Origin of the sequence: Methylorubrum suomiense (assembly GCF_022179765.1) — a bacterium.
Taxonomy (GTDB): domain Bacteria; phylum Pseudomonadota; class Alphaproteobacteria; order Rhizobiales; family Beijerinckiaceae; genus Methylobacterium; species Methylobacterium suomiense.
The window spans coordinates 225,147-279,230 of sequence record NZ_BPRE01000005.1 but is presented as its reverse complement, the minus strand read 5'-3'; the positions used below and the strand labels follow the sequence as shown (position 1 = coordinate 279,230).

The 54,084-nt window shown below is 69.6% G+C and carries 57 protein-coding genes and 1 pseudogene (2 of these 58 running past the window's edge); 22 read left to right on the top strand and 36 right to left on the bottom strand.

Features of this window, described 5'->3' with window-relative positions; all coding sequences use genetic code 11:
* Positions 1-383: the 3' portion of a cytochrome P450 gene (locus MFF26_RS10225; protein ID WP_373324420.1), read on the top strand. It extends 967 nt beyond the left edge of the window; 383 of the gene's 1,350 nt are visible here — the last part of the coding sequence; the start codon falls outside the window, past its left edge; it ends in the stop codon at positions 381-383.
* A gap of 36 nt (positions 384-419) precedes the next feature.
* Here MFF26_RS10225 and minE read toward each other — a convergent pair whose 3' ends face one another.
* The 6 genes from minE to MFF26_RS10195 form a co-directional block, all read right to left on the bottom strand.
* Complete coding sequence (gene minE, locus MFF26_RS10220) at positions 420-695, bottom strand: cell division topological specificity factor MinE (protein WP_137831810.1); 276 nt, start codon at positions 693-695, stop codon at positions 420-422.
* On the bottom strand, positions 692-1,507 hold the full coding sequence (minD, locus tag MFF26_RS10215) for a septum site-determining protein MinD (protein WP_137831811.1): 816 nt from the start codon (positions 1,505-1,507) through the stop codon (positions 692-694). The genes minE and minD overlap by 4 nt, the downstream gene beginning before the upstream one ends.
* 12 nt (positions 1,508-1,519) lie before the next feature.
* Positions 1,520-2,158, bottom strand: a complete 639-nt coding sequence (gene minC, locus MFF26_RS10210; RefSeq protein WP_238307965.1) for a septum site-determining protein MinC — start codon at positions 2,156-2,158, stop codon at positions 1,520-1,522.
* Between the two features lie 304 nt (positions 2,159-2,462).
* A complete protein-coding gene (locus MFF26_RS10205; RefSeq protein ID WP_137831813.1) occupies positions 2,463-3,473 on the bottom strand; it encodes a hypothetical protein in 1,011 nt (336 codons plus the stop codon).
* 178 nt (positions 3,474-3,651) lie between these two features.
* A complete protein-coding gene (gene minC / locus MFF26_RS10200; RefSeq protein ID WP_238307934.1) occupies positions 3,652-4,410 on the bottom strand; it encodes a septum site-determining protein MinC in 759 nt (252 codons plus the stop codon).
* Positions 4,411-4,496: 86 nt separating this feature from the next.
* Positions 4,497-5,822 (bottom strand): DUF2254 domain-containing protein, encoded by a 1,326-nt coding sequence (locus MFF26_RS10195; RefSeq protein WP_171015492.1) that lies wholly within the window; start codon positions 5,820-5,822, stop codon positions 4,497-4,499.
* Positions 5,823-6,037: 215 nt separating this feature from the next.
* Here MFF26_RS10195 and typA point away from each other — a divergent pair, with 215 nt between their 5' ends.
* Positions 6,038-7,864, top strand: a complete 1,827-nt coding sequence (gene typA, locus MFF26_RS10190; RefSeq protein WP_137830141.1) for a translational GTPase TypA — start codon at positions 6,038-6,040, stop codon at positions 7,862-7,864.
* Positions 7,865-7,934: 70 nt separating this feature from the next.
* Here typA and MFF26_RS10185 read toward each other — a convergent pair whose 3' ends face one another.
* The 7 genes from MFF26_RS10185 to MFF26_RS10155 all read right to left on the bottom strand — a co-directional run bounded on the left by MFF26_RS10185 (position 7,935) and on the right by MFF26_RS10155 (position 15,089).
* Positions 7,935-8,111: a hypothetical protein gene (locus MFF26_RS10185; protein WP_171015491.1), complete on the bottom strand. Its 177-nt coding sequence runs from the start codon at positions 8,109-8,111 to the stop codon at positions 7,935-7,937.
* Positions 8,112-8,154: 43 nt separating this feature from the next.
* On the bottom strand, positions 8,155-9,072 hold the full coding sequence (locus MFF26_RS10180; RefSeq protein WP_137830140.1) for an NAD-dependent epimerase/dehydratase family protein: 918 nt from the start codon (positions 9,070-9,072) through the stop codon (positions 8,155-8,157).
* Positions 9,069-9,602, bottom strand: coding sequence for a dTDP-4-dehydrorhamnose 3,5-epimerase (rfbC, locus tag MFF26_RS10175; protein WP_137830139.1), 534 nt, complete (start codon positions 9,600-9,602; stop codon positions 9,069-9,071). Before rfbC ends, MFF26_RS10180 begins: the two co-directional genes overlap by 4 nt.
* 184 nt (positions 9,603-9,786) lie before the next feature.
* The gene (locus MFF26_RS10170) at positions 9,787-11,016 is read right to left on the bottom strand and encodes a class I SAM-dependent methyltransferase (RefSeq protein ID WP_137830138.1); all 1,230 of its coding nucleotides are present in this window, start codon (positions 11,014-11,016) and stop codon (positions 9,787-9,789) included.
* On the bottom strand, positions 11,013-12,119 hold the full coding sequence (gene rfbG, locus MFF26_RS10165) for a CDP-glucose 4,6-dehydratase (RefSeq protein ID WP_137830137.1): 1,107 nt from the start codon (positions 12,117-12,119) through the stop codon (positions 11,013-11,015). Before rfbG ends, MFF26_RS10170 begins: the two co-directional genes overlap by 4 nt.
* Positions 12,119-12,886 (bottom strand): glucose-1-phosphate cytidylyltransferase, encoded by a 768-nt coding sequence (rfbF, locus tag MFF26_RS10160; protein WP_137830136.1) that lies wholly within the window; start codon positions 12,884-12,886, stop codon positions 12,119-12,121. The genes rfbG and rfbF overlap by 1 nt, the downstream gene beginning before the upstream one ends.
* A 31-nt stretch (positions 12,887-12,917) precedes the next feature.
* Positions 12,918-15,089: a glycosyltransferase gene (locus tag MFF26_RS10155; RefSeq protein ID WP_137830135.1), complete on the bottom strand. Its 2,172-nt coding sequence runs from the start codon at positions 15,087-15,089 to the stop codon at positions 12,918-12,920.
* A gap of 289 nt (positions 15,090-15,378) precedes the next feature.
* On the opposite strand from MFF26_RS10155, the gene MFF26_RS10150 reads away from it, so the two are divergent.
* Positions 15,379-16,032 (top strand): MarR family winged helix-turn-helix transcriptional regulator, encoded by a 654-nt coding sequence (locus MFF26_RS10150; protein ID WP_137830134.1) that lies wholly within the window; start codon positions 15,379-15,381, stop codon positions 16,030-16,032.
* Positions 16,033-16,038: 6 nt separating this feature from the next.
* Here the strand turns inward: MFF26_RS10150 and MFF26_RS10145 are convergent, their stop codons facing one another.
* Entirely contained in the window at positions 16,039-16,287 is a 249-nt protein-coding gene (locus tag MFF26_RS10145) for a hypothetical protein (protein WP_137830133.1), read from the bottom strand.
* A 262-nt stretch (positions 16,288-16,549) separates the two neighbouring features.
* On the opposite strand from MFF26_RS10145, the gene MFF26_RS10140 reads away from it, so the two are divergent.
* A complete protein-coding gene (locus MFF26_RS10140; RefSeq protein WP_137830132.1) occupies positions 16,550-17,452 on the top strand; it encodes a DMT family transporter in 903 nt (300 codons plus the stop codon).
* Positions 17,453-17,477: 25 nt separating this feature from the next.
* Here the strand turns inward: MFF26_RS10140 and MFF26_RS10135 are convergent, their stop codons facing one another.
* The 4 genes from MFF26_RS10135 to MFF26_RS10120 form a co-directional block, all read right to left on the bottom strand.
* Complete coding sequence (locus tag MFF26_RS10135) at positions 17,478-17,747, bottom strand: hypothetical protein (protein WP_137830131.1); 270 nt, start codon at positions 17,745-17,747, stop codon at positions 17,478-17,480.
* Between the two features lie 296 nt (positions 17,748-18,043).
* Entirely contained in the window at positions 18,044-19,228 is a 1,185-nt protein-coding gene (locus MFF26_RS10130; RefSeq protein WP_137830130.1) for a hypothetical protein, read from the bottom strand.
* Positions 19,229-19,430: 202 nt separating this feature from the next.
* Positions 19,431-19,844, bottom strand: a complete 414-nt coding sequence (msrB, locus tag MFF26_RS10125; RefSeq protein WP_137830129.1) for a peptide-methionine (R)-S-oxide reductase MsrB — start codon at positions 19,842-19,844, stop codon at positions 19,431-19,433.
* Between the two features lie 212 nt (positions 19,845-20,056).
* On the bottom strand, positions 20,057-21,265 hold the full coding sequence (locus MFF26_RS10120; RefSeq protein WP_171015490.1) for a YihY/virulence factor BrkB family protein: 1,209 nt from the start codon (positions 21,263-21,265) through the stop codon (positions 20,057-20,059).
* 142 nt (positions 21,266-21,407) lie between these two features.
* Here MFF26_RS10120 and MFF26_RS10115 point away from each other — a divergent pair, with 142 nt between their 5' ends.
* Positions 21,408-22,103 carry an SDR family oxidoreductase gene (locus tag MFF26_RS10115; protein WP_238307933.1) on the top strand — a complete coding sequence of 232 codons (696 nt, stop codon included), beginning with the start codon at positions 21,408-21,410 and terminating at the stop codon, positions 22,101-22,103.
* An 11-nt stretch (positions 22,104-22,114) separates the two neighbouring features.
* Here the strand turns inward: MFF26_RS10115 and MFF26_RS10110 are convergent, their stop codons facing one another.
* Positions 22,115-22,492, bottom strand: coding sequence for a hypothetical protein (locus tag MFF26_RS10110; RefSeq protein WP_137830127.1), 378 nt, complete (start codon positions 22,490-22,492; stop codon positions 22,115-22,117).
* A 270-nt stretch (positions 22,493-22,762) separates the two neighbouring features.
* Here MFF26_RS10110 and MFF26_RS10105 point away from each other — a divergent pair, with 270 nt between their 5' ends.
* Positions 22,763-23,629 (top strand): C40 family peptidase, encoded by an 867-nt coding sequence (locus MFF26_RS10105; protein ID WP_137830146.1) that lies wholly within the window; start codon positions 22,763-22,765, stop codon positions 23,627-23,629.
* 4 nt (positions 23,630-23,633) lie between these two features.
* On the opposite strand, the gene MFF26_RS10100 is transcribed toward MFF26_RS10105, so the two are convergent.
* The 4 genes from MFF26_RS10100 to MFF26_RS10085 form a co-directional block, all read right to left on the bottom strand.
* On the bottom strand, positions 23,634-24,107 hold the full coding sequence (locus MFF26_RS10100) for an arsenate-mycothiol transferase ArsC (protein ID WP_137830126.1): 474 nt from the start codon (positions 24,105-24,107) through the stop codon (positions 23,634-23,636).
* Between the two features lie 169 nt (positions 24,108-24,276).
* Complete coding sequence (locus tag MFF26_RS10095; protein WP_137830125.1) at positions 24,277-24,780, bottom strand: UPF0262 family protein; 504 nt, start codon at positions 24,778-24,780, stop codon at positions 24,277-24,279.
* A gap of 145 nt (positions 24,781-24,925) precedes the next feature.
* Positions 24,926-26,221 (bottom strand): histidinol dehydrogenase, encoded by a 1,296-nt coding sequence (gene hisD, locus MFF26_RS10090; RefSeq protein WP_137830124.1) that lies wholly within the window; start codon positions 26,219-26,221, stop codon positions 24,926-24,928.
* Between the two features lie 43 nt (positions 26,222-26,264).
* Positions 26,265-26,720: a DUF2948 family protein gene (locus MFF26_RS10085; protein WP_137830123.1), complete on the bottom strand. Its 456-nt coding sequence runs from the start codon at positions 26,718-26,720 to the stop codon at positions 26,265-26,267.
* A 325-nt stretch (positions 26,721-27,045) separates the two neighbouring features.
* On the opposite strand from MFF26_RS10085, the gene MFF26_RS10080 reads away from it, so the two are divergent.
* Positions 27,046-27,471 (top strand): hypothetical protein, encoded by a 426-nt coding sequence (locus MFF26_RS10080; protein WP_137830122.1) that lies wholly within the window; start codon positions 27,046-27,048, stop codon positions 27,469-27,471.
* Between the two features lie 66 nt (positions 27,472-27,537).
* On the opposite strand, the gene murA is transcribed toward MFF26_RS10080, so the two are convergent.
* Positions 27,538-28,827: a UDP-N-acetylglucosamine 1-carboxyvinyltransferase gene (gene murA, locus MFF26_RS10075; RefSeq protein ID WP_137830121.1), complete on the bottom strand. Its 1,290-nt coding sequence runs from the start codon at positions 28,825-28,827 to the stop codon at positions 27,538-27,540.
* Between the two features lie 752 nt (positions 28,828-29,579).
* On the opposite strand from murA, the gene hemA reads away from it, so the two are divergent.
* From hemA to MFF26_RS10060, 3 genes are all read left to right on the top strand, one after another.
* On the top strand, positions 29,580-30,992 hold the full coding sequence (gene hemA / locus MFF26_RS10070; protein WP_238307932.1) for a 5-aminolevulinate synthase: 1,413 nt from the start codon (positions 29,580-29,582) through the stop codon (positions 30,990-30,992).
* 139 nt (positions 30,993-31,131) lie between these two features.
* Entirely contained in the window at positions 31,132-31,698 is a 567-nt protein-coding gene (locus MFF26_RS10065) for a hypothetical protein (protein ID WP_137830119.1), read from the top strand.
* On the top strand, positions 31,695-32,183 hold the full coding sequence (locus tag MFF26_RS10060; RefSeq protein WP_137830118.1) for a hypothetical protein: 489 nt from the start codon (positions 31,695-31,697) through the stop codon (positions 32,181-32,183). The genes MFF26_RS10065 and MFF26_RS10060 overlap by 4 nt, the downstream gene beginning before the upstream one ends.
* Here the strand turns inward: MFF26_RS10060 and MFF26_RS10055 are convergent.
* Positions 32,144-32,887 carry an MBL fold metallo-hydrolase gene (locus tag MFF26_RS10055; protein ID WP_137830117.1) on the bottom strand — a complete coding sequence of 248 codons (744 nt, stop codon included), beginning with the start codon at positions 32,885-32,887 and terminating at the stop codon, positions 32,144-32,146. The genes MFF26_RS10060 and MFF26_RS10055 overlap by 40 nt on opposite strands.
* Positions 32,888-33,057: 170 nt before the next feature.
* Between MFF26_RS10055 and MFF26_RS10050 the strand changes: the two genes are divergently transcribed.
* The 3 genes from MFF26_RS10050 to MFF26_RS10040 all read left to right on the top strand — a co-directional run bounded on the left by MFF26_RS10050 (position 33,058) and on the right by MFF26_RS10040 (position 35,534).
* Positions 33,058-33,615, top strand: a complete 558-nt coding sequence (locus tag MFF26_RS10050; protein WP_137830116.1) for a DUF4337 domain-containing protein — start codon at positions 33,058-33,060, stop codon at positions 33,613-33,615.
* 37 nt (positions 33,616-33,652) lie between these two features.
* The gene (locus MFF26_RS10045; RefSeq protein ID WP_238307931.1) at positions 33,653-34,795 is read left to right on the top strand and encodes a helix-turn-helix transcriptional regulator; all 1,143 of its coding nucleotides are present in this window, start codon (positions 33,653-33,655) and stop codon (positions 34,793-34,795) included.
* Positions 34,796-35,003: 208 nt separating this feature from the next.
* Positions 35,004-35,534: a phosphate-starvation-inducible PsiE family protein gene (locus MFF26_RS10040; RefSeq protein ID WP_137830115.1), complete on the top strand. Its 531-nt coding sequence runs from the start codon at positions 35,004-35,006 to the stop codon at positions 35,532-35,534.
* Position 35,535: 1 nt separating this feature from the next.
* On the opposite strand, the gene MFF26_RS10035 is transcribed toward MFF26_RS10040, so the two are convergent.
* A complete protein-coding gene (locus tag MFF26_RS10035) occupies positions 35,536-35,775 on the bottom strand; it encodes a hypothetical protein (protein WP_137830114.1) in 240 nt (79 codons plus the stop codon).
* Between the two features lie 170 nt (positions 35,776-35,945).
* Here MFF26_RS10035 and MFF26_RS10030 point away from each other — a divergent pair, with 170 nt between their 5' ends.
* Both MFF26_RS10030 and MFF26_RS10025 read left to right on the top strand, forming a co-directional pair.
* Positions 35,946-36,593: a DUF938 domain-containing protein gene (locus tag MFF26_RS10030; RefSeq protein ID WP_210236209.1), complete on the top strand. Its 648-nt coding sequence runs from the start codon at positions 35,946-35,948 to the stop codon at positions 36,591-36,593.
* A gap of 178 nt (positions 36,594-36,771) precedes the next feature.
* Complete coding sequence (locus MFF26_RS10025; RefSeq protein ID WP_137830112.1) at positions 36,772-37,947, top strand: tlde1 domain-containing protein; 1,176 nt, start codon at positions 36,772-36,774, stop codon at positions 37,945-37,947.
* 42 nt (positions 37,948-37,989) lie between these two features.
* On the opposite strand, the gene MFF26_RS10020 is transcribed toward MFF26_RS10025, so the two are convergent.
* The 8 genes and pseudogenes from MFF26_RS10020 to MFF26_RS09980 form a co-directional block, all read right to left on the bottom strand.
* Positions 37,990-38,217 (bottom strand): DUF3606 domain-containing protein, encoded by a 228-nt coding sequence (locus MFF26_RS10020; protein WP_373324411.1) that lies wholly within the window; start codon positions 38,215-38,217, stop codon positions 37,990-37,992.
* A gap of 55 nt (positions 38,218-38,272) precedes the next feature.
* Positions 38,273-39,409 carry an acyltransferase family protein gene (locus tag MFF26_RS10015; RefSeq protein ID WP_137830111.1) on the bottom strand — a complete coding sequence of 379 codons (1,137 nt, stop codon included), beginning with the start codon at positions 39,407-39,409 and terminating at the stop codon, positions 38,273-38,275.
* Positions 39,410-39,520: 111 nt separating this feature from the next.
* Entirely contained in the window at positions 39,521-39,898 is a 378-nt protein-coding gene (locus MFF26_RS10010; RefSeq protein WP_137830110.1) for a restriction endonuclease, read from the bottom strand.
* A gap of 88 nt (positions 39,899-39,986) precedes the next feature.
* Positions 39,987-41,309, bottom strand: coding sequence for an AmpG family muropeptide MFS transporter (locus MFF26_RS10005; protein ID WP_137830109.1), 1,323 nt, complete (start codon positions 41,307-41,309; stop codon positions 39,987-39,989).
* Positions 41,310-41,438: 129 nt separating this feature from the next.
* Positions 41,439-43,499, bottom strand: a pseudogene (locus MFF26_RS10000) (family 2A encapsulin nanocompartment cargo protein cysteine desulfurase); the annotation flags it as partial.
* A complete protein-coding gene (locus tag MFF26_RS26470) occupies positions 43,486-44,877 on the bottom strand; it encodes a family 2B encapsulin nanocompartment shell protein (protein ID WP_283207399.1) in 1,392 nt (463 codons plus the stop codon). The gene MFF26_RS26470 and the pseudogene MFF26_RS10000, both read right to left, overlap by 14 nt.
* A 483-nt stretch (positions 44,878-45,360) precedes the next feature.
* On the bottom strand, positions 45,361-46,239 hold the full coding sequence (gene cysE / locus MFF26_RS09985; protein ID WP_137830106.1) for a serine O-acetyltransferase: 879 nt from the start codon (positions 46,237-46,239) through the stop codon (positions 45,361-45,363).
* A 12-nt stretch (positions 46,240-46,251) separates the two neighbouring features.
* Complete coding sequence (locus MFF26_RS09980) at positions 46,252-46,554, bottom strand: hypothetical protein (protein WP_373324408.1); 303 nt, start codon at positions 46,552-46,554, stop codon at positions 46,252-46,254.
* A gap of 164 nt (positions 46,555-46,718) precedes the next feature.
* Here MFF26_RS09980 and MFF26_RS09975 point away from each other — a divergent pair, with 164 nt between their 5' ends.
* The 3 genes from MFF26_RS09975 to MFF26_RS09965 are packed head-to-tail and all read left to right on the top strand — an operon-like array spanning position 46,719 to position 48,020.
* Positions 46,719-47,147 (top strand): protein tyrosine phosphatase family protein, encoded by a 429-nt coding sequence (locus tag MFF26_RS09975; protein ID WP_137830105.1) that lies wholly within the window; start codon positions 46,719-46,721, stop codon positions 47,145-47,147.
* A 31-nt stretch (positions 47,148-47,178) separates the two neighbouring features.
* A complete protein-coding gene (locus tag MFF26_RS09970; protein ID WP_137830104.1) occupies positions 47,179-47,595 on the top strand; it encodes a YeeE/YedE family protein in 417 nt (138 codons plus the stop codon).
* The gene (locus tag MFF26_RS09965; protein WP_137830103.1) at positions 47,592-48,020 is read left to right on the top strand and encodes a DUF6691 family protein; all 429 of its coding nucleotides are present in this window, start codon (positions 47,592-47,594) and stop codon (positions 48,018-48,020) included. Before MFF26_RS09970 ends, MFF26_RS09965 begins: the two co-directional genes overlap by 4 nt.
* A gap of 22 nt (positions 48,021-48,042) precedes the next feature.
* Here MFF26_RS09965 and MFF26_RS09960 read toward each other — a convergent pair whose 3' ends face one another.
* Both MFF26_RS09960 and MFF26_RS09955 read right to left on the bottom strand, forming a co-directional pair.
* Positions 48,043-48,381 carry a hypothetical protein gene (locus MFF26_RS09960; protein WP_137830102.1) on the bottom strand — a complete coding sequence of 113 codons (339 nt, stop codon included), beginning with the start codon at positions 48,379-48,381 and terminating at the stop codon, positions 48,043-48,045.
* 297 nt (positions 48,382-48,678) lie between these two features.
* Positions 48,679-49,089 carry a flagellar biosynthesis repressor FlbT gene (locus MFF26_RS09955; protein WP_137830101.1) on the bottom strand — a complete coding sequence of 137 codons (411 nt, stop codon included), beginning with the start codon at positions 49,087-49,089 and terminating at the stop codon, positions 48,679-48,681.
* A 203-nt stretch (positions 49,090-49,292) separates the two neighbouring features.
* Here MFF26_RS09955 and MFF26_RS09950 point away from each other — a divergent pair, with 203 nt between their 5' ends.
* From MFF26_RS09950 to mqo, 4 genes are all read left to right on the top strand, one after another.
* A complete protein-coding gene (locus MFF26_RS09950; protein WP_137830100.1) occupies positions 49,293-50,468 on the top strand; it encodes a flagellin N-terminal helical domain-containing protein in 1,176 nt (391 codons plus the stop codon).
* A gap of 205 nt (positions 50,469-50,673) precedes the next feature.
* A complete protein-coding gene (locus tag MFF26_RS09945; RefSeq protein ID WP_137830099.1) occupies positions 50,674-51,849 on the top strand; it encodes a flagellin N-terminal helical domain-containing protein in 1,176 nt (391 codons plus the stop codon).
* Between the two features lie 117 nt (positions 51,850-51,966).
* Positions 51,967-53,412: a PepSY-associated transmembrane domain-containing protein gene (locus MFF26_RS09940; RefSeq protein ID WP_137830098.1), complete on the top strand. Its 1,446-nt coding sequence runs from the start codon at positions 51,967-51,969 to the stop codon at positions 53,410-53,412.
* Positions 53,413-53,800: 388 nt separating this feature from the next.
* On the top strand, positions 53,801-54,084 hold the 5' end (the start) of the coding sequence (gene mqo / locus MFF26_RS09935) for a malate dehydrogenase (quinone) (RefSeq protein WP_137830143.1). The gene runs 1,378 nt beyond the window's last position; the window shows 284 of its 1,662 coding nt (coding positions 1-284); the start codon lies at positions 53,801-53,803; the stop codon falls past the right edge of the window.

Genomic DNA, 54,084 nt, shown 5'->3' with positions numbered 1-54,084 from the left:
ACCCGCCCGCCTATATCATCGCCCGCTCGGCCCTGGGGCCGGACGTGCTCGCGGGCCAGCCGGTCGCGCGCGGGGACAGCGTGACGATCTCGCCCTGGCTGCTGCACCGGCACCGCCGGCTCTGGCGCGATCCCGACGCGTTCGATCCGGGCCGCTTCCTGCCCGGCGCCGAGCCGGTGCCGCGCTTCGCCTACATGCCGTTCGGGGCAGGCCCGCGGATCTGCATCGGGGCGGCCTTCGCGCTGACCGAGGCGACGCTGGCGCTCAGCCGCCTCGTCGGGCATTTCCGCATCGCCCGGGCGGACGAGCGTCCGGTCCTGCCGGCCGCCGTGGTGACGACCCAGCCCGACCATGCGCCGGCGTTCCGGCTGACCGTGCGGTAGGGGTGGCGTATCCGGATGATCGATCCGGATACGCGCTCAGGCGCTGGCGCGCTTCTTGACCGGCGGGGTCTCGACGGGGAACTCGATGTCGACCCCCAGGGTCGACACGCCTTCGCCGCGCTCCAGCTTGATCTGCACCTTGTCGCGCTCGACCTCGATATGCTTGGCGATCACCGCGAGGATCTCCTCGCGCAGCGTGATCACCAGGTCGGGGCGGCTGCTCTCCGAGCGCTCGTGCGCGAGGATGAGCTGCAGGCGCTCACGGGCGACGGAGCCGGAGCCCCGTGGCTTGAGGAAGGTCAGGACACTCATGCGGCCCTCCGGGTGAACAGCTTGTTGATCAGGGACTTGCGGTCGGACGGGATCGCCATCGGCACGGTCTCGCCCTTCAGGCGGCGCACCGCGTCGATATAGGCCCGGGCCGGCGCGCAGAGCGGGTTGTTGAGCGTCACCGGGCAGCCGACATTCGAGGCGCGCAGGACTTCGAGGCTCTCCGGGATGATGGCGAGCAGCGGGATCGAGAGGATCTCCAGCACGTCGTCGACCTTGAGCATGTCGCCGCGATCGGCCCGGGCGGGGTCGAAGCGGGTCAGGATCAGGTGCTTCTCGATCGAGTCGCCGCGCTCGGCCCGCACGGTCTTGGAATCGAGCAGCCCGATGATCCGGTCGCTGTCACGCACCGAGGAGACTTCCGGGTTCGTGACCACCACGGCCACGTCGGCGTGGCGCATGGCGAGCTGGGCGCCGCGCTCGATGCCGGCGGGGCTGTCGCAGACGATCCAGTCGAACTTCTCGCGCAGCTCGCCCATCACCCGCTCGACGCCCTCGTCGGTGAGCGCGTCCTTGTCGCGGGTCTGCGAGGCCGGCAGCAGCGCGAGGTTCTCCAGGCGCTTGTCGCGGATCAGCGCCTGCGGCAGCTTGGCGTCGCCGTTGGTGACGTTGATCAGGTCGTAGACCACGCGGCGCTCGGCGCCCATGATCAGATCGAGGTTGCGCAGGCCGACATCGAAATCGACCACGCAGACCTTCTCGCCGGCCTGGGCCAGCGCCGCGCCGAGCGCTGCCGTCGTGGTGGTCTTGCCGACGCCGCCCTTACCGGACGTGACACAAAGGACCTTGGCCATTCTCGTTTCCCCTTAACCCAAGGCTGCGATCTTGATCGCGCCGCCGTCGGACCAGATCTGGACCGCTTGGCCGCGCAGGTGAGTGCCCATGTCCTCGGCCGTGCGGACGAGGCGGTCGATGCCGAGAAGCTCGGGCTCGAACTTGCGGCAGTAGATGCGTGCGCGAGGGTTGCGGGCGGCGCCCGCGATGGCCCGCCCGCGCAGGGCGCCGTAGACGTGGATGGAGCCGCCCGCGAGGATCTCGGCGCCCGAGGACACCGATCCCATCACGGTCACGTCGCCCTCCGGGTGGACGATGCTCTGCCCCGAGCGCACCGAGCCCTCGATGGTGAGCGAGGAGACGCCCGGCTTGTCTTCCGGACCCGCCGGGGCTTCCAGGGTGTCGCCGTGCGGGCGACCCCCGACGAGGCGCGGCGGCAGGTTCGAGGGCAGCGCGGCGTCCAGGCCCTCGATGCCGAGGATGCGAAGGCGCCGGGTGGTCAGTTCGGCGATCAGGCTCTCCAGCTCGGTCGCCGAGGGTTGCAGGTCCGCGAGATCGAGGATCACGGCCTTGTCGTCGAACAGCGTCGGCGAGCGCTTCAGGGCGCCGTCCAGGAGGACGAGCCATTCCGCGGCCGGAGCTTGCGGCGCCAGCGAGACGGCGCGGAACACGCGGCCTCGCAGGGGCAGTGCGGGATGAGGTGGAGCGGGGCTGGTCACGGGCGTTGACGTTTCCTTACCGACGCACCCATTGATCGTCGGTAAGGTTACCGGGCGGTTAATTTTTGCCTCTCAAGCGGCAAGAATTGCCGGCTCGGCCATTTTTGCCGACCGGCCCCCCGCGCGGGAAGATCGCTGCACCGCCAAAGCGTTGCCGGCCAGCTCAGGACCGGAACAAAAGTTAAGCCGTCCTATGTTCGCCGGATCCGGTGATCCTGTGATCGAAGAGACGCACCGGCGATGGGTCGAGACCCGCTCAACTCCTGCGCAGGGCCTTCGCCTTGAGGCGGCGGTCCTGGAACGTCACCGTCGCCGAGCCGGATTGATTCGGGGGCGACCAGACATAGACCTCGAAGGTGCCGACGCCCTCGATCGCCGTGGCGCTTTCGAGCCGCCCCCGACATCCGAACACCGCTTCGACCTCCATCGGCGTCATGCCGGCGCGGATCCGCGCGAATCGCTCCCGCGTCACGGCGCAGGGTTCGGGCTGTCGCTCGCCTGGGCCGGCCAGGCTCTGGAACGCCGCTCCGGTCGACCTGACCGTGTCGCTCGCCATCGACGGTGCTGCAGGGCGCGCAGCGGAACCGGCTGCGGAGACGGCGCGCGGAGTCGTCCCCCGTGCCGGTTCCGGAGCGGCCCGCGACTCGGTGGGCGGCTCGGACGCTGCAGGGGGCTCCGACGGTGTCCAGGCGCTGGCGCGGGGCGGCGTGCCTCGCCCGTGATCGGCCACTGCGCCGGTCACCGTCGCCGCGCGAGACGTATCCGCCGGTGTGAAGGCGGGTCGCTGGCTCCGACGGCCGGTCTGAGCCGCGGCGCTCCGTCCATCACCGTCTTCCGGGGGATCGTCGCGGCCTGGGGGGGGCGCAATCGGGGCTTGGCTCGGTCCTTGGCCGGACTGCGTGCTCAGGAGAACCGCCCGGCGCATGGACCGGGCGAGGTCGTCCAGCCGTTCCACGAGACGGGGCTCGCCATCCTCGGCGAAGTGGCGGCCTCCAGTTTCCTCGCAGGTCCGGATCACCGCAAGGAGGTCGCGGATATCCTCCTCGGTCCACGTCGCGGCGCGCTTGCCGAACAGGGTGAGCGAAGCCGGCGCGTCGCCCGCGCGCCCGCGCTCGAAGCCTGCGAGTTCCCGTTCCACCAGGGTGCGGCTGCCGGCACAGCCGGTGTGAGCCGTGACGTAGTTGGTCAGGTGCGCCCGGAAAGCATCGCCCGCGGTGGCGGAAAGGGGGATGAGGGCGATGAGGATCGCCAGGGCAGGCACGTGCATGGGACAACGCTTCCGGGAAGCCGCTGTCGCAGAGAGACGCCCGATCTCGTGAATCGACCGTTCCGCCGATGCCGGAAACGTGAGCGGGCCTGCGGATAGCTGTGGACAGCGTTGGACATGGGCGTCGGCCAGACCGTCAGGGCGCGGGCGAATCGGCCCTCGGCCGGACCGAACCGCCTCAGTCGAGGCTCGAGATCACGATCGTGTCCCCGTCGAGCCGGGCCTGGACGGCCTGGCTGCGGCCGGTCCCGCCGAGGTCGTCGGCGGTCTTGTAGAGGCCGTCGATGGCGATCAGCTCCGGCTCGAACTTCCGGCAGAGGATGCGCGCATTGGCATCGCCCACGGCACCGGCGATGGCCCGGCCGCGCAGGGCCCCGTAGATATGAATCGAGCCCCCCGCGATCACCTCGGCACCGGAGGCGACCGATCCCATCACGGTCACGTCGCCGTCGAGATGCTGGATCACCTGCCCCGAGCGCACCGGCTGGTCGAGGACGAAGGAGCGGGGCCGGGGCGGGGCCGGGGCGGCCTGCCCCTGCGTGGATCCCTGCGCGGGGCTGGGTGACGATCCTTGCGAAGCCGGCGCGGCGCCGGCGGGCCATTCGGCGCCGGGCTCCGGCGCGGAAAAATCGTCGATCGGCTTGCCGCCCACCAGCGGTGGCGGGAAGCCCGGACCCAGCGAGGTCGGGCCGATTCCCTCGATGCCGAGGATGGTGATCGAGCGCTTGTTCAGCTCGGCGCAGAGGTCGAGCAGGTCGGAGCGGTCGAAGGACAGGCCGGTCACGTCGAGGATGATCGCGCGGACCGAGAAGAAGGCGGGCGCGCGCTGCTTCAGGGCATCGAGCTCGGCGAGCCACTGGTCGATCGGCGGCACCGGGGCCAGGACCATCGCCAGGAACGAGCGGCCGCGGAAGCGGATCGGGGGACGGGCGGTCACGGGAGGATCGGGAGCGGACGGGTCATGACGAACAGCTTATGGCAGATCGCGGCGCCATCCGCCCAGGGGCGAGCCTTCCTCAACAGCTATCCGTGCGGGATGCAGGCCGCGCGCTCGGCGGCCCGGATCGCCGACGCGTCGCCGCCGAAGGCCGGTGCGAGGGCCCTGAGGCGCGCCTTGTCGGCCTCGAGGGCGAGGGCGGCCTCCGCGCGGTCGAGAGCCATGCGCGACTGATGCCGCGCAGCTTCCGCGAAGGCGGCGTCCCCGACGCGGCTCAAGGCCGAGAGACCCTTCTGGATGCGCAGCTGCACCTCGATCAGCCCGGCCCCGTCGCGGGCCATCAGCATGAAGGCGTCCTCCAGGAGGTCGGCCGCCGTGAGCGGCGGGACGTGAATCTGGGGATGCGTCGGCTCCTCTTCGGGCCGGTCGGCACTCTCCCGCGCCCACTGGCTCAGCAACCGGATCGAGCGCCCGATCACGTCGATGGCGGTGCCGGGATCGTTCGTCGCGGGTGACAGGGCGCGGGAACCGATCTCGCTCAGCACCGCGAGGCCGAAGCGCGGATCCTGATCGAACGAACGCTCGTTGCCGATCGCGAACATCCGGGCGGCCTCCTGCGCGAGGTCGGTGAGGGCGCCGCGGTCGGTCTCCGCCCCCGCCCGACCGATCCAGGCGACCGGGGCATCCGGATAGACGAAGGCGCCCGGCAGAGCTCCGACGTAGAGCTGCGCCGCCTGCGCCGCGCACAGCTTCGACAGGGCCGGCATGTCGATATGCTGGACATAGCCGATCGTCCCCGGCCTCACCGGGACGGCATCGGGCGGGATCGCGCCCTCGGGCAGCCGCCGGCCGCCGAGATAGGGCTCCCGCAGCCGCGCCTCGATCGCCTGGCGGGCCGCGACCTCGACCCGATCGGTCGTCTCGCCGACGCGGCCGAGACGGGTCAGGTGGTTGATCCAGCGCAGGAGCGTGACGACGATCAGGGCGATGACGGCGATCGTCACCGCGAAGAGGATGGCCCGTCCCTGCTCGCCATAGGCTCCGGTCTTCGACACGACGAGGCCGACGATGCCGAATAGGAACGAGCCGAGGAAGGTCGAGAGGACGGTCTGGGTCAGCCCGTCCTCGATGAGCAGCGTGGTGGCCCGCGGCGTGACGTTGCTTGTGGCCGAGCCGTAGGCCGAGACCGTGATGCTGAGCGAGAACGTGGTCACCGTCAGCATGCTGGAGGCGATGACGGTGAGGATGCTGTCGAGGGCATCGGTGCTGATCGTGCCCGGCATCTGCCAGGGCAGGTAGCCGTCCACCACCGCCGCCAGCATCGCGGCGAGCACGCCCGCCAAGCCGATCAGCGTCGCCCGCACCCAGAGGCGTCGCGTCCATTGCGCCATCAGCCAACGCCAGCGCGGCATCACACTCCCCCTGCAGCCTGCCGCCCCCATAGCAGATCGCGGCCTTTGCCGGAGGCGCCGACCCCCTCCGCGCGGCATGCCCTTGCCGGATCGGTCCCCAGCTTATATTGCGACGCGATACCGCCCGATTCGTATCTTGGCGTCACGACCGTCGACCACGGCCCGCGACACGCCGCCTTATGGCCGGGTTTTGTCCGCCCCCTTCGAGAACCCCGATGAAGCTGCGCAACATCGCCATCATCGCCCACGTCGACCACGGCAAGACGACGCTGGTCGACAAGCTGCTCCAGCAGTCCGGCACCTTCCGCGAGAACCAGCGCGTCGAGGAGCGGGCGATGGACTCGAACGACCTCGAGAAGGAGCGCGGCATCACCATCCTGGCCAAGGCGACCTCGGTCGTCTGGAAGGACACCCGCGTCAACATCGTCGACACCCCCGGCCACGCCGATTTCGGCGGTGAGGTCGAGCGCATCCTCTCGATGGTCGACGGCGTGATCGTGCTCGTCGACGCCGCCGAGGGCCCGATGCCGCAGACCAAGTTCGTGGTCGGCAAGGCCCTCAAGATCGGCCTTCGCCCGATCGTCGCCATCAACAAGGTCGACCGCCCGGATGCGCGGATCAACGAAGTCGTGAACGAGGTGTTCGACCTGTTCGCGGCCCTCGACGCCACCGACGAGCAGCTCGACTTCCCGATCCTCTACGGCTCGGGCCGCTCCGGCTGGATGAACACCTCGCCCGACGGCGACCAGTCGGAGGGTCTGGCTCCTCTGTTCGACCTCGTGCTGGAGCATGTGCCCCAGGCGAAGGTCGAGGAGGGTCCGTTCCGCATGCTCGGCACGCTGCTCGAGGCCAACCCGTTCCTCGGCCGCATCATCACCGGCCGCATCGCGTCGGGTACGGTGAAGCCGAACCAGTCGATCAAGGTGCTCTCGCGCGACGGCAAGGTCGTGGAGACCGGCCGCGTTTCGAAGATTCTCGCCTTCCGCGGTCTCGAGCGCGCGCCCATCGACGTGGGCGAGGCGGGCGACATCGTCTCCATCGCGGGTCTCCTCAAGGGCACCGTGGCGGATACCTTCTGCGATCCGGCCGTCAACGAGCCGATCCAGGCCCAGCCGATCGATCCGCCGACCGTCACCATGTCCTTCATCGTCAACGATTCGCCGCTCGCCGGCACCGAGGGCGACAAGGTTACGAGCCGCATGATCCGCGACCGCCTGTTCAAGGAGGCCGAGGGCAACGTCACGCTCAAGATCGAGGAAGCCGCCGACAAGGATTCGTTCTACGTCTCGGGCCGCGGCGAGCTGCAGCTCTCGATCCTGATCGAGACCATGCGCCGCGAGGGCTTCGAGATCGCCGTCTCCCGGCCGCGCGTCGTCCTGGAGAAGGGCGAGAACGGCGAGATCCTTGAGCCGGTCGAGGAGGTCGTGGTCGACGTCGACGAGGAATATTCGGGCGTCGTCGTCCAGAAGATGTCGGAGCGCAAGGCCGACATGATCGAGATGCGGCCGTCCGGCGGCAATCGTCTCCGGCTCGTGTTCCATGCCCCGACCCGTGGCCTCATCGGCTATCAGGGCGAGCTGATGACGGACACCCGCGGCACCGCGATCATGAACCGGCTGTTCAAGGCCTACGAGCCCTACAAGGGCGAGATCGCCGGCCGCCGCAACGGCGTGCTGATCTCGAACGACAAGGGCGAGGCGGTGGCCTACGCCATGTGGAACCTCGAGGATCGCGGGCCGATGATGATCGAGCCCGGCGCCAAGGTGTATCAGGGCATGATCGTCGGCGAGCACAACCGCGAGAACGATCTCGAGGTGAACGTGCTCAAGGGCAAGAAGCTCACCAACATCCGCACCACCTCGAAGGACGAGGCCGTGCGCCTGACGCCGCCGATCCGGATGACGCTCGAGAAGTCGCTCGCCTGGATTCAGGACGACGAGCTGATGGAGGTCACGCCGAAGTCGATCCGCCTGCGCAAGGCCGTGCTCGACCCGAACGACCGCAAGCGCGCCGAGCGCGCCAAGGACGCCCTCTCGGCCTGATCCTCTTTCAGAGCCGGAGCCATTGAGGCCACGGGACGCTCAGAGCATTCCGTGGCCTTTTCGTTGCGCGTCAGCCGGCATGCGCGCTGAGGAAGAAGCCGAGCGCCGCCGCGAGCAGCAGGCCGGCGATGCGGGCGAAGGTCACGGCGCCGACGCCGTCCTCTTGGCTGCGCAGGTGGGCGACCTGCGCGAAGATCGCCGCCCAATAGGCCGCCCACAGGCTCAGCACCGCATTCATCGTCGGCACATGGGTCTCGGGCCTTGCCCCGGGAAGGCCCCGCCGCGTCCGGTCATGGCTGCGCGAGGGCGGCGCGCAGGCCCTCGTCCAGGGTCAGACGGGGGCGAAAACCGACTTCGCTGATCAAGCGTCCGATCTCGGCCTCGATGCAGGCCGGCTCCGTCGGGGGGAGGGGGCGCGCACCGAAATCGATCAGGTCGCCGCGGCCGGTCAGCCGGCCGAGGGTCTCCAGGATCGCGCGCACCGGCACGGCGCCGCCGGATCCGATATTGACCGGGCCTTCGACCTCGGAGTCCAGCAGGGCCGCGAAGGCCTCCCCCGCCTCCGTCACGGACAGGAAATCGCGGCGCTGGCAGCCTTCGCTGGTGGCGAAGCGCCGGCCGGCCAGCAGGGCGCGGGCCGCATCGCCGACGAGGCGGCCGGGCGCCTCGCCGGGGCCGTAGAGATAGAACAGCCGCCCCCAGGCCAGCGACAATCCGGCGCTCGCGGCGTAAGCCGAGACGACGCGGCGCAGGCCATCCTTGGCGGCGCCGTAGAGCGTGGCCGGGCGGCATGGAGCCGATTCGCCGAAGCGGCCGTCGATGGCGCGGCCCGCGCCGCCGGAGAGCGGAGACGCCGCCGTCCAATCATATTCCGCGCAGGTCCCCGCCACGACGGCGCGTGTGCCCCCTGCCTCGCGAAAGGCGCGCACGAGGTCGAGGCTCGCCGCCGTCCAGTCGAGATTTTCGGGAGCCTGCCAGTAGCGGCCCGGCTCGGTCACCCAGGCGAGATGCAGGAGATGGCTCGCGCCGGCGGCCCGCACGGCGGCGCGGCGGGCGGACGCGTCGAGCAGGTCGGCGGCGTGGACCGCGTGGGCACCCTCGGCCGGGCGACGGCCGACGGCGTGGACTTCGAAGCCGCGGGCGATCAGCGCCGCCACCGCGGGCCGTCCGACGAAGCCGGCCCCGCCCGTGACGAGGACGCGCCTCACCGGCCGGTCCAGTCGGGATAGGTGCGATCGCGCTCGGAGATCACCGTCACCGGCGCGGGCCAGGTCAGGTCGAGGGCGGGGTCGTCCCAGCGCAGGCCGTCGGCGGCGCCGGCCATGAAGGGCCGATCGATCATGTAGAGGACCTCCGTGGCGTCCTGCAGCGCCTGGAAGCCGTGGGCGAAGCCCGCCGGGATGTAGAGCGCGTGCCGGTTCTCCGCCGAGAGCGTCACGGCGAGCGCCCGCAGATAGGTCGGTGAGCCGGGCCGCAGATCGACCGCCACGTCGTGGATCGCGCCGGCGGTGCAGCGCACGAGCTTGGTCTCGGCGTGCGGGTCTCGCGCGAAGTGCAGCCCGCGCAGGGTCCCGCGCTTCGCGTTGAACGACACGCTCGACTGGGCGAACCGGGCCGTGAGGCCGTGCGCGGAAAACTCGTCCTCGCAGAAGGTGCGGGCGAACAGGCCGCGCGCGTCGGCATGCGGCTCCGGGCTGATCCGGTAGAGACCGGGGAGTTCGAGGGGCTCGAAGATCATGCGAACCGCCCGCGGCGAAGGCCGATCCCCCCCACCCCCTCATCCTGAGGTGCCACGAAGCGGCCTCGAAGGAGGGCTCCCGTTCGCGCGCGATCGCTGGCGCCCTCCTTCGAGGCCTCCGCTGCGCTCCGGCACCTCAGGATGAGGGGGAAGGGGGGATCGAGGGGATGGATGAGCGCCATCCTCAGAACACCGTCAGTTCCGGAATCGCCACCGCGAAGCGTCCGCCCCATTCGCGGATCGCCGCCATCTCGTCCGCGATCTCGTCCTCGAGGTTCCAGGGCAGGATCAGCACCGTATCGGGGCGCATCGCCAGAAGCGCGTCCGGCGCGACCACGGGAATGCGGCTGCCGGGAAGCCACGTGCCCTGCTTGTGCGGCGAGCGGTCGGCGACCGCGCGGATCAGTTCGGGGCCGATCCCGCAATAGTTGAGGAAGGTGTTGCCCTTGGCCGCCGCGCCGTAGGCGCAGACCGTTCGGCCGGCCGCCCGCTCCTCGATCAGGAAGCGGAGCGCCGCGCATTTGATGTCGGCGACGGCGCCGCCGAACGCGGCGTAGCCGGACGGGTCGAACAGGCCACCCGCCCGCTCCGCCTCCAGCACGCGGGCGACCGCCGCGCCCGTTTCATGGGTGGCGGCCTCGCGGCAGGCGAAGACGCGCAGCGACCCGCCATGGGTCGGCCATTCCTCGACATCGAACACCCGCAGGCCGTGGCGGGCGAGGATGCCGGCCACGACCCCGAGCGAGAGATACGAAAAATGCTCGTGGTAGATCGTGTCGAACTGCCGGCTCTCGATCATCCGCAGGAGATGCGGGAACTCGAAGGTCGCAACGCCTTCGGGCTTCAGAATCTCCGAAAAGCCCGCCACGAAATCGTGGATGTCGGGAACGTGGGCGAGCACGTTGTTGGCGGCCGTGAGGTCGGCCCGATGGCCGGCTTGCGCGAGGCGATGGGCGGTCTCGCGGCCGAAGAAGGCCACCTCGGTCGGCACGCCGCGCGCGCGGGCGGCGCGGGCGACGTTGGCGGCGGGCTCGACGCCGAGCACGGGCACGCCGCGGGCGACGAAATATTGCAGCAGATAGCCGTCGTTGCTCGCGACCTCGACGACGCGGCTGTCGGCCCCGAGGCCGAACCGCTCGGACATCGCCGCGACGTAGCGCTCGGCGTGCCGAAGCCAGCCGGCGGAGAAGCCCGAGAAATAGGCGTAATCGGAAAAGATCGCCTCGGGGCTCTCGAAGGCTTCGAGCTGCACCAGCCAGCAGGCCTCGCAGACATAGGCATGGAGGGGATGGAACGTCTCGCCCCGTTGCCGATGCTCCGGCGTGACGTAGGCATTGGCGAGCGGCGACAGGCCGAGATCGCAGAAGGTGCGGGTCAGGGCGGCACCGCAGGCGCGGCAGGTCGGGCGCGTCACGGTTTCGCTCCGGGCGCGTCGAGGGCCTCGTAGCGGGCGATCTGCGCCTCGGTGAGGGCGCGCGGATCGGCCCCGGAGACCGCCTCGCGGTACCACGCGGCGGTCCAATCCAGCGCCGTATCGAGGTTCAGGCGTCGGTCCCAGCCGAGGCGGGCACGGGCCTTCGAGGCATCGACCTTGAGATAGGTCGCCTCGTGCGGGTGGGACCCTCCCGAGAGGTGCCACTCGGCCGGCTTGCCACTCGTCCGGCCCCAGCCCCGGCTCAGCCGCTCGACGAGGTAGGAGACCGGACGGCAATCCTCGTCCGCCGGTCCGAAATTCCAGCCCTCCGCGAAGGCGGCTCCGTCCGCGCCCGCGAGGCATTCCGCCAGCCGCAGGTAGCCCGCGAGCGGCTCCAGCACGTGCTGCCAGGGTCGAATCGCGTGCGGTGCGCGGATCTCGACCGACTCACCGACCTCGAAGGCGCGCACCATGTCGGGGACGAGCCGGTCCTGCGACCAGTCGCCCCCGCCGATGACGTTGCCAGCCCGCGCGCTGGCGATCCGGGCAGGGTGACGCTCTCCGCCGAAGAACGAGGCGCGGTAGGCGGCGGTGACGAGTTCGGCGCAGCCCTTCGAGGCGCTGTAGGGATCGTGGCCGCCCATCGCCTCGGTCTCGCGATAGGCGTAGGGCCATTCGCGGTTCTCATAGGCCTTGTCGCTCGTCACCACCACGACCGCGCGCACGTCGCGGGCGGCGCGCACCGCCTCCAGCACATGGGCCGTGCCCATGGTGTTGACCGCGAAAGTCCCGACCGGATCGAGGTAGGAGGGGCGCACGAGCGCCCGGGCGGCCATGTGGATCACGATGCTCGGCTGCGCCATCGCGAAGGCCGCCCCGAGCGCCTGAGGATCGCGGATGTCGCCGATGCGCGAGGCCTCCGGGGGAAAGCCGATCCGGTCGAACAGGTTCGGCCGGGTCAGGGCCGGCAGGCCGAAGCCGGTGACGCGGGCGCCGAGCCGTTCCAACCAGAGAGAGAGCCAAGCGCCCTTGAATCCGGTATGGCCGGTGAGCAGCACGCTGCGTCCGGCCCAGAAGGCGGGATCGGGATTCAGGCTCCCCATCACCACACCTTCCACGGTGCGTCGCCCCGCGCCCACAGCTCTTCGAGATGCTTCTTGTCGCGCAGCGTGTCCATCGCCTGCCAGAAGCCGGTATGCTGGTAGGCGTGGAGCTGTCCCTCGCGGGCGAGGCGTTCCAGCGGCGCGTTCTCCCAGATGGTGGCGTCGTCCTCGATGTAATCGAGCACCTTCGGCGACAGCACGAAGAAGCCGCCATTGATGGTGGCACCGTCGCCCGCAGGCTTCTCGCGGAAGGCGCGGACCGCGTCGCCCGCGAGGTCGAGGGCGCCGAAGCGGCCCGGCGGCACGACCGCCGTCAGGGTGGCGAGCCGGCCATGGGCGCGGTGGAAGGCGTGGAGCGCGGTGAGGTCGATATCGGCGACGCCGTCGCCGTAGGTCATGAAGAAATCGTCGTCGCCGAGATAGTCGCGCACTCGCCTCAGACGCCCGCCGGTCATGGTGGCGTCGCCGGTCTCGATCAGCGACACCTGCCAGTTCTCGGCGGCCGAGCGGTGGAAGCGCACGTCGCCGCTGCCGAGGTTGAGCGTCACATCGCTCAGGTGCAGGCGGTAATTGAGGAAGAATTCCTTGATGACGTAGCCCTTGTAGCCGAGGCAGATCACGAACTCGGTCACCCCATGGGCGGCGAAGATCTGCATAATGTGCCAGAGGATCGGCCGACCGCCGATTTCCAGCATCGGCTTGGGTCGCACCACGGTCTCTTCCGAGAGCCGCGTGCCGAGTCCGCCCGCGAGGATGACGGCCTTCACAGGGCGCCTCCGGTCTGTTGCATCGTCGCGGTCATCGCCACGCCTCTACCATGCCTCGCGCGGCTTGCGGAAACCGCTCGGCATCGAGCCGGAAGGCCGGTGGACGGACGCCGAAGACGGCGGGATAATACGGGTCTCGGGCGACCTGGGCGCCCCAGCGGCGGCGGAAGCGGGCCTGCTCCGACGGATCGACCACGGGAATGCGATTGCGGCTCTCGTAATGATGCAGGCGGGCCTCGGCGCAGTAGACGACCCGCAGGGATCGCTCGCGCAGGCGCAGGCACAGGTCGATGTCGTTGTAATTGACCGGATAGGTTTCGTCGAAGCCCTGGACCGCCTCGAAATCGGCCCGCCGCACCATCATGCAGGCGCCCGTCACCGCGAGGTAGTTGCGGTTGGCGAGGCTCGACCCGTGATCGCCGGCATCGTCGCCGGGGAAGCCCCGGCGGACATGGTTGGGAAAGCCCTCGCCGAAGACGACCCCGACATGCTGGAGGCTGCCGTCCTCGAACACGAGTTTCGGGCCGACCACCCCGACGCCGGGGATGGCGAGCAGTGCCAGCATCGCCTCGATCCAGTCCGGCGTGATGACCTCGATGTCGTCGTTCAGGAAGACCAGCACCTCGCCGGACGCCGTGCGGGCTCCGAGATTCATCTTGGCGGCGAAGTGGAAGGCCGGATCGGCATAGACGACGCCGCGGGCTCCGTGCCGGGTCATCGCGGCCTTCGCCGGCTCGGGCAGGACGCCGTGCTCGACGACGACGATCTCGATCGCGTCGTAGCGGGTCCGCGTTCGGATCGAGGCGAGGCAATTGTCCAGGAGATTGACGCGGTTTTGGCCGATCAGGCTGTCGCGCCCCGCTGTCGGGATCACGATCGAGACCAGCGGGCGCTCCGGCAGCGCCCGGCGCAGGGCGTAGCTTCCCTCGGCGAGGCGGCGCGCTTCGCCCGTCCCGCCGGTGCGGGCCACCCGCGCCTCCAGCGCCCTGAGGGCCGCCGCGTCGTCGAGAGCCGCACCCGCGGGGCGGTGGCAGAGCACCTGTGCGATATGGCCGATGCGGGCACCGTCCTCGGCGAGGCGTAGGGCGAGATCGTAATCGAGGGCGCCCGCGCATTCGGGGCGGAAACCGCCCACCGCCCGCACTCTGTCAGTCCGATAGAAGGTGGGGCGGCCGAGATAGAAGCCGGCCTCCAGCGTCTCGGGCGACCAATCCGGCTTGAAATACGGATCGGTGCGGGCACCGTCGGGGCCGAGCCGATCCTCGTCGGCGTAGAGGCCGTCGAGATCGGGCTCGGCGGTGAGCCGGCGGGCGAAGGCCAGCAGCGCGGGGGGCGCCAGCACGGCGCCCGGCTCCAGCACGGCGATATGGGTCCCACGCGCCGCCGCCAGGCACGCCTGAAGCGCGGCGGCCTCGCCGGGGCCGTCGGGGATGCAGGGCCGCAACCGCGGCTCGTCGACCGACGGGAAGGGGGCCTGCGTCGCGAGGCACAATTCCCAATCGGGATAGATCTGCGCCTGCAGGCCGGCGAGGCTGGCCCCGACGCGCGCCTCATCGCCCGCTCCGGCCGCCATCAGCACCGAGAAGGTCGGGCGGTCGGGCAGCGCCTCGACGAGCCTTCGCATCGTCTCCGCCGAGGGAAGCGACGGGACCTCCACCGCGGCGATCCAGTCGGCATAGAGCGCGGGCGGGGCAGCGGTCGCGGCGGCGCGGGTGAGGCGGCGGAGGATCTCGCCGGGCGGTACGGTTCGGAGCAGGCCGAGGGCCCGACGCAGCAGACGCAGGGGCCTGCGCTCCTGGGCCGGCAAGCGTTCGACGATCTTCCGGGCTCGGAACAATCCGGCCGCCGCCCGGCCGACGGGCTCCACGGCAACCGCATCGAGCCGGAACCGCTCGCTGCCCGGCTCGATCTGCAAGGCGCGGGTGGCGGCCGGGAGGCGGATCAGATCGTCGGTGCCGGGCTCAGCCGCGTGCGGGGTCAACCGGTAGCGGCGCGCTTCCATCCCCTCGGCCTCGACGACGAGCACGGGCGACGCGCCTTCAGGGCGGCAGCGGATCCGGACCGTTCGCCCCGACAGAGCGGCCACCGCCGCAGCGGGGCCCAGAGCCAGCGCCGGATCGGGTCCGGTCGCGATCCAATCGCCCGCCGATAGGGCGCGAAGGTCGCGCAGGGGCGACAGGCCGAGCGCTCCGCGACCCTGCATCACCGGGCTCCGCCGCGCGCATCGGGGGCATAATTTCGGAACCGGTACCCGGGGCAATGCCCCTGGCGAATCCGTATGAGCCGCATCCGATATCCTCGACCGCGAGCCCGTCCGACGCCGGGCGTTCCACCGCCGGCGCCGTGCATCCTCCGTCGGAACTTGTGAAGCAAGCCCGCCCGAACGGGCGTTCTGTCATCGAAGCTTCATCGCAAGGCTTCAGATGCTGCCGCGCGGGCCGCCGCTTCGGGGCGGTCTCCCGGCTCGCGCCGCGTCCGAAGGAAACCAGACCATGTCCGCGACGGCAAACGAGGCTTTTGCCGCGTCCGGCAAGAACTCGGAGAAGAGTTCGAAATCGGATCAGGGCAAGAATCCCGACAAGGCCACGGTCAAGCGGCTGCGCCCGCCCGCGGCCAAGAGCGTCGGCTGGGCGCTCGTCCAGGCGGCGCGGCTGCATCGATCCCGCGTCGGCGACCGGCTTGCCGCCCTCGACCTCTTCGCCGGGCAGGAGCAGGTGGTGCAGGCGCTCGCTGCCGCCGGCAGCATGACGATGGGCGATCTCGCTGCGACCCTGCGGGTGCGGCCGCCGACCGCCTCCAAGACGATCTCGCGCTTGGCCGCCCTCGGTTTCGTCGAGCGTCGGGCCGAGGCCGGTGACGGACGCATCGTGCGGGTGCGCCTGACGGAGACGGGCCTCGCCAAGGCGGCCGCGATCGAGCGGATCTGGGACGAGGTCGAGGCCGAATTGCTGGAAGGCTTCGACAACAAGGAGCGGCGGCGCCTGCGCAAGCTTCTACGCCGAGTCGCCCGCAGCCTGGCCGAGGCCGCGGGCGTGACCGGTCACGAGGCCGATCATGAGATGGACGCGGACGGAGAGCCGGACGACGACGAGGCCGAAGCCCTGCTCGGCCCCGCCGCCGCCGACGCCGTGGCGACGACCCCGTAGAGCGGATCAATCCTCGTCGTCGTCCTCGTCGATCTCGTAGACCCGGCGGACCGAGCGACGCTCGATGACCCGCACCGGACGCCCCTCGATCTCCTCGACGCGGCGGTACTGCCGCACGGGGCGATAGCCGTCGTCGAGAGCACGGACGCAGCCGTAGCCGACGCAGGTGCCCCCGCCCCAATCATAGGCCTGGGCCGGGCCGGCCAGCAGGGCGGCGGCGCTGGCGCCGGCCAGGATCACGGCAAGCTTGCTCATGAGCTTCGTCTCCTCAGCTTCGATGGGGCGGAGAACGGCCGTTCGGCGGAAACTGTTCCGTCGCCCACCCTGTCGCCACGCATGGGCCGACGACGATTGCGTCCGGGCCGGAAACGGTCTGCGCGGCCTTTCTGACGCATCGGCATTGTCGGAAAGCGGGTACTCACCTTTCGGGCCGATGCTCTAGGACGGCCCGGCTGAGCCGCAGGGAGACACCGAGATCGTGGGCGCGGAACCGGGCTCGGAGAACGGGCGAGCTGACATGCGCGATCCGCGCCGGCTCGTGGGCATCGCCCTGATGTGCGTGGCGCCGATCCTGTTCGCGAGCCTCGACGCCACCGGCAAGTGGTTGGCGGGGGCGGGCGTCGATCCGCTGCTCACCACCTTCATGCGCTACGCCGTCAACGTCGCGCTGGTTACCGCCTTCCTCAACCCAATCACGCGGCCCGGGGTGGCGCATTCCCGCCGCCTGCCGTTGCAGGTGGTGCGCTCGCTGCTCCTGTTCGGCTCCACCGCGTGCAATTTCCTGGCGCTCCGCTCGCTGCAACTGGCCGAGACGGTCTCGATCCAGTTCGCCGCGCCGCTCGCCGTGGCCCTGCTCGCAGGCCCGCTGTTGGGGGAATGGTCCTCGCGCCTGCGCCTCGCGGCGGTCGCGGCGGGCTTCGTCGGCGTGTTGGTGATCGTGCGGCCCGATACCCTCGCGGCCAAGCCCGCGATGCTGTTCAGCCTCGGCAACATGCTCTGCTACGCGCTCTACGTGCTCGTGACGCGCAAGCTCGCGGCCTATGATTCGAGTGCCACCACGATCTTCTATACCGGGCTCGCCGGGCTCGCGCTGATGGCGCCGCTCCTGCCCTGGATCTGGACGGCGCCGGCCTCACCCCAGGTTTGGGGGATGCTCGTGGCGGTGGGCCTGTTCGGCACCGCCGGACATTGGCTGCTGGTGCTGGCGCATGCGCGGGCGCCCGCGAGCCTGCTCGCGCCGCTGATCTACACGCAGATCCTGTGGTCGGTGCTGCTCGGCTACGGCGTGTTCGGCGATGTGCCGGGGGCGTGGACGCTTCTCGGCGCGCTGATCATCGTCGGATCGGGCCTCGTTCTCATCGCCGAGGATAGCCTGATCCGCCGCAGCAAGCGGCGGCGCGCGGAGCGACGGCAGCTCTGATCTGCCGCCCCTCCGCTTCGTCGTCTCAGTGGCGATGACGGCGGTGACGGTACTCGCGGTGCGAGCGCATACGGGTGCGGTAAGCGCGCCGGCCCGGATCGATCCCGAGGACACCGTTGACGCCACCGACGGCGCCGCCGACCGCGCCGCCCACCACGGCGCCGACCGGCCCGGCGACCCGATTGCCCTCGGCCGCGCCACGCTGCATGCCGCCCGGAACGCCCTGGGCCTGAGCCTCGCCGGCAAGCGGCAGAAGGCAGAGCATCAGCCCTGCGGCGGCGGCGAGACGGATCATGTCGGCGTTTCCTCTATCCCTGTCAGCCGGGCCTGACGGCGCCGCACGGCGACCGTTCCCGGACAGGAAGCCAACGAAGCTTGAGCATTCCGGTTCCGCGCGAAACGGCGGCCGGCGAGGATATGTTTGGGTTGCGTCGAGGGATCGACAACACTCACAGATAGTGGAGCGGGCCGTCTCCGATGTTCCGCAAAATGGGGTGCCGGCGTGCTTTCGTGCACGCGATCCCTGGTGCGGGAGGGGGATCCATCCGGCGGCGGCGTCTGCTGTCGGAGCAGGGCGCCGCCGGATCGGTCTCAGGTCTGCTGGTTACGGCGAGGGCGGACCTGCCAGCGTTCGAACGCTTCGGTGACCTCCTCGTCCCGGCCCGATTCCTGCGGATTGCGGATCGCCGCGCCGAGCGCCTTGGACAGGCTCTCGATCACATCGTCGATCCGGGCATCCGGCGGCAGACGCTCGTCGCCCGCTGACGCCGCGATGGGAGCGGCCGCCGGAGCGGCTTCGGGCGCCTTCGCCTCGGCAGGCTTCGGAGCCTCGGGGGCCTTCGGCGCATCGCTCGCCTTCGGGAGTTCCACCGCCTTCGGAGCCTCGGCGGCTTTCGGAGCCTCGGGCGGCGGGGCGGGCTTCGGCGGCTCCGCAGCCTCGGCCGGTTTGGCGGGCTCCTCGGGCTTGGCCGGAGCAGCCGCTTTTGGGGTTTCAGTCGGGTTGGTCTCGGCCTTTGTCGGCTCGGCCGGCTTCGGCGCCTCTGCCGGCTTCGGGGCTTCCGCGGGTGTGGAGGCCTCAGCGGGCGCCTGCGCCTCGTTCGGCTTGGCGGGCTCCGCCGGCTTGGCAGCGGTCGGCCCAGCCGAGGCGGTCGCGGCTGGAGCGGGCCTCGAAGCTTCCGGGGGCCTGGGCGGTGACGCGGTGGGCGCGGACGGGCTGGCCGGCCGGGGCGGCGGGACCATGGGGCGTCCGCCACCGAAACGCGGCTCGATCAGGTCGAGGACCGCGTCCAGGGCGGCGTTGGAGAGCGGCACCTCGCCCACCGACGGCGCACCGCTGAGGGCGATCGATTGGCCGTCATAGGCCTGATCGGCGGTGACTTCGGCCCCGAACCAGACGGGCGGCGTGAAGGATTGGGCAGCCTCGGCATGCTCGAAGACCAAGCTGACGAGGTCGAGCCCGGCGGGGCGCGTGAAGCGGTCGATCAGGGCTTCGGCGCCGCCCAGTCCGATCGCGGTGCGTTCGTAGATCGCCTTGCCGGCGCAGACGTCGAGCAGCGCGTCGCCGTGGGCGCGCGGCACTTCGGTGCGCTCCTCGGAGGAAGCGCCTTCGGCCCCGGTCACGAGCACGAGGAAGCAGTTATTGCCCTGGAGCCTGACGAACGAGGTGCGACCGGCCTGCGGTACGAAGTAACCCTCGGTGATGCGGGCCCCACCGCGCTCCTTGCGCAGCAGGCGGACCAGCGAGGGCGCCACGAGAAAGCGGCGAACGACACTCATACACTTCCCTCCGGGACCGGCTCGCAGCCGGCGCGGCCCGCATCCTGTCGGGGCGGACGGCGCCGACGGTCCCGAGCCTTTACCAAGTCTTGACCATGGCCTTCGTGGGGAAGTGATGGCGCGCAAATACCCACACGGCAAGCCTCGGCGTCGAAAAGCCGTGGAATTTGCGGGGGTCCGATCGAAAACCCGGCGCTGGATTTCAGGTGGCGGGTTCGAAGTCGAGGGCGACGCCGTTCATGCAGTAGCGCAGGCCGGTCGGGGCCGGGCCGTCCTCGAAGACATGCCCGAGATGGCCCTTGCAGCGAGCGCAATGGACCTCGGTGCGGGTCATCCAGTGGCTGCGGTCGACCTGCGTCTCGATCGCACCCTCCAGCGGCGCGAAGAAGCTCGGCCAGCCGCTGCCCGACTCGTACTTGGTGCCGCTCTCGAACAGCGGCGCGCCGCAGCCGACGCAGAAGAAGGTGCCGGCGCGCTTCTCCCCGTTCAGGCAACTCGTCCCGGCGCGCTCCGTGCCGTGCTCGCGCAGGACGCGGTACTGCTCCGGGGTGAGGCTGGTGCGCCACTCCTCTTCCGTACGGGTTTCGGGGGAGCCGAGCGTATCGGATCCGGCCATGACGTCCTCCGGTCGTTTTCTGCTGGGTCAGGTAAGATCGTGCCGAGACTCGCGCGAGTGCGGCCCGTCGGCGCGGTGTCTGGCATACCAGATTTTCGGACAGGCAACCCGTTCGAAAACCGGTCGATCCGGCAGCTTCGCAGCCGAAACTCCCTTCCTGCTTTGTGCCGAGAGGCTCAGTGCAGGACGAGCCGATGTCGTCGGACGATGCTCTACGCAGCGGCGCCGACCGTGTCGGCCATGCGGGCGCCGCGTTGGCCGAGGGGCAGGACCGGGCGCGTGGTCGAATCGCGGGCGGTCTGATGCTCGATCTCGGCGTTGATCTCGCCACCGACGAGCACGATGATCGCCGAGATCCACATCCAGGTCATGAAACCGATCACGCCGCCGAGCGTGCCGTAGGTCTCGTTGTAGTTGCCGAAATTGGCGACGTACCAGGAGAACAGCAGGGAGGCGATGAGCCAGAGCACGCCCGCCACGGCGCTGCCCGCGCCGACCCAGCGCCAGCGCGCCCGCTCGCGGCTCGGACCGTAGCGGTAGAGCACGGCGAGGCCGCCGAGCAGAACCGCGAGGAGTGCCGGCCAGCGCGCCAGAGCGATCAGCCGCGCTCCGTCGCCGAGCCCGAGGAAGTTGAACACCACCGGCAGCACCACGATGGCGCTGAGCGCCAGGATGACGAACAGCAGCGCCCCCGCCGTGAAGGTGAGCGAGCGGACGTTGAGCCAGAAGAAGTTGCGCTTCTCCTCCTCCTCGTAGACGACGTTGAGCGCGTCGAACATCGCCTTCATGGCGGCGTTGGCGCTCCAGAGCGACAGGGTCAGGCTGGTGAAGAAGGTGATGCCCAGCGTGCCGCCGCCCTTCGCGGCGATGCGCTTGACCTGTTCGCCGATGATGTCGAGCGCGCCCGACGGCAGCACGCCGTGGAGCAGGGCGAGATGCACGTTGATGGTGCTCACGTCGGCGATCAGGCCGTAGCAGGTCACCAGAGCGGCGATGGCCGGGAACAGCGACAACAGCGAGTAGAAGGTGACGCCCGCCGCCACCGACATCACCCGGTCCTTCAGGAATTCCTGGTAGACGCGCACCGCGATGTCCCACCAGCCGGGCGCGGGAATGTCCGTCGGATGATCGGCGTCGCGACCTCGTTCCGGCTGCGTCGCCGCCACCCAGCGGGCGGCCCGGCCCTCGTGCGAGTGGGCGCCGCCGTTGCCGATCGCCTCGGCGCGGTCGCGACGGGCGTTCGGGTCCTTGCCGCCCGTCTCGTCGTCCAGCGGAACGGAGGCGGGCCGCCGCGGCGCGGCGGCGAGCGCCACGAGCGCGACCCCCGCGAACACGGTCCAGAGTATGGTGGCGGCGGGTGGGGAAGCCGTGGCGTCGGCCTCTCCGGCCGGCCGGGATCTAGGGCTGGGGGAGGCGGACATCGCTGGGGCGGTTCGGTCGACGGGGATGGCCCGGTTCAACGTGGCTCAGGCTTGGCCGTTCCCGAACCCCGCGACCATCCGGTAACCTGGGGCGGCACCGGTGCGTTGCCGGGGTACAACGCGAGGGACCGGACGGGCATTCATGGCAGATCAGACAGCAGCCGGGCCGCGCGCCCTGATCGTCGGGGCCTCCCGCGGGCTCGGGCTCGGGCTCGCGGAACAGTTTGCGGAACGGGGGTGGCAGGTCACCGCCACGCAGCGCTCCGCCTCGCCGGATCTAGAACAGCTTGCTGAGAGGGGCGTGCGGATCGAGACCGCCGATATCGACGACGACATGTCGGTCGCGGCCCTGCATCGGCGGCTCGACGGCCAGACGTTCGATCTCGTCTTCGTGGTGGCGGGCGTGGCGACCGAATCGGACAATCCGCTTCACGCCGTCTCCCGCGCGGTGAGCGCCCAGGTCTACCTCACCAATGCCGTGAGCCCGATCCTGTTCGCCGAAGCCTTCGCCGACACCCTCGCACCCGGCGGAACGCTGGCCTTCATGTCATCGATCCTCGGCAGCGTCGCGCTCAACGAGGATGGCGGTTGGGAGAATTACCGGGCCAGCAAGGCGGCCCTGAACACCAACGCCCGCAGTTTCGCCGTACGCCACGCCGAGCGCGATTACGGCATCCTGCTGCTGCATCCGGGCTGGGTCCGCACCGATATGGGCGGCGCCGAGGCCGATCTCGACGTGGAAACCAGCGTCGGCGGCATGATCGCGGTGATCGAAGCCTTCGCCGGGCGCCGCGACGTGGCCTATCTCGACCACCGCGGCGAAACGCTGGCCTGGTGACCGGACGGGGGTCAGCGCCGCGGTTCGAAGGGGCGTCCGCGGCGCTCGACCACGACGGCGGGGCGACTGCGCCGCTCGACGATCACCGCCCGGGGCGGTGCCCGGTTGGGGCTCGCGGGCGACATGATGCGCTGCTCGATGCGCTGCTCCGGGGACCGCTGCGGGCGGGAGACGGCCTTGGCCGCCGAGAGCACGTGCGGACGCACCTCGTCCGCAGCGAGGCCGATCAGGCCCGCGGCGATCTCGACCTGCTGCTCGACATCGTCGGCCAAATCCTGCGCGGCGGCGACCGCCTCGGCGATCGTCGGCGGCTCGCGCCGCACCCGGATCGGCGGCAGATCCTGGAAGCTCTTGGGCGTCTTCTTCACGGCACGACTCGCGGTGTTCATGCGTGATCTTAGGATGGTCCGCTCGGTTTGTGCATTGCAACGAAATCGGGCGTGACGGACCACCGGCCGCATGGCTGCCCGGTGGATGCTCCCAACGGCGACCATGCAGGATGCGCGCCGCGCCGGTTCCGACACCATCACATTCGTTGAACTGAGGGCCGAAGCTGCGGCCGATCGACCCATTCCGGTCAATATGCCGCAACGCAGCAGCGAAGCGGCTGAATTCAGCGGCGTCGAAATCCCGCCCGGATCATGCGTTCAATCGAAGCGATGACCTTCGATCTCGATCCCCGACTCACCCCCGCCCGGCCCGATCTCGCCGATATCCGCCTGCGCGGGCGGGTCGAGGCGCAGCGTTTCGTCGAGGGATACGCTGCCCGGATCGTCGTTCCCTCCGCCCCCTTGCGCCGCCGGCCGGACCCGGAGGCCGGACTCGAGACCGAGGCGGTGATGGGCGACGCCGTGACGGTCTACGACATCCGTGACGGCTTCGCCTTCGCCCAGATCGCGCGGGACGGCTATGTCGGCTACCTGCCCGAGGCCGCCCTCGGCCCCGCGGACCCGGCGCCGACCCACCGGATCGCGGTTCTGCGCAGCTTCATCTATCCCGCTCCCGACCTGAAGCGGCCGCATATCGCGCATCTGAGCCTAAGCGCCGCCTTCGCGGCCGAGGCGCGCGAGGGCGAGTATTGGCGGCTGGGAAGCGGACGCTACGTCTTCGCCGATCACGCGGTGCCGCTCGGACGGACCGAACCGGACGCCGTTGCGGTCGCCGAACGCCTCGTCGGCACACCCTATCTGTGGGGCGGACGGACCAGCCTCGGGCTCGATTGCTCCGGTCTCGTCCAGCTCAGCCTGGAAAGCGCGGGACTGCCCTGCCCACGGGACGCCGACCAGCAGGAGGGGGCTCTCGGCACGGCTTTGCCCCCCGGCCTCGAAGGCTTGCGCCGCGGCGACCTCGTGTTCTGGAAGGGCCATGTCGGGATGATGCTCGACGCGGACCGCCTCATCCACGCCAACGGCCACCACATGACGGTGGCGGTGGAGCCGCTCACGGTCGCCGTGGCTCGGATCGCCGAGAAGAGTTTCGGGGCGGTGACCTCGATCCGGCGGCTGGCGGCGACCCCGGAGGCCTGACGCATCACCCCTTCAGGCGCGCCTTGATCCGGTAGGTGAGGCCGTCGCGCACGTCGCGGTAGCCGTCGAGGCGCTGCTCGCGCGTGCCGTCCTGGTTGAGCGTCGGGTCCGGTGTCGGCCAGTACTCCACATCCGCCGCGATCGTATGGGTCAGCTCCAGCGCCCGGTGATGGGCTTCGGGCGAGAGGGTGACGATCAGGTCGAAGTTCAGCCCCTCCCAATCCTCCAGCTGCTCGATGGTGCGCGGCTTGTGGCGGGTCGCATCGATGCCGATCTCGTCGAGGGCGGCGATCATGAACGGATCGCTCGGCTCACCCGAGCGCACGCCCGCCGATTGCACGTAGATCGACTTGCCGAAATAGTGACGCGCGACCGCCTCCGCCGCGAGCGAGCGCACCGCGTTGAAATTGCACATGAACAGGACGGACTGCACCCGCCGTTTCTTCGGCCCGCTCCCCGGGATCGCGTCGTCCGCCATGCCCCGCCTTACGAAGGCCGTCTCGGGTTTACCGTCATAGGGGCGCCCCGCGCTCCTCGAAAGCGCAACGTTCTGCCGCTCGGCGCGAAGCCGCGGGCAGGATGATGCGCGTGGTTCCTCGCCGCATCGGCCGTCTCCGAAAACCGGCGGCCACCGCTCGGGCCGGGCTTCACCCCTTCCAGTGCAAGGCGAAGACCAGGGTGAACAGGCGGCGCGCCGTGTTGTGGTCGAGATCGACCTTGCCCTCGAGGCGTTGGCGCAGCAGCTCCGAGGCCTCGTTGTGCAGGCCGCGCCGGCCCATGTCGATCGCCTCGATCTGCGTCGGCGAGGCGGTGCGGATCGCGCTGTAATAGCTCTCGCAGATCATCTCGTAGTCGCGGATGACCCGCCGGAACGGCGTCAGCGAGAGCAGATGGGTCATGACCGGCTCGCCGGCCTCCGTCGTGATCGCGAAGGAGAGCTTGTTCTCCACGAGGCCGAGCGCCAGCGCGTAGGGGCCCTCGTCGCGATCGGGAATCGTGAAGGTGTTCTCCTCCAGGATGTCGTAGATCGCGATGGCGCGCTCGTGCTCCTGGTCCGGGTTGCCGCGGCCGATCGAGGCCTCGTCGAGGCGCACCGCCGCGAGCCGGTTCCTCGGTTTCTCCCCCGCCGCTCGCGCCGCTTCGGCCTTCATCGCCGCCGCCTTCTTCTTCCGGTCCCAATCCGGGGCACCGCTTCCGTCACATGAGCCGAAAGCCCGCGCCACAGGCAAGTTTTTAGTGTCTCTGATGAAACGCGCGCCGACGCGCCGGACCCGGAGGGAGCGTCCGGCGCGGTCCTCAAAGATTCAGGCGGATCGCCACCGAGCGGGCATGCCCGTCGAGCCCCTCCGAATGCCCCAGCGCGATGGCCGCGGGTCCGAGGGCCCGGAGTGCCTCGGGGTCGCAGCGCAGGATCGAGGTGCGCTTCATGAAGTCGAGGACGCCGAGGCCCGAGGAGAACCGGGCCGAGCGCGCGGTGGGCAGCACGTGGTTCGGGCCGCCGACATAGTCGCCGATGGCCTCCGGCGTGTGCGAACCGAGGAAGATCGCGCCGGCATTGCGGATCTTGCGCGAGAGGTCGTCGGCGTCCTCGGTCTCGATCTCGAGATGCTCGGGGGCAATGGCATCGACCAGCGGCACCGCCTCATCGAAGTTCCGCACGCGGATGATGGCGCCGTAATCGCGCCAGCTGGCCCGGGCGATGGTCTCGCGCGCAAGGGTCGCCAGGGCCCGCTCGACCGCCTGCTCGGTGGCCTCCGCTAATTCGTCCGAATCGGTGATGAGCACGGCCTGGGCCGCGACGTCGTGCTCGGCCTGGGCCAGGAGGTCGGCGGCGATCCAGTCGGGATTGGCGTGGCCGTCGGCCAGGATCAGCACCTCGGAGGGGCCGGCGATCATGTCGATGCCGACCTGCCCGAACACCCGGCGCTTGGCCGCCGCGACCCAGGCGTTGCCGGGGCCGACGATCTTGGCGACCGGTGGAATGCTTTCCGTGCCGTAAGCCAGCGCGGCGACGGCCTGCGCGCCGCCGACGCGATAGATCTCGGTCACGCCGGAGAGATGGGCCGCCGCCAGCACCAGCGGGTTGAGCTGGCCTTCGGGGGTAGGCACCACCATGACGATGCGCGGCACGCCGGCCACACGGGCCGGCACGGCGTTCATCAGCACCGATGAGGGGTAGCTCGCGGTCCCGCCCGGCACGTAGAGGCCGACCGATTCGAGCGCGGTCCAGCGCCAGCCCGCGGTGACGCCGAGATCGTCGGTGGAGAGGTGGTCCTCCGGGATCTGGCGGCGGTGATAGGCCTCGATCCGCTCGGCGGCGAGTTCGAGGGCGGCGCGCGCCTCGGCCGGGCAGGCCGCGACCGCGGCCTCCACTTCCTCGGCGGTGATCCGCAGGGAGGCTTCCGAGAAATCCTGGCCGAGACGGTCGAAGCGGCGGGTGTAGTCCACCAGGGCGGCGTCGCCCCCCGAGACGACGCCACTGATGATGCCGCGCACGGTCTCGTCCACGTCCTCGGCGATCTCGCGCTTGAGGCCGAGCAGGCGCTTGAAGGCTTGCGCGAAATCGGGCGCGCGGCTGTCGAGACGAATCATCGGGCGGGGCCGGTCTTGAGAGGACGAGGGGCGGAAATCGGGATCACGGGCGGTTCTCGACGAGGGGGCGCACGGCCTCGTGATCGGGCGTGCCGTCGGCTTCCCAGACGGGGCCGAGATCCTTCAGACGCACCTCGATGCATTCGAGGTCGAGGCGGATCGCGGCACCGCCGGAGAAGACGAGCGTCGCGGTGCCGGAGGGGGCTTCGCCCTCCTCGAAGGTGATCGCGAGCAGGCTCAGGGTGTCGTCGGTGGCGGCACCCGGGGTGATGCCTCGCGTCTTCACGCCGTTGACCCGCTCGAAATGCACCCCGGCGAGGCGCCGCCGGGGCGGCTCCCCGGGCGCGACCGACCGGTCGAAGCGGCGCGCCACCAGCACGAAGCGGTGCTCGCCCGGCAGCCACGCGAGATCGCCCGCCCGGAGGACCGCGTCCTGAAGGTGCGCGGAGATCACGGCGAGATCCTCGGCGTCGAGGGCAGCGAGCTTGAGAAGCTCCATCGTTGGCTCCGGGCGCCCGAGAGGGGCCGATGACGGGAGAAGTTGGGGCGTAGGTAGCGACGCGGTCCCGTCCCGGCAACCGGACCGGTGCCCGGGCTCGGTTCTCGAACACCGATCGACCCGTGAGCCGGACTGGCCGCGGCCGGTTTTCTTCGCCTGCGCTGTCCGCCGATCACCTGTCGGGACCGGTCAGTCCCGTTGCCGACCTGCGCGAATATCCGTTTTTTCAGGTTTCGCGCGACAGCGACGAATCAATTTCAGTCATCATTGTCCGTTCAGGTATCCCTGTGCAGATTTGTCCGCCGCATCAGCAAGGGGGAAAACAATGCGACGTGGACTGCCGGCGTTGGGCGCCGTTCTGATTTTCAGTTGCGCCATCGGTCCGGCGGCGGCCCAATCCTGGCACGGGGACGAGCCGGCCTACCGCTCCCGTTATGCGCCCGGCTCCAGCTCCGGTTACCCGGGCGGGTATCGCTCCGGCTACGGGCATGAGGTCGGCCCGGGCTATCGCACAGGCTATGAATACGACGACGGGTACGGTCCGCCCCGCCGTCCCGCACCGCCTCCCGCGTATGACGGAAGGAAGCCGCCACCGCCGCCGGCACGGGTGCGCCGCTACGACGGGGATCCCCGCGCGAGCCTCTGCGTCACCCCACGCGGCAATTGCTCGACCTGGGTCGCGCCCTACGACAGCCCCTGCGCCTGCGACATTCCGGGTTTCGGGGTCAAGCGCGGCGCCGTCCGCGGCTGAGCGTCGAGCCGCAAGGGGGATCGGCGTCGGGCATCGGCTTTCGGCCCGATGCCCGGATCGCATGGTTCAGGCGCGCACGCGCTCGATCTGCGCGCCGCAACGGGCGAGCTTGGCCTCCAGCGCCTCGAAGCCGCGATCGAGGTGATAGACCCGGTTGATCTGGGTCTCGCCCTCCGCGGCCAGCGCCCCGATCACCAGGGAGACCGAGGCGCGCAGATCGGTGGCCATCACCGGCGCGCCCTTGAGGCGCTCCACGCCCTCGACCACGGCGAGGTCGCCGTCGAGGCGGATCTTCGCGCCGAGCCGCGCCAGCTCCTGCACATGCATGAAGCGGTTCTCGAAGATCGTCTCGCGGATGCGGGACTGACCCTTGGCCAGGGTCATCAGCGCCATGAACTGGGCCTGGAGATCGGTCGGGAAGCCGGGGAACGGGTCGGTCGTGATGTCCACGGGGTTGATCCCGCCGCCGTTGCGGCGCACCCGGATGCCGCCCGGAATCTCGCTGACCTCGGCGCCGGTGGCCGACAGCGTGTCGAGGGCGGAGGCCAGCAGGTCGGCGCGGGTGTTGACCAGCGAGAGATCGCCGCCGGTCATGGCCACCGCCATGGCGTAGGTCCCGGTTTCGATCCGGTCGGGCAGCACCTCGTGGCGGGCGCCGGACAGGCGGGCCACGCCCTCGACGACGATGCGGGAGCTGCCCGCGCCCTCGATCCGCGCGCCCATCTTGGTGAGGCAATCGGCGAGATCGACCACCTCCGGCTCGCGGGCGGCGTTGTCGATCACGGTGGTGCCGTAGGCGAGCGCCGCCGCCATCAGCGCCACATGCGTGCCGCCGACCGTGACCTTCGGGAAGTCGATCGCGGCACCGCGCAGGCCGTTCTTGGTCTTGGCGACGACGTAGCCGCCGTCGATCTCGATCTCGGCCCCGAGCTTCTCCAGCGCCATGATCAGCAGATCGACCGGCCGCGTGCCGATGGCGCAGCCGCCCGGCAGCGACACCTTCGCCTCGCCGAAGCGCGCCAGCAGGGGCGCGATCACCCAGAAGCTCGCCCGCATGGTCGAGACGAGATCGTAGGGCGCGGTGGTGTCGATGACGTTCGAGGCGGTGAGCCGCACCGTCTGACCGGTCTCTGTGGTCTGACCCGGACGCTTGCCGACGACCATATGATCGACGCCGTGATTGCCGAGGATGCGGGTGAGGGCGGCGATGTCGGCGAGCCGCGGCACGTTGATCAGTTCCAGCGTCTCGCCGGTCAGCAGGCTCGCGATCATCAGCGGCAGGGCCGCGTTCTTGGCCCCCGAGATCGGGATCGTGCCGTTGAGCGGCGCGCCGCCGGTGATGTGGATACGGTCCATGGGGGTCCTCGGCTCGCGCCCCTCGGGGGCTGCGCGGCGGTCGCGTCGCTGTCCTGCGGATGCGCGGCGGGCCGGCGCATCGTCGTCAAGGGGTGGTATAGGCGCAGTCCGGCGAAAAGAAGAAGCGTCACCGCAGGATCGTTGCCCGTGCGGGCTCAAGGATCCGAACGATCCCGCTCCGGCGGCGGTGTCGGGGCGGGCGGTGCTGTCTCGGCTGGCTCCTCATGGCTGCGGCCGCGGGCCTGCGCCTTGCGGCGGCGGAGGTTGTCGCGGAGGGCCGCCTTGAGTCGGGCGGCGCGGTCATCGTTCGTGGACATGGGAATCCGGGCCTGCGGGGCTGCGGAGGAGATTACACGGTGGCCGTCCCGCGCCGAAGCCGGGCGGCTTCCTCGCCCGTCCGTTCGTCGCAGCGCCGAACTCGCGACGCATCGTCGCCCGAACCGACCTCTTTCCCGACCTGTGGAACGCGCGATTCCGTCGCGTTTGGGGCCATGCAAAGCAGGAATGTCTCTAACCTACCTTGAACCAGTTCGAAAATACGACCAATCTCGCGGCTGCAGCGGAACCGGCGTGAGGCGGGACCGCCGGCCGGACGACGACGCGCTGATGAAGCGCCGCCCGCGAAGGACGGGCGATCCTCGTCGTCGGACCGCGAGCGGCCCGGACCTGCCCAACGGATCAGGCTCAGGCCCGGATTCTTTACCCGAGGCGTCCAAGAAGAACGCCCGGCCAGCACACAGCGTCGAGGACGGATGCCCGTGAACCTGATGCCCGTGAAAGTCGCCGACCGTGCCGCCACCAAGGCGGCAATCCCCGACCATGCACTCATGGGCGGTGACGGCGGCGTGGACGACGCGACCGCCATCGACGCTTGCAACCTTCATGCCGGAGCAGGCCGCCAGGCCGCCGCACGCCCGGCCGGCCCGCGCACCGATTACGAAACCTATTTCCGTGGTGCCCTCGACCGGCTCCACAGCGAGCGCCGCTACCGCGTCTTCGCCGATATCGAGCGCATTTCCGGCCGCTTCCCACAGGCGACGTGGCGCCGGCCCGAGGGCGGGACCCGCGAGATCACGGTGTGGTGCTCCAACGACTATCTCGGCATGGGCCAGCACCCCGAGGTCGTCGAGGCCATGACCCAGACCGCCGCCCGTTGCGGCGTCGGCGCGGGCGGCACCCGCAACATCGCCGGCAACAACTCGCCGCTGGTCGATCTGGAGCGTGAACTCGCCGATCTCCACGGCAAGGAGGCTGGCCTCGTCTTCACCTCGGGCTACGTCTCGAATCAATCCGGTATCTCGACGATCGCCAAGCTGATCCCGGACTGCCTGATCCTGTCGGATGCCTTCAACCACAATTCGATGATCGAGGGCGTACGCCATTCGGGCTGCGAGAAGCGCGTCTTCCGCCACAACGATCTCGGCCATCTTGAGGAGCTGCTGATCGAGGCCGGCGACCGGCCGAAGCTGATCTGCTTCGAATCGGTCTACTCGATGGATGGCGACGTGGCCCCGATCGCCGCGATTTGCGACCTCGCCGACGCCTACGGCGCCATGACCTATCTCGACGAGGTCCACGCGGTCGGCCTCTACGGCGAGCGCGGTGCCGGCATCGCCGAGCGCGATCGGGTGATGCACCGGGTCGACGTGATCGAGGGCACGCTCGCCAAGGGCTTCGGCTGCGTCGGTGGCTACATCACCGGTTCGGCCATCCTGTGCGACGCCGTCCGCAGCCACGCCGCCGGCTTCATCTTCACCACGGCGCTCCCGCCCGCCATCGCCGCCGCGGCTCGGGCCTCGGTGCGCTACCTCAAGCGCTCGAGCACCGAGCGCGAGGCGCATCAGCGTCAGGCCGCCCAGACCAAGGCGGCACTCGCCGCGGCCGGCCTGCCGGTTCTCGCCACCGAGACCCATATCGTGCCGGTGATGGTGGGCGATGCGGAGCTGTGCAAGGCGGCGGCGGACCATCTGCTGGAGCGCCACGGCATCTACATCCAGCCGATCAACTATCCGACCGTCCCGCGCGGCACCGAGCGCCTGCGCATCACGCCCTCGCCGTTCCACGACGAGGCGCGCATCGCCGCGCTGACGGCAGCCCTGGTCGAGACCTGGGACACGCTGGACCTGCCGCGGGCCGGCACGGTGTTCGCAGCAGCAGCGGAGTAGGCTTTCCGCCGGTTCTGTTCATCGATAGAGCGTGCTGCTTTTTCACGGAAATGGCAGCACGCTCTATCTCTTTGTCGCCGCATAATGATTTCGGAAAACTTGATTCCGCTTTTCCGCATCGTGCTCTAGGGTGCTAGCCATGGCGCCCGTTCTCGACCGCGACCGTATCCTTCAGGCGTTCGAGTGGCTCGGCGCGGATCTCGCCGAGCGGGGATTGCTGGTCGAGATCGCCGTCTACGGCGGTGGTGCGCTCATGCTGCAATTCGCGTGGCGTCGCGGCACCGATGACGTCGATGCCGTGGTCCGTGAGGGATTTGACGAGGCCGCTCTGGCACCGTCCGTACGACGCGTCGCCGAGCGAATGGGCCTGTCCCTGGACTGGCTCAACAACGCGGTCGGTATGTTCACGCCGCTGGACGAGGACGAGGGGCTGTTCAGCGCTGCGGGGACTTATCCCTCTTCCGGTACGCCGGGCCTGCGCACGGTACTGGCCAAGCCCGATTACCTCCTCGCCATGAAGCTGCAGGCCTTGCAGACATTGGATCGTGGCGACCGCGATCTGAATGATGCAAGGGCGCTTGCCGGGCATCTCGGCATCACCGACGAAGCCGCCCTGCACGCGCTTTACCGTTCGATCTACGGCGAAGCGCCGCCAGAGGCAGCGAGCCTGCGCTTCAAGGCGGTGCTCCAGGGCTCGATCCCGTGAGGCCCGCCAGCCTCTGCGAGGTGGTCGAGCGGGCCCGCGGCGACGGCGATTGGGATCATCACCTCCAGAACTTCCTCGATGCCTTCTACGCGCGCGATGGTGATGGCGCGGCGCAGCTCGCGATGATCGCGGAGGATCCGGGCTTCCTCGATTGGGCCCGGCCCGATGCGTTCCTCGGCGGAGTCGGCGAGCATCTCGCCCGGCGCTGGCGCCTGCCCTCCATTCCGCTCTGGGTGCGCGACGCACGACGCTACCTCGCCACCGCGATGTTCTGGCCCGACGAGCGCAATCTGCGCGGCTACCTGCTCTGCGTGAGCCCTGTCGCCTTCCGGGTCCGCCTGATCTTCACCGGACCCGATCCGCTTCAGCGCGCCCGCTTTCCCTATCATCGCGGCGTCATTCGCTATCCCCTGACCTTTCCGCCGGAGGCCGCCGCGGCACCGGATCAGAAGACGACGACGAGCCCATCCTCCGCCGCGATGTAGCCGTCGGGCTCGCGGGCGAGCATGTCCGGGCTCATATGGGTCAGCATCAGTCGCTTGGGGGCGATCTCCGGCAGGCGGGTCCGCAGCGTGGCCCAGTCGAGATGGAACTTGACCGGGCGCGTCTCGGTGTAGCCCTCGGCGATCATCAGGTCGGCCCCGTGCCCGGCCGCGACGATGTCCTCCACCCATTCGGTATCGCCGGTATAGGCCACCACCTTGCCGCCCCGACTCAGGCGCAGGGCTTGCGCGGGCGCGCCGGACGGATGGCGCATGGTGAAGGCTTCGGCCCGTACGCCGTCCACCTCCACCGGGTGCCCGGCCGCGATTTCCACGATCTCTACCGGGAAGCGCCGCTCGGCGGTGCTGGAGCCGGGAAACAGCACTTCCATCGCCACCGGCAACTGCTCCCGCAGGCCCGGCGGCCCGACGATCGTCAGGGGTGATTCGCGTCCGCTCACCAGCTGACCGTCGAGGATCAGCCACGGAAGGCCGCCGAAATGGTCGCCGTGGAGATGGGTGAGAAACACCGTGCGGATGCCGTTCGGATCGACGCCGAACCGGCGGATCGCGATCAGCGCCGAGGCACCGCAATCGATCAGGAAGGCGCCGTGCCCGTCGCCCTCGCGCGCTTCGACATGGAAGCAGGTGTGGAAGCGCCCGCCCGAGCCGAAAGCATCGCCGCAGCCGAGAACCTGAAGGCGCATGGTGTCCAGCCGAATCCAGAATGAAACATCGCCCGGCATTTCGGGCGCGCAACGCTGCGGGCAACCGCGCGAAGCCGCGTCGCGCCGCCTTTTGGGTTTGCACTCCGGTCGAAGATCGGCTGTGACTCCCGGTTAACGAAACCGGTACTCACAAGCGAAGGACGGACGGCATGTCGGGTGGGCACGGAGCGGTCGAGAGTTCGAACAAGCGCGTCGCGTTGCTGATCTCGGTGCTGGCGCTGTTTCTGGCCGGGGCCGAGACCTTGGCCAAGAGCGCGCAGACCGAGGCGCTCGGTGCCAATATCGAGGCCGCCAACCAATGGGCCTATTTCCAGGCCCGCACCATTCGCGGCACCGTGCTCAAGACCGCCGACGAGGCGATCGCCCTGTTGCCGCCGGGCGCCGATCCGGCCGCGCTCAAGGCCAAGCGCGACGAGTGGGCCGCCACCATGGCACGTTGGGAGTCGGATCCCGCCAAGGGTGAGGGCCGCAAGGAGCTGTCGGCCAAGGCGCAGGGGGCGGAGGTGCGGCGCGACCTCGCCCTCGAACGCTACCACCATTACGAACTGGCCTCCGCGGCGATCCAGATCGGCATCGTGCTGGCCTCCGCCGAGGTCATCACCGGGATCGTCGCGCTCGCCTTCGCGGGCGGGTTGCTCGGCGTGATTGGCCTTGGGCTTGCGAGCTTCGGCCTGTTCGCCCCCCACGCCCTGCCGTTCTTCCACTGATGCCGCGCAGGGAAGAACCGGTGATGCCACTGCCGCCATGAACGTTCCGCAGCGCCCGTTCCGGCCTCATCTCGACCTCGAGCCCGCCGTACCGTCGGCGGCCTCGCTGGCGCTGATCGACCGGATCTACGAGGCGGCGGCGGTTCCCGAATTGTGGCGGTCGGTGCTGATCGACCTCGCCCGGCTCGCCGGAGCACCCGAGGCGGTGCTGATCGTCTCGACCGGCACCCGCTTCCGCGACTGGGTGACGACATCGCCGGAATTTGATGCCTTGGTGGTGGCGCATACCGAGCGCTTCCCCGACAACATCCGCACCCGGCGGCTGCTGGAGGCGCGTCATCCGGGCTTCCTCGCCGATCTCGAAGCCGTCGCGCCGGAGGAGATCGCCACCGAACCCCTCTATCAGGATTTCCTGATCCCCCGCGGCTACGGATCGGGCATCGCCACCGCCGTGATGGTGCCGAGCGGCGACAGCGTCATCATCAATTGCGAGCGTCCGCATGCCGCGGGAGCCTTCGACCACCAGACGATCGCCGCCCTCGATACCTTGCGCCCGCATCTCGCCCGGGCGGCCCTGCTCTCGGCGCGGCTCGAGATGGAGCGGATCGCCACCACCACCCGCACCCTCGAAATGCTCGGCCTGCCCGCCGCCGTCCTCGGCACGGGCGGCCGCCTGCTCTCGGCCAATGCCGGTCTCACCGCGCTGATGCCGCACACGCTCAGCGACCAGCCGACCCGGCTCGCCGTGGTCGATCCCGCCGCCGACCGGCTCTTGCGCGAAGCCCTTGGCGGTCCCGGACAGGCCGGGCCGATGCCGGTGCGCTCGATCCCGATCCCGGCGCAGGGGGAGCGCCCGCCGGTGATTCTCCACCTCGTGCCGGTGCGGGGCGCGGCTCACGACGTGTTCGCCCGGGCCCGCGCGGTGCTGATCGCCACGCCCGTCGTCGCCCGCGAGGTGCCGAGCGCGGAGGTGGTGCAGGGCCTGTTCGATCTGACACCGGCGGAAGCCCGCCTCGCCGCCCTGATCGCCGCGGGCGACGCCCCGGTGCCGGCGGCGGCCAAGCTCGGCATCACGCCCAGCACGGCCCGCTCCGTGCTCAAGCGCGTCTTCCAGAAGACCGGCGTGTCCCGGCAGGCCGAACTTGTGGGCTTGCTGGCCGGTACCGCATTGCCGGAATAGGGCAGCCGACCACGCTCGGTACGGCGATCAAGTGAAGTGCCGTCACGGCTTCAGCCCGACATCCACCGCGCCGATCTGTGCCGCCCGGTAGAGAAAGTCTCCGAAACGTGTCGTCACACCCGCTGAACGAGGGGCGAGGACTTCCCGTCGCGCTGGACGATTGTCCGCCGATCCTGTCAGATCGGCAAAACGATCGGGGAGGCGAGCGATGACTGACAACGGGGAAGATCAAGGCCGACTGACGCGGGCGGCAAGCTTCGTTTTTCTCCATACCGAGCACGCGATCTACGCAGCACTCGGGATCCTGCTCGCCCTCACCGCCCTGGTGGCTTTGATCGACGCCGCAGGACTGACATTCAGCGCCATGCTCGCCCTCGGGGGCGCGGATCAGATCCTCGAAGTGGTGGATCGGCTGCTGTTCCTGCTGATGCTGATCGAGATCCTGCACACGGTGCGGGTGTCGATGCGCTCGGGCCGATTGACCTGCGAACCGTTCCTGATCGTCGGGCTCATCGCCTCGATCCGCCGGGTGCTGGTGATCACCCTGCAATCCTCGGAGATCACCCACGCCAAGGATTGGTCGCCGGAGAAGCAGGCGCTGTTCCAGGCCTCCATGATCGAACTCGCCGTGCTGGCCGGGCTGATCCTGACCATGGTGTTCGCGATCTTCGTTCTCCATCGCGCCCGCGACGACGGCAGGCCGGCGGGCGAGGAGACGCAGGAGCATGCCGGCGGCTGACTCAACCGTCCCGCTTCACCCCGGCCGCGTCCTGAAGCGGGCGCTCCTCCAAGAGCACGAGGCAGGCGAGCGCCAGGCCGAGACAGGCGGCCGGCAGCATCATGGCGACGAGGCCGATCAGGATCGAGCGGGTCTCCGCCGGGTGAGGGCCGGACTCGGACGCAGCGGTCCATCGGCACGATGCGGTGCATTCAAGACGGCAAGCCCCGGGGAGCGGGACGATGGATCGGCGAGGGGCCATCGGGCCCGCTTCGTGGGCCGGGATGGCGCGTGGGAGAGCCCGGCAGGGGCCGGCGCCGGGCCGAGCGGATTGCGCCGAGGAGAGCTTGATCGGCGCCCCGGGGGGACGCAAGCAGGGAGTATCCGGCCGAACCCGAGGTCGAGTCCAGGCAGGATTGCGAGAGTGACATCGTGAGCGGCGAGCCCATCGGTGACGAGGCCCTGTTCGCGCCGGCGGCGGCCCGCAACGGTTCGGCGATCCTCGATGTCCTGCGCAGCATCCTGCCGCCCGTCGGCGATGTGCTGGAGGTGGCGAGCGGAACGGGCGAGCATGCCGTCCGGTTCGCCGCGGCCCTGCCGGCCCTCCGTTGGCAGCCGACCGATCCGGAGCCGCGCGCGCTGGGGAGCATCGCGGCCCATGCCCGGGCCGCCGCCCTGCCGAATGTCCTGGCACCGATCGAGCTCGACGTCCGGGCGCAGGTCTGGCCGGTGACGCGGGCGGACGCGATCCTGTGCATCAACATGATCCACATCGCGCCCTGGGCAGCGACCGAAGGGCTGCTCGCCGGCGCCGGCCGCCTGCTGCCGGAAGGCGGTCCGCTCTTCCTCTACGGTCCGTTCCGCCTCGGCGGCGGCCACACCGCCGAGAGCAATGCCCGCTTCGACCTAGATCTGCGGTTCCGCGATCCGGATTGGGGCGTGCGCGATCTCGAGGCCGTTCTCGCCGAAGCGGCCGGACACGGCCTGCATCTCGCCGAGCGGATCGCCATGCCGGCCAACAATCTCAGCGTCGTCCTGCGGAAAGACGGCCCGCCCGCCCCCTCGACCACCACAGGGTGAGCGAAGGGTGAAGGTTTTGCGCCGTGCTTTTAGTCGCCATTAACCAAGATCCCGTTCAATGACGGAGGCTTAAACGAAGATCCTCTCCTAACGGCGGAGCCCTCCCGGGCCTCACCCGCATGTCCGCGGGGGAGGGCGGGCGGCCGTGTGGGAACCCCGCGTTGCTGAGTATCCCCGCATGGACATCGCCGCGCTCGTTCAAGGCCAGCCCGCCCGGCCCGTCCGCCGCCGCAACCGTCTGCCGGTCGCGGCCCTCGCCCTCACGGCGGTGAGCGGCCTCGCCCTCGCCGGCCTGCTGCGCCAGGGTGAGACGCCGAAGATCGCGACGGTCGAGGTCGCTCCGGCGATCCACGCCGCTTCGCTTCCGGAAGAGGCGATGCCGGCCCCCGCCGATCTCGCCTGGATGCTCGATCCCAACCTGACCGTCGACACCCAGATGTCGGGCTTCGCGCCGCGGGCGGGGTCCGTCGCGACGGCTTTCCGGACGCCCGAGCCGGCAGCGCGCGCGACGCAGGTCGCCGGTCGCGCCGTCGAGACCGCGGCCCCGATCGCCGCGATGGCGGCACCCGAGCCGGCGACGGCCCGGACGCCGGTCTCCGCCCGTCTCGCCCTCACCGTGCCGCTGCCGGTGCGTCGCCCGGCCGAATTCCGCTACGAGCCGCGGGAGCAGACCGCCCGCCTCGCGACCCCGATCCCCCGCGCGACGTCGCGGCAGGCCCGGGAATCGACCCGGCAGGTGTTCAGCGCCGCCGTGACCGACGATCGCTCCTTCTTCGAGAAGCTGTTCGGCGGCGAATCCTCACCGAATACCGCGCCGGCCAGCTCGGGCACGGCCCTGGCTTATGCCGGGCTGGAGAGCGGGGCGGTGGACTCGGCCGCGCGGCGGCGGCTCGTCCCGGGGCCGGTGGCCGAGCCGGGCGTTGCCGTCTACGACATCAGCGCGGCGACGGTGACCTTGCCGAGCGGCGAGGTGCTGGAGGCGCATTCCGGCCTCGGCGTCGCGCAGGACAATCCCGATTACGTCCATCTGCGCATGCGTGGCGCGACGCCGCCCGGCGTCTACGACCTGCGGGAGCGCGAGGCATTGTTCCACGGCGTGCGGGCGATCCGCCTCAATCCGGTGGGCGGCTCGGCGGCGATCCACGGGCGCGACGGCATCCTCGCCCACACCTACATGCTCGGGCCGAGCGGCGCCTCGAACGGCTGTGTCGTGTTCCGGCAGTACGACCGCTTCCTGCGGGCCTATCTGCGCGGAGAAGTCCGACGCATCGTCGTCGTGCCCGGCACCGCCCCCGGCATCTTCGCCAGCCGACGCGGCACCCGCCGCTCGGCCTCCGCCGCCGACGGGAACTAGCCCTTCGCCTTGTTCGGCGGAGCGGCCCCGCGCGTCCGAAGCTCAGACGATGCCGCTCGCCTCGTAGGGCCAGGGCTTGCCGAGATGGGCGGCGACCTGGGCCGGGTCGGGGCCGACGGCCTCGACCGCCGCCTGGACCTGCTCCACCGGAACCTCGAAGCGGCGCGCCCAGTAGGCGCGGTCGCGCGGCTCCTTCAGGACGACCGCGGCAGGGTCCCCGCTCGCCTCACCCGCCATCTGTCCCTCCGCACCGATCCGCTCGTCCGCCATGCTCCGGCCGCTCCCTGGTGGCCCGGACCATCCGGGCGCTCGCCGGGGAGAACCATCACGGGGCGGGCGCGGGTTCCGGGCGTGCGAGACTGGGTGAGGCGCGGCGGGACTGCGCCGGCTCGGGGACGATGTGGAAGGCCGCCGGGCGACGGAACAGGAAGTCCAGCCGCGTCCCCCGCACGAAACGCTCGAAGGCGAGGGGCACGACGACGGCGACCGCCGTCACGATCAGGCTGGCGAGCCCGATATCGATGGCGATCCCCGACTTGGCGATGACCGTGCGGGTCACGGCCATCGGCAGGAAGAAGCCGAGATAGATCACGATGGAGCGCTGGCCGCAGGCGCGGAGCGCCGCCGTGACCGGTCCGCCGGCGCGGGTCATCAGGTTGGCGAAGGCGACGATGGCGAGCGCGCCGATGCTGCCGAGGGCGAGGCTCACCACCGGCAGGCCGGCGGCGGAGGGGTGCGAGGGCAGGCCCGTCGGTGCGAAGACCAGTACGGCCTCCAGCAGCGCCCAGGTGGCCAGCCCGGCGAGCGCGAGCCCGGCACGGGCGCGGACCCGGTCGGCAAACCGAAAGATCCACTCGGCGAACAGGTAGCCGCCCAGGAAATAGACGTAGCGGGCGCAGAACTCGTCCACGAGGAGCGGCAGGCTCGCGGTCGGCAGCAGCTGGAGCAAAGCGGCGGCGCCGAGCAGGACGAGCGGCGGCACCCGGCGGTGCAGGAGTTTCGTCACCACCGAGAACACGGCGAGCAGGTAGACGAACCACAGGGTTGAGTACGGCACCACTAGGGCCTCGGCCAGATGCAGGCCGAAGGCCGCGAGCTTACCCTCCGTGCCGACCGCGTCGGCGGTGATCAGCCCGACCTTGAACAGCGACTGGATCAGCACCCACAGGACGTAGAAATAGGCGAAATGGACCACGCGCCGGTCGGCGAACAGGCGCCAGTCGCGGTCGATCACGCGGCCGAGGAACAGGCCCGAGAGCAGGAAGAAGTCGGGGATCCGGAACGGCTTGGCGAAGGCCACGATCGTATGCATGAAGCCCTCGCCCCCGAGCGCCTCGCCGGTGCCGAGCGTCGAATGCATCATCACGACGAGGATGATGCACAGGCCCTTGGCGACATCGACCCAGGCCAGCCGGGACGCTTCCTCGGGATGCGGGCGGAGGGGTTGCGTGGCGCCAGCCATGGAAATCCGGGCCTCGTGATCGGGCGAACGATCCGCGACCCTGACGGCACGCGGTTAACCCGGCCCCGCCGCCGCACCGGATGTTGGCGATGTGGTTAACGTCACCGAACCTCACCGACGCGCCCGGCCCTCGCCGCGGCGCTCGCGGGTCTGGCGGGTGGGGGCGTGGAAGTCGTCGGGCTTGTCCCGCACCCAGGCGAGGAAGCGGGCGATCTCGGGATCGGCCCGCAGCGCCTCGACCTCCGCGAGCCGTCGGGCGATCTCGGCCTCGCTGTAGCGGGCGTGGATCGCCGAATGGCAGATCTGATGGAGCCGCACGGTCGCCCCGCAGGCCCCGCCTTTCAGCTTCGGGGTCAGGTGATGGACGCTCTGGCGGGCATGGCGCGGGATCGGCCGCTCGCAGAGCGGGCAGACCGGGAGCGCATCGGGCTTCGGCCCATGCGTATCGGGATCGTCGTCGCGCCAGCGCCGGACCCTGCGCCCTACCAAGCGTCTCTCCCCTCTTGCGGTGAGAGAACGGCGAAGGCGGTCGTTGTTTCCGCAGGCATTCGGGCCCGCGCCGGCCGCCGGAATGCGGTCAATGCCCCGTATGCGGCGGCGCCTCGTCGGAGATGCCGACCTTGGCCCAGACGTAGACGGCGAGCAAAGCCACCGGCACGCCGATCAGCGAGGTGAGGACGAAGAACCACGCGAAGCCCGTCCACTCGACGAGGAATCCCGAGAACCCGGCGAGCACGCTGCCGGGAAAGGCGCAGAGCGAGGTCAGAAGCCCGAACTGGCTCGCGGCATGCTCGGTCGAGGCCAGGGTCGACATGTAGGTGATCAGCACCACCGAGGCGAAGGCGTAGGCGAACCCGTCGATGCTGACGGCGGTCGCGAAGGTCCAGAAGGCCGTCCCGCCGTCGCCGCCATGCGCGGCGAGATAGGCGAGGCTCAGATGCGAGGCCGAGGCCGCGACGGTGCCGATGAGGAGGCTCGGCAGCATGCCGATGCGCGGGATCAGCGCACCGGCGAGGAAGGTGCCGCCGAGCCCGATCCAGAAGCCGAACAGCTTGGTGACCGTGGCGATGTCGGTGTTGGAGAAGCCCTGATGCTTGAACAGGGGCACCGCCATCGCATTCGCGACGTAGCCCGGCATGCGGAAGCCCGCGACCAGCAGCAGGATCGCCGGCGCCATCGGTCCGAGCCGCCGGAGCAGGTCGCGGATCGGGCTCCAGACCGTATCGACGAATCCGGCCCGGGGCGGGTGGGGCGCTTGGTCCGAGGGCGGTTCGGGGGCGAACACGGCGGCGACCATGCCGACCAGCATGAGCGCGCCCATGGCGAGATAGGCGCCGCGCCAGCCGATGCGGTCGGCTAGGAACAGGGCGCCGGCCCCCGCCGCGAGGTTGCCGATCCGCCAGCCGATCTCGGTCCAGGAGGAGAGCACCGCCTGCTTCTCGGGCGGGCGCACGCTGGTGATGCGCCATCCGTCGATGACGAGGTCGAGCGTGGCGCCGGCAAATCCCAGGGCGACCGAGAAGGCGATCGTCCAGGCGAGCCAGTGGGCCGGGTCGCCGAAGGCGATGCCGGTCAGCATCGCCATCACGCCGAGTTGCGCCACGACGATCCAGCCGCGCCGCCGGCCGAGGAGGCGCCCCAGCAGCGGCGGGTCGTAACGGTCGAGGAACGGCGCCCAGACGAACTTGAACTTGTAGGCCAGCGTCAGCTCGCTGAGCAGGCCGATCGTCGCGAGCGAGATGCCGACATCGGACAGCCACGCCGATTGCGTGCCGTAGACGAGCAGGAACGGCATGCCGGAGGTGAAGCCGAGCCCGAGCGCGGGGGCGATCCGCCGATCGGTGAACAGGGCCGACCAGAACGGCGTGCTCTCCGAAACCGCTTTCGTCGGCGCGTTCATGCTGGTCCGGCTCCGCTGTGGATGGGCGTGATAGGCCGCGCCGTGAGGGTGCGCCAAGCGGTTCGCAGACGCCAAGCGGCCGCCGCGGGATCGCGGCGGGCGCTCGGTCTTGCCCGGGCCGTGCCCTCCATGCCCCGGCAAGGGCCGCAGCGCGCGCAGGAACACGTCCACATCCTCGCGGGTGTTGTAGAAGGCGAGCGAGGCGCGCACCGATTGGTCAACGCCGAAGCGGCGCAAGGCCGGCAGGGCGCAGTGATGCCCCGAGCGCACGGCGACGCCGTGGGCATCAAGATGGTGGGCGACCGTCTCGTTCTTGAGCCCATCGACCGTGAAGGACATCACGCTCGCCTTGTGGCGGGCGGTGCCGATCAGGCGCAGACCCTTGATGTCGGCCAAGCCTTCCTGCGCATAGTCGAGCAGGTCGTGCTCGTAGGCCGAGATCGCCGGGAGCCCCACGCTCTCGAGGTAATCGAGCGCCGCACCGAGGCCGACCGCACCGGCGATGTCCGGCGTGCCCGCCTCGAACTTTTCCGGCGCGCCCTTGTAGACGGTCTTCGCGAAGGTGACGTCCTCGATCATGTGGCCGCCGCCCTGCCACGGCGGCATCGCCTCCAGCAGGTGCTTCTTGCCGTACAGGGCGCCGATGCCGGTCGGTCCGAACACCTTGTGGCCGGAGAACACCAGGAAGTCGGCGTCGAGCGCCTGCACGTCGATCGGGATATGCGGCGTCGATTGCGCGGCATCGACCAGCACCGGCACGCCGTAGGCATGCGCGAGCGCGATGATCTCCTGGATCGGGTTCACCGTGCCGAGCGCGTTGGCGACATGCGTCACCGAGACGATCTTGGTGCGGCCCGACAGCAGCGCGGCGTATTGCTCGAAGATGATGTCGCCGTTGTCGTCCACCGGGATCACCCGGATCGTCGCGCCGGTCGTCTGCGCCAGCAATTGCCAGGGCACGATGTTGGCGTGGTGCTCGATCGTCGAGACGATGATCTCGTCGCCGGGGCCGATATTCGCGCGACCGTAGGAATTGGCAACGAGGTTGATCGCCTCCGTCGTGCCGCGCAGGAAGACGATGTCGTCCTTCGAGGGCGCGTTGAGGAAGCGGCGGGTCTTCTCGCGTCCGCCCTCGAACAGGTCGGTCGAGCGCGCCGCCAACGTGTGCGCCGCCCGGTGGATGTTCGAGTTGTGGCGACCGTAGAACTCCGACGTCGCGTCGATCACGCTCTGCGGCTTGTGGGTGGTGGCCGCGTTGTCCAGCCACACGAGGCGGTGCCCGTTCACGCTCTGATGCAGCGCCGGGAAATCCTTTCGCACATGCTCGACGTCGAACGGCGCGCCGGCCGGCACCGAGCCGTGCGAGGTCACCCGCGGGGCGGGGCCGTGATGGCGCGAGGGCTCGACCCGGGGCTGGGCGTGACCCTTGGCCTTGCGCCCGGGCGCAGGCGCCGGGCTCAGGAAGTAGTAATCGCCCGTGTTGTCGGATGCCGGCACGCTCGGATGCGGCAGGTGGCCGGTGCGCGAAAAGTGTTCCTGCGCCACATCCTTTCCGCCCGCTTTGCCGCCTTGCGACGGATCGGCGGGCACGAGGTGCGGCGCCAGCGCGTGGGCGAAGCCGTTGGCGCGCGGATGGTCGGACGCGATCTGGCGATGCAGGTCGGGCCCGCCGGGGATCGCGGCGGCGACGTCCGGTACGCTCGGCACGAAGTATTCCGGAAACCGGTTCTGGTTCGGGAGCGGGTGCACCGAGGGAATTCCCGCCACGTCGAAGACGTTCGCGCTCGCCGGCGCGGGCGTCGCGCCCACGGGATTGGCGTGCGACGGGCCGGAAAGGCCCGGCAGGCCGACCGGCGGCGCGCCGAACGAGCGGGCCGCCAGCGCCGACAGGTCGGGCTGGAAGCCCGCGGGGAGGGGCCCCGACGGCACGGAGGGCGTGCCAAGGGGCGCGCTCAGGGTGGCGCCGGGCAGCGCGGGCTGCCCGGAACCGGAGGGAAGGCTCTCCAAGCCCTGGGGGACTTGAGGCGTCTGCGGCAGGTGAGGCTGGAACGGGGCGATGGCCGCCTGTCCCTGGCCGTAGATCTCGCGGGCGAGACGCCCGACGAGATCGGCATGCGCCAGATCGCCCGCGCTGCCGGCCGGAAGGCCGGGAGCCGGAAACCCCACGAGCCCGGCGTCAGGCGTAGTCATGGTAGTTTCCCAGCAGCACGTTATCGAGACGGGCGATGGCGTCCTCGACCAGCACGGCGGCCGAGAAGTAGCGGGTCACGAGGTGCGAGGCGATGGAATGGTCGTTGGTGCCCATGTAGCGCACCGACAGGCCGGGCTCGATCTCGCCGGTGACGCCGGACTTCTGCAGGCCGACCACGCCCTGCTCGCCCTCGCCGACGCGCAGCAGGAGGATCGAGGTGGTCTGCGCCCCGGTCGCCGGATCGATGTCGATCGGCAGCTTGTCGCTGGGAACGAGCGGCACGCCGCGCCAGGTGATGAAGGGCGCGCCGAACAGGTGGACGACGACCGGCGGCACGCCGCGGCGGGTGGCCTCACGGCCGAAGGCCGCGATGGCGCGGGGATGCGCGACGAAGAAGGCGGGCTTCTTCCAGACCAGCGTCAGCAGCTCGTCGAGATCGTCCGGGGTCGGCGGGCCGGAGCGGGTCGGGATGCGCTGGCGCCCCGAGACCTCGTGCAGCAGGCCGAATTGCGAGTTGTTGAGGAGTTCCCATTCCTCGCGCTCCTTCACGGCATCGACCGTGAGGCGGATCTGCTCGCGCAACTGGTCGATCTCATTGGAATAGAGATCGGTGACGCGGGTATGGGTGTTGAGGATCGTCTGGATTGTCGAGAGGTGATACTCGCGCGGATCGATCTCGTAGTCGACGAAGGTGGTCGGCAGGCGCGGCTCGCCGGTATGGACCGCCAGCAGCTCGATGCCCTGCTCGCCGTAGGAATTGGTGTGGCCCTTCAGCCGGTCGCGCTCCTCCTGATACTGGTCGATGCGCGCCCGGATGCCCTCGTCCTCGACCGCGGCCGGATCGAGCGTCAGAAGGGTGACCGCCGACAGCGCCTTCACGGCCGGGGCCGGACCCTCCTCGCCGACGAGGGCGCCCTCGCCGAAATAGTCGCCGCGGGTGGCCAGTCCCTGGCGGAGACGTCCCTTATAGGGCCCCGACAGGGTCAGCTCGACGGTCCCGTCGGCCACCACGACGAGGCTGCGGCCCGACGAGCCCTCCTCGGCAATGGTCTCGCCGGCCTTGTGCTTGCTCTCCGTGAACTTGCCCGCGAGCGCGGAGAGTTCCGCGTCGCCCAGGCGGCTGAACAGCGGCACGGAGCGCAGCGAGCCGGGACGGATGGCGCGCGTGCCCTCCTCGCTCGCCAGATCGATGCGGCCGGACTTGGCCAGCACCACGGCACGGCGGTTGACGCGGTAGACGCCGCCCGCGACGTCCACGAAGGGGAGGAGCCGCAGCAGGAAGCGGGGGGTGTTGGCGACGTTCTGAACCGAGGTGACGGTCGCGGTTGCTAGATTGCGCGCGGCGGATGCGCTCACGCTCAGGCCTGGTCCACTCATCTGTCGTCGTCTCCGTGATCGGTTCGCTGTGCCGGGACGAGCGCCCATGCGTCCGCAACGATGCGGACGAAGTCCAGCATCGGCGCTGCGCTGTTGTTGGCGCGTCCGGCTCAAGATTGGGAATGTCTTGTTCCTCCGCGGGCCCTGCTTGTTTTGGCCATCCGGGTTGGCCGGAAATTAGGCTTGATCCCGAACACCCGTCAATAGAACTTTGTTCTCAATTTCAGCTATGTCGAAGAACGTACTTCTGAGTATGCGGTAATAAATCGATGAAAATTCTCCATAACGGCAATAAATTAGAATGAAATTCTATCTATGCGTTCTATTCCGGAATACTTGAATGGAAATTTCATCTTCTGCCTCCGCCGTATGCACGAGGCGGGTCGATGGGGAGGGTCGAAAGCGGAGGTGCGGCCGCGGAAACGTGCTCGAAAGTGCCGTGATCCGCGCGTGGAAGAGCTCGAATCGGCGCGCGGCTCCGCTTCAGATGCCGTCCCCGTAGCCGACGAAGGATTGATCCATGCTCTGAGCCGGATTGTCGTCGGCGGCGAGTCGCGAGACGACGCGGGCCGGCACCCCGGCCACGGTGGTGTGAGCCGGCACCTCGTGCAGCACCACCGCGGCGGCGGCGACCTTCGCCCCCTCGCCGACCCGGATGTTGCCGAGCACCTTGGCTCCGACGCTCAGGAGCACGCCGCGGGCGATCTTCGGATGGCGGTCGCCGCTCTCCTTTCCGTTGCCGCCGAGCGTGACGGATTGGAGGATCGACACGTCGTCGGCCACCACCGTGGTCTCGCCGATGACGACGCCGGTGGCATGGTCGATGAACACGCCCGAACCGATCCGCGCGGCGGGGTGGATATCGCAGCCGAACACTTCCGAGATGCGACTCTGGACATGGAGCGCCAGCGTCGCCCGGCCCTGCGCCCACAGCCAGTGCGCCACCCGGTAGCCTTCCAGCGCCGCGAAGCCCTTGTAGAACAGGAACGGGTCGAGATAGCGCCGGCAGGTCGGGTCGCGCTCGCGGATCGCCACGAGGTCGCGCACAGCCTGCGCCGAGAGATCCGGATCGGCCTCGAAGGCCGACAGGCAGAGATCGCGCACCGTGAGCCGCGACAGGTCGCCGTCGCCGAGGCGGTGGGCGAGGCGGTAGGCCAGGGCACCGGAAAGCCTGCGCTGGTCGAGCACGGTGGCCTGGATCAGGCCCGCATAGAGCGGTTCCTCGATCAGCGCCGCCTCGGCCTCGCTCCGCAATTCCCGCCACACCTCGTCTTCCGCCGTGCCCCGGTGGGTGGCGCGCAGGGGAGGCTGCAAGGAGAGTGGGTCGAGGCCCGCGCGGGCCTCGATGGTGCCGGTCGTCATGGAGGGGGCGTCCTAGTTCACGCGCCGGAACATCGCCGGCAGGTAGGCCTGAAGGGTCTCGTGGCCCTCGAACTTCACGTCGACCGTGTCCGCCGCGCCGTCCGACACGCCGTCCGCCGCATGCGTGCCGACGACCCGCCCCGTGGCATTGCGCCAGATGCCGAGCGTCTCGGCGAGATCGAGCCGGGCGAACATCACGGCGTCGCCCGGCCTCATTCCGCCGACGGGCCCGCCGCGCTCCGCTCCCTGGCGGGCCGCCGCAGCCCCGTCGGGAAATCTCTTCCAAGTCCGTCCGTCGTGAGGGAAGACTTCCATCGCGCGGTCTCCTCGCCCTAGCAAAATATTCGCTAAGTCATTGTTATATAACGATATTTATGGATGGATGACCGCTTGGCAAGCCTTGCCCGGAAAGAATCCGCAGGCTACCCCGCTGATCGCGGCCCGTGCGGACGATCCGTTCGGGCCCGGAGGCGGATGTCATGAAGCGCACGATCATCGACCCAACCTTCTCCGTGGCCGGGCAGCCCTCGCTGGACGAGATCGCCGCCCTCGGCCGGGAGGGCGTCGCGCTCCTGATCAACAACCGGCCGGACGGCGAGGAGCCGAGCCAGCCGGGATCCGCGGCCGAGCGCGCCGCGGCGGAAGGCGCCGGCCTCGCTTATCTCGACCTGCCGGTGACCGGGCCGACCATCACCCGCGCGGCGGTCGAAGCGTTTCACGCGGCCGTGGAGGCGGCGCCGGGCCCGGTGGTGGCCCATTGCCGAAGCGGCACGCGTTCACTGACGCTCTGGGTGCTCGGCGAGGTGATCGCCGGGCGCCTGCGCCGCGAGGACCTTCCGGAGCTCGGTGCGCGCCACGGCTTCGACCTGTCCGGGGCCCTGCGCTGGCTCGATGCGAACGGGCTCTGACGCTGAGATCGCGAGATTGAGGGAGACGTCGATGCACCCCTATTGGGCCGGCCTCGCCGGCGGCGCGCTGATTGGCCTATCGGTCGCCGGGCTGATGCTGCTCAACGGCCGCATTGCCGGCATCAGCGGGGTGGTGGCCGGGCTCGGTCAGGATCGCGGCGAGCGGCGCTGGGCCGATCTCGCCTTCGTCGGCGGCTTGATCGGTGGGCCGGCCCTGTTCGCGTGGCTCTCCGGCGAATGGCCGACGATGCGCTTCGTGGCCTCGCTGCCCGTCCTGGCGCTCGCCGGTCTCCTCGTCGGTTTCGGCACGCGGCTGGGCTCGGGCTGCACCAGCGGCCACGGTGTGGCCGGTCTCGCCCGGCTCTCGCCGCGCTCGCTGGCCGCCGTCCTCACCTTCCTCGCCGCCGGTATGGTGACGGTGGCGGTGCTTCGCGGGCTCCCTCAATGACCGGCGCCGCCCCCCGTCTCGCCGCGGCCCTCGCCATGGGCCTGCTCTTCGGCCTTGGCCTGTCGCTCTCCGGCATGCTCGACCCGGCCCGCGTCCAGGGATTCCTCGATGTGGGCGGCGCCTGGGACCCGACCCTGATCTTCGTACTCGGCGGCGCCGTGAGCGTCGCGTTGGCGGGCTTCGCGCTCGCCCGCCGCCTGCCGCGCCCGGTCCTCGACACCCGCTTCGATCTCCCCGCCCGCCGCCGGATCGACGCGCCGCTGATCGGCGGCGCGGCCCTGTTCGGGGTCGGCTGGGGTTTGTCGGGCCTGTGCCCCGGCCCGGCGGTGGCGGCCCTCTCGACCGGGGCGTTGCCGATCCTGGTCTTCGTGCCGGCGATGCTCGTCGGCATGGCGGCCTTCCGGCTCATCCGGGGCGCCCGGTGAGCCTACCGCGTTGTTCGAGGGATCAAGGCGTGCGCAGGGAGCGGAGGAAGCGCGGGATGAAGCGGCTGCGCCCTCGCATGCCCTCCCCCTCGTCGGCCCCGTCGCTGGACGCCCCGTCCATCAGCGCGTCCGGCGCGCCGTCGGTCTCCGACCGGCTATGGAGACGGTTCAGCACGTCGATCACGAGATCGGGGACCGGATGCCGGCAATCCTCCAGCAGGTGGGCGGCCTCGTCGAGGGCCGTCACCTTCGCGACGGACGGCGCGCCGAGCATGCTTTCCAGAAGAATCTGATCCGCCAGTTCGCCGGCCAAGCGGGATACTTCGGAGAGCCGATCAGGGGAGGGGCTCGGTTCGGCCATCGGATGCTTGCGCCTCTCCAGCACTCTTCGGATGCGCGGGCAGGCGAAGAGGCATCAACATAGGTTGCTGACAAGCGCAGTACGGCTCGCCTTGCGGCAAAATCTATATTGATGCGTCTTTCTCGACAACGATTTGTCGCAAAATCGTTGCGTCGGCTCACAGGCGTGCGTGGATAAGCTCGATCTTGGCTCTGGGTGGAGGCAATTCAGGCCGATATTCGAGTTGTGCTCGGAGAGAGGTCGGTGCGGTGGGTCGTGCCGGCGCCGCTTGCGCGGAATCCGGCCACGGCCCTCTTCTTATTCCTGCGCTCCGCGGTCCGGATGCACCAGATGGGCGTGGAGACTCTGCTCGTAGGCAACGAGGTCGCGGCCCCGCTTGACCGCCCGGTGGTATTGCCGGGCGGACAACTCGTCCTGGATGGCCAGGATGTAGGGGGCCATGCTCGGCGCTGCCTCCAGCAACTGGTTCGCCTGCTGCACGAACAGGTCGTCGGCCTCCGCCGGGTTGTCGGCGAGATAGATCAGTTGGAGCGTCACGCAGAGGCGCTTGGCGGCGGTGTCGGCGTCCGCCTCGAAGATGATCTCGCTCTCGCGCAGGAACTTGCACTGGTTCTCGATCATGAAGACCGATCGCCTATCGCCGTTGCGGATCAGCGCCCCGTTGATGATCAGCCGTTCGTTGGGTTTCAGCTCGATGCGCAGCGGCATGGTTACCGGTTCCTCAATGAGTCGAATGTGAGACTTGTCTCGGGGGATTGCTTAACTATCATCACGAGTGGGCCGGTTCGACTTGGCTGAATCGATCGATACCGCGTGAAATAGCCGATCGGATTAAGGTCTCGGCAAGACGCAGGGTGAAATGTCCGGGGGCCGCCAGAACGACGGCTTCCAGACCCAATAGGATCGCCCCCATGTCCTCCGGTATCACCCTTTCGTCCGCGACCCGCCAGAACCTGCTCTCGCTGCAGGACACCGCCTCGCTCACCTCGACGACCCAGAACCGCCTCGCCACCGGCCTCAAGGTGTCCTCGGCCCTCGACAGCCCGGTCAACTTCTTCACCGCCCAGTCCCTGTCCAACCGCTCGGCCGATCTCGGCGGCCTGCTCGACTCGATCTCGAACGGCGTGCAGGTGATCCAGGCGGCCAACCAGGGCATCACGTCGATCCAGAAGCTGATCGACTCGGCTAAGTCCACGGCCAGCCAGGCCCTGTCGACCCAGGTCAGCACCACCGGCACCGCCTCGACCGATTTCGCGGGCTCCGCCTCGACCGTGGCGTTCTACGTCAACGGCACCGCCAAGAGCACGACGCTGCTGGCCACGGACACGATCGACTCGGCCATCACCAAGCTCAACACCTCCGCCGGTTCGACGATGTTCTCGAAGGACACGTCGGGCAAGAGGATCGTCCTCAACGCCGGCGCCGATGTCGAGTTCAAGGACACCGGCAGCCAGACCGCGTTGGGCTTCGCGACGGGCGGAACCGGGACAACCGACAAGTACGGCACGGGTAACAGCACCGTCGGTCAGAGCGGAGACCTGACGGTGTCGGGCGTCGACGCCCGCAAGAAGCTCGCCGATCAGTTCAACAGCCTGCTGACCCAGATCACCCAGCTGTCCAAGGATGCGAGCTTCAACGGTGTCAACCTGATCTCGAACGGCGATGCCAGCAACAAGCTGCACATCGCCTTCAACGAGAAGGACACGTCGAACCTCGATGTCCAGGGCCAGGATCTGACCGCGAGCGGCCTCAAGCTCAACGCGATCACCGCCGGCACCTCGGGCACCGGCAACTTCCTGCTCGATGCCGACATCAAGACGACGCTGACGAGCCTCAGCGGCGCCTCCGACACCCTGCGCTCGGCGAGCTCGACCTTCGGCTCGAACCTCTCGGTGGTGCAGAACCGGCAGTCGTTCTCGAAGAACCTGATCAACGTTCTCGATACCGGCGCGGCCAACCTGACCAACGCCGATCTCAATGTCGAGGCGGCGAACTCGCAGGCGCTGACGACCCGTCAGTCGCTGGGCATCTCGGCGCTGTCGCTGGCCAACCAGGCGCAGCAGAGCATCCTCCAGCTCCTGCGTTGATCCTGGCCAATCGCTCCCGCGCTCCGGCGCGGGAGACGAAGTCGCTTCAATCGAACGAGGCACGGCCGGAGTTCCGCTCCGGCCGTTTTTCTATGTTTCGATGGTCAGCGGCGCGAAGTGTCGCAACGTTAACCAGACGGCAACCCATCTGTGCTGAATTAACCTTAATGCCGATCAGGCATGCGCCTCGAACGGGTAGCCAGTCATGTCGTCCAACATCACTCTTTCTTCCGCCACACGACAGAACCTGCTCTCGCTGCAGGACACCGCCGCCCTTACCTCGACGACGCAGAACCGCCTCGCCACCGGCCTCAAGGTGTCCTCGGCCCTCGACAGCCCGGTCAACTTCTTCACCGCCCAGGCCTTCACGAGCCGCTCCGGCGATCTCGGCGCCCTGCTCGACTCGATCTCGAACGGTGTTCAGACGATCCAAGCGGCCAACCAGGGCATCACCTCGATCCAGAAACTGATCGACTCGGCCAAGTCCACGGCCAGCCAGGCCCTGTCGACCCAGGTCACCACCACCGGCACCGCCTCGACCGATTTCGCGGGCTCCGCCTCGACCGTGGCGTTCTACGTCAACGGCACGGCCAAGACGACGACGTTGCTGGCCACGGACACGATCGACACGGCCATCACCAAGCTCAACACCTCCGCCGGTTCGACGATGTTCTCGAAGGATACGTCGGGCAAGAGGATCGTCCTCAACGCCAGCTCGGACATCGAGTTCAAGGACACCGCCAGCCAGACCGCGTTGGGCTTCGCGACGGGCGGGACCGCGACGACCGACAAGTACGGCACGGGTAACAGCACCGCCGGTCAGAGCGCGGACCTGACAGTGTCGGGCGTCGACACCCGCAAGAAGCTCGCCGATCAGTTCAACAGCCTGCTGACCCAGATCACCCAATTGGCCAAGGATGCCAGCTTCAACGGCATCAATCTGATCTCGAACGGCGACACCAGCAACAAGCTGCACATCGCCTTCAACGAGAAGGACACTGCGAACCTCGACGTCCAGGGCCAGGATTTGACCGCGGTTGGCCTCAAGCTCAACGCGATCACCTCCGGAACCTCGGGCACGGGCAACTTCCTGCTCGATGCCGACGTCAAGACGACGCTGACGAGCCTCGGCGCTGCCTCCGACACCCTGCGCTCGGCGAGCTCGACCTTCGGCTCGAACCTCTCGGTGGTGCAGAACCGGCAGGACTTCACCAAGCGTCTGGTCAACATCCTCGACACCGGCGCGGCCAACCTGACCAACGCCGATCTCAACGAGGAGGCGGCGAACTCGCAGGCGCTGACGACCCGTCAGTCGCTGGGCATCTCGGCGCTGTCGCTGGCCAACCAGGCCCAGCAGGGCATCCTCCAGCTCCTGCGCTGACGCGGTCCCGCGCCGGACGCGCCCGCGCCCGCGCATCCCCGACTTCCCAACCGTCAGACCGCCGGTCTATGGACCGGCGGTCTGACGGCGTTCGCCGTCCCGTCGATCGATCCCGCCTTGCGAAACCTCGGCAAACGCCTCCTGCGCTGGCTCCTGCTCGGCCATCGCTGGCTCGGTATCGCCACCGCGCTTCTCTTCGCCGTCTGGTTCCTGTCCGGAGCGGTGATGATGTATGTCGGCTTCCCGCGACTGACGGAGACCGAGCGCCGCGCCGCCCTGCCGCCGCTGGCCCTGTCGTCCGGCCTGATCGGTCCCGACGCCGCTTTCGCCGCCGCCCGACAAACCGCACCGCCCGCGCGCATCGATCTCGGCATGCTCGGGGACGAGCCGGTCTATCGCATCCAGGCCCTCGACGGCGCCCGCACCATGATCGCCGCCGCCGACGGTCGGCGCATGGAGCGGGTCGATTCCGATCACCTCCTGCTCATCGCCGCCGGCCACCCCGCCGCCCGGACGGTGGAGGATCTCGGTTCGATCCTGCGCGATCAGTGGACGGTGCATCAGCGCTACGATCCGCTGCGCCCGTTCCGCCTCGTGGCCCTCGGCGACGTCGCCGGGACGCGCCTCTATCTGTCGGAGCGCACCGGCGAGATCGCCCTCGACACCACGCGGGCGGAGCGGTTCTGGAACTGGCTCGGCGCCGTGCCGCACTGGATCTACCTCACGCCCCTGCGGGCCGAGCCCGCCCTGTGGCGCGATGTGGTCCTGTGGGTCTCCGGCATCGCCATCGCGGTGGCGGCGAGCGGCACCGTCCTCGGCTTGTCCCGCCTGCGGCTGCGCCCGCGCTACGCCAACGGGCGGACGACGCCCTATCGCGGGATCGCGGCGTGGCACCATCTCGGCGGCCTGATCGGTGGGACGGCGCTCCTGACCTTCATCGTCAGCGGCTGGCTGTCCATGAATCCGAACCGCTGGTTCTCGCCGACCATGCCGGATCCGGCCGCCCTGGCGCGCTATCTCGGCCCCGAGGCGGCCGTGCGCGCCTTCGATCCTGAGGCGGCGACCCGCACCTGCCCGGATCTGAAGGAGATCCGCTTCGTCCGGGTCGGCGATGCCCCGCTCACCCTCGCGATCTGCGGCGAGGATGCGCCGCGCCCCTGCTGCGGCACCGCGGTGCCGGATCCGGAGAACCTGCACCGTGCCCTCGCGCGCCTGATGCCGGGGGAGGCGCCGCCGCGCATCGAGCGGATCGAGGCCGAGGATTCCTACTGGTACGGTCCCCGGGAGACGCGACCGCTGCCGGTTCTGCGCGCCGTCTTCGCGGACCCGGCCGCGACCTGGATCCATATCGATCCGACAACGGGCGAGATCCTCGGGCGGATGGATCGCTCGAACCGGGTCTCCCGCTGGTTGTTCAACGGGCTGCACACCCTCGATCTCGCGGTGCTGCGCCGCCGCCCGGTCTGGGACGCGGTGATGGCGCTCTGGCTCTCGGCCGGCTTCCTCGTCGCGGTGACCGGGCTCATCATCGGCTGGCGGCGTCTGCGGCGGCGCTTCGGCTGAAGATTTCGGCCCGACCTTCTCTGAATTGACAGGTTACGATCCGGATCTTCGTCGATATCGGCGGGCCGCGATGGGGGCCGGATGGGTCTTTCGAGTTGCGCATTGTGACGATCGACCGTCAGGGGATCCGCTGATATTCTATAAACATCGACGACCCCGTCGATACGGGCCTACCGGCAGGGTGCCACTTCCCACGACTGATTTCCGATCATCGTCTTGGAGGCTTGAGCATGGCTGCCATGTCGTGCCGCGGCTGTCGGGGCCGCTGTCCGCAGGTTAGCGGAACGAGTGCAAATAATTTTTGAGTCGCCCACAAAATAAAATGAAAAATAACGGGCGCCGACACCGCAGACTGCACGTTGGAGGCACTTCCATGCATGATCGTTCCATGCCGATGAACCGTCGGCAGCTCATCGGCGGCGCGCTCGCCGGCGCAGCGGCGACCGCTCTCCCCGGCGGCCCGCTCTTCGCTGCGGGCGAGGCCCGCAAGGTCGACGTGCTGCTGATCGGCGGCGGCATCATGAGCGCGACGCTCGGCGTGTGGCTGCGCGAACTCGAGCCCGGCTGGTCGATGGAGATGGTCGAGCGGCTCGACGGCGTGGCGCTGGAGAGCTCCAACGGCTGGAACAATGCCGGCACCGGTCACTCGGCGCTCGCCGAACTGAACTACAC

Excerpts from the sequence above, each read along its gene's own strand:
- MFF26_RS10055 (WP_137830117.1), bottom strand. The coding sequence starts at position 32,887 with ATGCGCCTTCAGGTTCTCGGCTGCGGCGATGCTTTCGGCTCGGGCGGG.
- MFF26_RS10155 (WP_137830135.1), bottom strand. The coding sequence starts at position 15,089 with ATGCAGGGTCGCGGAGCGCTCGGCCTGTCGCCCCTGCGCGACCTTCGC.
- MFF26_RS26470 (WP_283207399.1), bottom strand. The coding sequence starts at position 44,877 with ATGAGTGGACCAGGCCTGAGCGTGAGCGCATCCGCCGCGCGCAATCTA.
- MFF26_RS10205 (WP_137831813.1), bottom strand. The coding sequence starts at position 3,473 with ATGCACGTGCCTGCCCTGGCGATCCTCATCGCCCTCATCCCCCTTTCC.
- MFF26_RS10110 (WP_137830127.1), bottom strand. The coding sequence starts at position 22,492 with ATGAACACCGCGAGTCGTGCCGTGAAGAAGACGCCCAAGAGCTTCCAG.
- rfbC (WP_137830139.1), bottom strand. The coding sequence starts at position 9,602 with ATGATCTTCGAGCCCCTCGAACTCCCCGGTCTCTACCGGATCAGCCCG.
- MFF26_RS10040 (WP_137830115.1), top strand. The coding sequence starts at position 35,004 with ATGACTGACAACGGGGAAGATCAAGGCCGACTGACGCGGGCGGCAAGC.
- MFF26_RS10105 (WP_137830146.1), top strand. The coding sequence starts at position 22,763 with ATGACCTTCGATCTCGATCCCCGACTCACCCCCGCCCGGCCCGATCTC.
- MFF26_RS10015 (WP_137830111.1), bottom strand. The coding sequence starts at position 39,409 with ATGGCTGGCGCCACGCAACCCCTCCGCCCGCATCCCGAGGAAGCGTCC.
- MFF26_RS10120 (WP_171015490.1), bottom strand. The coding sequence starts at position 21,265 with ATGTCCGCCTCCCCCAGCCCTAGATCCCGGCCGGCCGGAGAGGCCGAC.
- MFF26_RS09965 (WP_137830103.1), top strand. The coding sequence starts at position 47,592 with ATGACCGGCGCCGCCCCCCGTCTCGCCGCGGCCCTCGCCATGGGCCTG.
- MFF26_RS10080 (WP_137830122.1), top strand. The coding sequence starts at position 27,046 with ATGCGACGTGGACTGCCGGCGTTGGGCGCCGTTCTGATTTTCAGTTGC.
- MFF26_RS10020 (WP_373324411.1), bottom strand. The coding sequence starts at position 38,217 with ATGGCGGACGAGCGGATCGGTGCGGAGGGACAGATGGCGGGTGAGGCG.
- MFF26_RS09950 (WP_137830100.1), top strand. The coding sequence starts at position 49,293 with ATGTCCTCCGGTATCACCCTTTCGTCCGCGACCCGCCAGAACCTGCTC.
- hisD (WP_137830124.1), bottom strand. The coding sequence starts at position 26,221 with ATGATTCGTCTCGACAGCCGCGCGCCCGATTTCGCGCAAGCCTTCAAG.
- MFF26_RS10095 (WP_137830125.1), bottom strand. The coding sequence starts at position 24,780 with ATGAAGGCCGAAGCGGCGCGAGCGGCGGGGGAGAAACCGAGGAACCGG.
- MFF26_RS09960 (WP_137830102.1), bottom strand. The coding sequence starts at position 48,381 with ATGGCCGAACCGAGCCCCTCCCCTGATCGGCTCTCCGAAGTATCCCGC.
- MFF26_RS10005 (WP_137830109.1), bottom strand. The coding sequence starts at position 41,309 with ATGAACGCGCCGACGAAAGCGGTTTCGGAGAGCACGCCGTTCTGGTCG.
- cysE (WP_137830106.1), bottom strand. The coding sequence starts at position 46,239 with ATGACGACCGGCACCATCGAGGCCCGCGCGGGCCTCGACCCACTCTCC.
- MFF26_RS10050 (WP_137830116.1), top strand. The coding sequence starts at position 33,058 with ATGTCGGGTGGGCACGGAGCGGTCGAGAGTTCGAACAAGCGCGTCGCG.
- MFF26_RS09975 (WP_137830105.1), top strand. The coding sequence starts at position 46,719 with ATGAAGCGCACGATCATCGACCCAACCTTCTCCGTGGCCGGGCAGCCC.
- typA (WP_137830141.1), top strand. The coding sequence starts at position 6,038 with ATGAAGCTGCGCAACATCGCCATCATCGCCCACGTCGACCACGGCAAG.
- MFF26_RS10195 (WP_171015492.1), bottom strand. The coding sequence starts at position 5,822 with ATGCCGCGCTGGCGTTGGCTGATGGCGCAATGGACGCGACGCCTCTGG.
- MFF26_RS10100 (WP_137830126.1), bottom strand. The coding sequence starts at position 24,107 with ATGGCGGACGACGCGATCCCGGGGAGCGGGCCGAAGAAACGGCGGGTG.
- MFF26_RS10130 (WP_137830130.1), bottom strand. The coding sequence starts at position 19,228 with ATGAGTGTCGTTCGCCGCTTTCTCGTGGCGCCCTCGCTGGTCCGCCTG.
- MFF26_RS09945 (WP_137830099.1), top strand. The coding sequence starts at position 50,674 with ATGTCGTCCAACATCACTCTTTCTTCCGCCACACGACAGAACCTGCTC.
- MFF26_RS10045 (WP_238307931.1), top strand. The coding sequence starts at position 33,653 with ATGAACGTTCCGCAGCGCCCGTTCCGGCCTCATCTCGACCTCGAGCCC.
- MFF26_RS10115 (WP_238307933.1), top strand. The coding sequence starts at position 21,408 with ATGGCAGATCAGACAGCAGCCGGGCCGCGCGCCCTGATCGTCGGGGCC.
- msrB (WP_137830129.1), bottom strand. The coding sequence starts at position 19,844 with ATGGCCGGATCCGATACGCTCGGCTCCCCCGAAACCCGTACGGAAGAG.
- MFF26_RS09970 (WP_137830104.1), top strand. The coding sequence starts at position 47,179 with ATGCACCCCTATTGGGCCGGCCTCGCCGGCGGCGCGCTGATTGGCCTA.
- MFF26_RS10035 (WP_137830114.1), bottom strand. The coding sequence starts at position 35,775 with ATGGCCCCTCGCCGATCCATCGTCCCGCTCCCCGGGGCTTGCCGTCTT.
- MFF26_RS10140 (WP_137830132.1), top strand. The coding sequence starts at position 16,550 with ATGCGCGATCCGCGCCGGCTCGTGGGCATCGCCCTGATGTGCGTGGCG.
- MFF26_RS09955 (WP_137830101.1), bottom strand. The coding sequence starts at position 49,089 with ATGCCGCTGCGCATCGAGCTGAAACCCAACGAACGGCTGATCATCAAC.
- MFF26_RS10150 (WP_137830134.1), top strand. The coding sequence starts at position 15,379 with ATGTCCGCGACGGCAAACGAGGCTTTTGCCGCGTCCGGCAAGAACTCG.
- minE (WP_137831810.1), bottom strand. The coding sequence starts at position 695 with ATGAGTGTCCTGACCTTCCTCAAGCCACGGGGCTCCGGCTCCGTCGCC.
- MFF26_RS10025 (WP_137830112.1), top strand. The coding sequence starts at position 36,772 with ATGGACATCGCCGCGCTCGTTCAAGGCCAGCCCGCCCGGCCCGTCCGC.
- rfbG (WP_137830137.1), bottom strand. The coding sequence starts at position 12,119 with ATGGGGAGCCTGAATCCCGATCCCGCCTTCTGGGCCGGACGCAGCGTG.
- MFF26_RS10085 (WP_137830123.1), bottom strand. The coding sequence starts at position 26,720 with ATGGAGCTTCTCAAGCTCGCTGCCCTCGACGCCGAGGATCTCGCCGTG.
- MFF26_RS10145 (WP_137830133.1), bottom strand. The coding sequence starts at position 16,287 with ATGAGCAAGCTTGCCGTGATCCTGGCCGGCGCCAGCGCCGCCGCCCTG.
- MFF26_RS10135 (WP_137830131.1), bottom strand. The coding sequence starts at position 17,747 with ATGATCCGTCTCGCCGCCGCCGCAGGGCTGATGCTCTGCCTTCTGCCG.
- hemA (WP_238307932.1), top strand. The coding sequence starts at position 29,580 with ATGCCCGTGAACCTGATGCCCGTGAAAGTCGCCGACCGTGCCGCCACC.
- murA (WP_137830121.1), bottom strand. The coding sequence starts at position 28,827 with ATGGACCGTATCCACATCACCGGCGGCGCGCCGCTCAACGGCACGATC.
- minD (WP_137831811.1), bottom strand. The coding sequence starts at position 1,507 with ATGGCCAAGGTCCTTTGTGTCACGTCCGGTAAGGGCGGCGTCGGCAAG.
- MFF26_RS10065 (WP_137830119.1), top strand. The coding sequence starts at position 31,132 with ATGGCGCCCGTTCTCGACCGCGACCGTATCCTTCAGGCGTTCGAGTGG.
- MFF26_RS09980 (WP_373324408.1), bottom strand. The coding sequence starts at position 46,554 with ATGGAAGTCTTCCCTCACGACGGACGGACTTGGAAGAGATTTCCCGAC.